The 40678-nt window shown below is 72.0% G+C and carries 29 protein-coding genes and 1 pseudogene; 12 read left to right on the forward strand and 18 right to left on the reverse strand.

The window, feature by feature from the left end:
• Positions 1 to 424: 424 nt before the first annotated feature.
• Together ACIBBB_RS13425 and ptsP are read left to right on the forward strand one after the other, a co-directional pair.
• Positions 425 to 874, forward strand: a complete 450-nt coding sequence (locus ACIBBB_RS13425) for a PTS glucose transporter subunit IIA (protein ID WP_398981334.1) — start codon at positions 425 to 427, stop codon at positions 872 to 874.
• Between the two features lie 101 nt (positions 875 to 975).
• A complete protein-coding gene (gene ptsP / locus ACIBBB_RS13430) occupies positions 976 to 2646 on the forward strand; it encodes a phosphoenolpyruvate--protein phosphotransferase (RefSeq protein ID WP_398981336.1) in 1671 nt (556 codons plus the stop codon).
• Positions 2647 to 2704: 58 nt separating this feature from the next.
• Here the strand turns inward: ptsP and ACIBBB_RS13435 are convergent, their stop codons facing one another.
• Positions 2705 to 3667: a hypothetical protein gene (locus ACIBBB_RS13435; protein ID WP_398981338.1), complete on the reverse strand. Its 963-nt coding sequence runs from the start codon at positions 3665 to 3667 to the stop codon at positions 2705 to 2707.
• A 70-nt stretch (positions 3668 to 3737) separates the two neighbouring features.
• Positions 3738 to 5726, reverse strand: coding sequence for an acetoacetate--CoA ligase (locus ACIBBB_RS13440; RefSeq protein ID WP_398981340.1), 1989 nt, complete (start codon positions 5724 to 5726; stop codon positions 3738 to 3740).
• A 225-nt stretch (positions 5727 to 5951) separates the two neighbouring features.
• Between ACIBBB_RS13440 and ACIBBB_RS13445 the strand changes: the two genes are divergently transcribed.
• Positions 5952 to 8318 (forward strand): glycoside hydrolase family 31 protein, encoded by a 2367-nt coding sequence (locus ACIBBB_RS13445; RefSeq protein WP_398981342.1) that lies wholly within the window; start codon positions 5952 to 5954, stop codon positions 8316 to 8318.
• 203 nt (positions 8319 to 8521) lie between these two features.
• On the opposite strand, the gene ACIBBB_RS13450 is transcribed toward ACIBBB_RS13445, so the two are convergent.
• On the reverse strand, positions 8522 to 9079 hold the full coding sequence (locus ACIBBB_RS13450) for an NUDIX domain-containing protein (RefSeq protein WP_398981344.1): 558 nt from the start codon (positions 9077 to 9079) through the stop codon (positions 8522 to 8524).
• A 60-nt stretch (positions 9080 to 9139) separates the two neighbouring features.
• Between ACIBBB_RS13450 and ACIBBB_RS13455 the strand changes: the two genes are divergently transcribed.
• Entirely contained in the window at positions 9140 to 10000 is an 861-nt protein-coding gene (locus tag ACIBBB_RS13455; RefSeq protein ID WP_398981346.1) for a M15 family metallopeptidase, read from the forward strand.
• 148 nt (positions 10001 to 10148) lie between these two features.
• Positions 10149 to 10505 (forward strand): Mpo1-like protein, encoded by a 357-nt coding sequence (locus ACIBBB_RS13460; RefSeq protein ID WP_398981348.1) that lies wholly within the window; start codon positions 10149 to 10151, stop codon positions 10503 to 10505.
• A gap of 126 nt (positions 10506 to 10631) precedes the next feature.
• On the opposite strand, the gene ACIBBB_RS13465 is transcribed toward ACIBBB_RS13460, so the two are convergent.
• From ACIBBB_RS13465 to ACIBBB_RS13480, 4 genes are read right to left on the reverse strand one after another with little or no spacing between them, the layout of a single operon-like run.
• On the reverse strand, positions 10632 to 11240 hold the full coding sequence (locus ACIBBB_RS13465; protein ID WP_398981350.1) for a GTP-binding protein: 609 nt from the start codon (positions 11238 to 11240) through the stop codon (positions 10632 to 10634).
• Positions 11221 to 11616 (reverse strand): DUF742 domain-containing protein, encoded by a 396-nt coding sequence (locus ACIBBB_RS13470; RefSeq protein WP_398981352.1) that lies wholly within the window; start codon positions 11614 to 11616, stop codon positions 11221 to 11223. Before ACIBBB_RS13470 ends, ACIBBB_RS13465 begins: the two co-directional genes overlap by 20 nt.
• 10 nt (positions 11617 to 11626) lie before the next feature.
• A complete protein-coding gene (locus ACIBBB_RS13475) occupies positions 11627 to 12085 on the reverse strand; it encodes a roadblock/LC7 domain-containing protein (RefSeq protein WP_398981353.1) in 459 nt (152 codons plus the stop codon).
• Complete coding sequence (locus tag ACIBBB_RS13480; RefSeq protein ID WP_398981355.1) at positions 12082 to 15003, reverse strand: nitrate- and nitrite sensing domain-containing protein; 2922 nt, start codon at positions 15001 to 15003, stop codon at positions 12082 to 12084. The genes ACIBBB_RS13475 and ACIBBB_RS13480 overlap by 4 nt, the downstream gene beginning before the upstream one ends.
• 468 nt (positions 15004 to 15471) lie before the next feature.
• Between ACIBBB_RS13480 and ACIBBB_RS13485 the strand changes: the two genes are divergently transcribed.
• Positions 15472 to 15963, forward strand: coding sequence for a hypothetical protein (locus tag ACIBBB_RS13485; protein WP_398981357.1), 492 nt, complete (start codon positions 15472 to 15474; stop codon positions 15961 to 15963).
• A 33-nt stretch (positions 15964 to 15996) separates the two neighbouring features.
• Here ACIBBB_RS13485 and ACIBBB_RS13490 read toward each other — a convergent pair whose 3' ends face one another.
• The 10 genes and pseudogenes from ACIBBB_RS13490 to ACIBBB_RS13535 form a co-directional block, all read right to left on the reverse strand.
• A complete protein-coding gene (locus ACIBBB_RS13490; RefSeq protein WP_398981359.1) occupies positions 15997 to 20868 on the reverse strand; it encodes a hypothetical protein in 4872 nt (1623 codons plus the stop codon).
• An 84-nt stretch (positions 20869 to 20952) separates the two neighbouring features.
• Positions 20953 to 21867, reverse strand: coding sequence for a hypothetical protein (locus ACIBBB_RS13495; RefSeq protein ID WP_398981361.1), 915 nt, complete (start codon positions 21865 to 21867; stop codon positions 20953 to 20955).
• Positions 21864 to 22028 (reverse strand): hypothetical protein, encoded by a 165-nt coding sequence (locus ACIBBB_RS13500; protein ID WP_398981363.1) that lies wholly within the window; start codon positions 22026 to 22028, stop codon positions 21864 to 21866. The genes ACIBBB_RS13495 and ACIBBB_RS13500 overlap by 4 nt, the downstream gene beginning before the upstream one ends.
• The gene (locus ACIBBB_RS13505) at positions 22025 to 23569 is read right to left on the reverse strand and encodes a hypothetical protein (protein WP_398981365.1); all 1545 of its coding nucleotides are present in this window, start codon (positions 23567 to 23569) and stop codon (positions 22025 to 22027) included. Before ACIBBB_RS13505 ends, ACIBBB_RS13500 begins: the two co-directional genes overlap by 4 nt.
• Before the next feature lie 118 nt (positions 23570 to 23687).
• On the reverse strand, positions 23688 to 27311 hold the full coding sequence (locus ACIBBB_RS13510) for a hydantoinase B/oxoprolinase family protein (protein ID WP_398981367.1): 3624 nt from the start codon (positions 27309 to 27311) through the stop codon (positions 23688 to 23690).
• Positions 27308 to 28318 carry an SGNH/GDSL hydrolase family protein gene (locus tag ACIBBB_RS13515; RefSeq protein WP_398981369.1) on the reverse strand — a complete coding sequence of 337 codons (1011 nt, stop codon included), beginning with the start codon at positions 28316 to 28318 and terminating at the stop codon, positions 27308 to 27310. Before ACIBBB_RS13515 ends, ACIBBB_RS13510 begins: the two co-directional genes overlap by 4 nt.
• 248 nt (positions 28319 to 28566) lie before the next feature.
• A pseudogene (locus tag ACIBBB_RS13520) lies at positions 28567 to 29727 on the reverse strand (glycosyltransferase); the annotation flags it as partial.
• Positions 29724 to 30920: a glycosyltransferase family 4 protein gene (locus tag ACIBBB_RS13525; protein WP_398981371.1), complete on the reverse strand. Its 1197-nt coding sequence runs from the start codon at positions 30918 to 30920 to the stop codon at positions 29724 to 29726. The pseudogene ACIBBB_RS13520 and the gene ACIBBB_RS13525, both read right to left, overlap by 4 nt.
• Before the next feature lie 270 nt (positions 30921 to 31190).
• The gene (locus ACIBBB_RS13530) at positions 31191 to 32609 is read right to left on the reverse strand and encodes a HEAT repeat domain-containing protein (protein ID WP_398981373.1); all 1419 of its coding nucleotides are present in this window, start codon (positions 32607 to 32609) and stop codon (positions 31191 to 31193) included.
• A 205-nt stretch (positions 32610 to 32814) separates the two neighbouring features.
• Positions 32815 to 33231 (reverse strand): ankyrin repeat domain-containing protein, encoded by a 417-nt coding sequence (locus tag ACIBBB_RS13535; protein WP_398981375.1) that lies wholly within the window; start codon positions 33229 to 33231, stop codon positions 32815 to 32817.
• 253 nt (positions 33232 to 33484) lie between these two features.
• Here ACIBBB_RS13535 and ACIBBB_RS13540 point away from each other — a divergent pair, with 253 nt between their 5' ends.
• Both ACIBBB_RS13540 and ACIBBB_RS13545 read left to right on the forward strand, forming a co-directional pair.
• Positions 33485 to 33679 carry a hypothetical protein gene (locus tag ACIBBB_RS13540; protein WP_055611072.1) on the forward strand — a complete coding sequence of 65 codons (195 nt, stop codon included), beginning with the start codon at positions 33485 to 33487 and terminating at the stop codon, positions 33677 to 33679.
• A gap of 46 nt (positions 33680 to 33725) precedes the next feature.
• The gene (locus tag ACIBBB_RS13545) at positions 33726 to 35408 is read left to right on the forward strand and encodes a hypothetical protein (protein WP_398981377.1); all 1683 of its coding nucleotides are present in this window, start codon (positions 33726 to 33728) and stop codon (positions 35406 to 35408) included.
• A 25-nt stretch (positions 35409 to 35433) separates the two neighbouring features.
• Here ACIBBB_RS13545 and ACIBBB_RS13550 read toward each other — a convergent pair whose 3' ends face one another.
• Positions 35434 to 36942 (reverse strand): PLP-dependent aminotransferase family protein, encoded by a 1509-nt coding sequence (locus ACIBBB_RS13550; RefSeq protein WP_398981379.1) that lies wholly within the window; start codon positions 36940 to 36942, stop codon positions 35434 to 35436.
• A 104-nt stretch (positions 36943 to 37046) separates the two neighbouring features.
• On the opposite strand from ACIBBB_RS13550, the gene ACIBBB_RS13555 reads away from it, so the two are divergent.
• The 4 genes from ACIBBB_RS13555 to ACIBBB_RS13570 all read left to right on the forward strand — a co-directional run bounded on the left by ACIBBB_RS13555 (position 37047) and on the right by ACIBBB_RS13570 (position 40519).
• Positions 37047 to 37715, forward strand: coding sequence for a YitT family protein (locus ACIBBB_RS13555; RefSeq protein ID WP_398981381.1), 669 nt, complete (start codon positions 37047 to 37049; stop codon positions 37713 to 37715).
• Entirely contained in the window at positions 37712 to 38476 is a 765-nt protein-coding gene (locus ACIBBB_RS13560) for a glycerophosphodiester phosphodiesterase (RefSeq protein ID WP_398981383.1), read from the forward strand. Before ACIBBB_RS13555 ends, ACIBBB_RS13560 begins: the two co-directional genes overlap by 4 nt.
• 44 nt (positions 38477 to 38520) lie before the next feature.
• Positions 38521 to 39879, forward strand: a complete 1359-nt coding sequence (locus ACIBBB_RS13565; protein ID WP_398981385.1) for an MFS transporter — start codon at positions 38521 to 38523, stop codon at positions 39877 to 39879.
• 265 nt (positions 39880 to 40144) lie between these two features.
• On the forward strand, positions 40145 to 40519 hold the full coding sequence (locus ACIBBB_RS13570) for an RNA polymerase-binding protein RbpA (RefSeq protein ID WP_003959706.1): 375 nt from the start codon (positions 40145 to 40147) through the stop codon (positions 40517 to 40519).
• The last annotated feature ends 159 nt before the right edge of the window (positions 40520 to 40678 follow it).

Genomic DNA, 40678 nt, shown 5'->3' on the forward strand with positions numbered 1-40678 from the left:
TTGACTTTTGGCACGCTGTTGAGTTCTCAAGGAACGGACGCTTCCTTTGTACTCACCCTCTCGGGCTTTCCTCCGGGCTTCCCTTCGGTCTTGCTCTCTTACGTCTCAAACACTAGCAGGCCTTTTCGCTTTCCCTGACCACTACCTTCCGCGGGCATGCGAAAGCTGTAAATCCGAGAGAGTTTCTGACTTGATAGGTGCTGCCGACCGCCGACTCGAAGTCGCGTTAGCGTCAGGCAGGGGTTCGACAGTACATGCCGTCCCTGTTGGCAGGCAAATCGTTTTCCGTCCGTCGTGGGACCCGCCAACTGGCAGCTCTCGGGCGGAACCGGCACTTCATATGACTTACGCTTCTGAACGGTACGTCGTTCCATGGCAGGCAGTGACGACGGCAGACGAATCTCCGCCCCCTGGGAGGCCCCCCATGACCAGCGTGACGTCCCCACTTGCCGGACGCGCCATCGGACTCAAGGCTGTGCCGGACCCGGTGTTCTCCGACGCCATGGTGGGCCCGGGTACCGCGATCGACCCCGTGCGGGAGCCGTCCGAGGCCGTCGCGCCGATCGACGGGGTCGTCGTCTCCCTTCATCCCCACGCCTTCGTCGTTCTCGACTCCGAGGGGCACGGCGTGCTCACGCACCTCGGTATCGATACGGTCCAGCTCAACGGGGCGGGATTCGAACTCCTCGTCGCCAAGGGCGACACCGTCAAGCGCGGGCAGGGCATCGTGCGGTGGAATCCCGTCGATGTCGAGGCCGCCGGCAAGTCCCCGGTCTGTCCGGTGGTGGCGCTGGACGCGAGCGTCGAGGCGCTGACGGACATCGTCCAGGACGGCGAAGTGAAGTCCGGCGACGTGCTCTTCGGCTGGCAGTGACCCCGCCGGACAGCCGTCACGGCCGTCGGCTGGCTTGACCGGCGGTCAGTTCATCAACCGCGGCGATCCGGTCGGTCGTCGCACAACCGGAGACGGGTGCAATGCAGACAACGCTGCGAGGCGTCGGCGTCAGCCACGGGGTGGCCATCGGCGAGGTTCGGCACATGGGTACGGCGGTTCTCGAACCGCCGGCCAAGCAGATCCCGACCGAGGAGGCCGGGCGCGAACAGGGGCGTGCGCGGCAGGCCGTCGAGGCTGTGGCCGCCGACCTGATCGCTCGGGGCAATCTGGCCGGTGGTGAGGCGCAGGGGGTTCTTGAGGCGCAGGCCATGATGGCCCAGGACCCGGAGCTCATCTCCGACGTGGAGCGGCGGATCGCCGTCGGGAGTACGGCGGAGCGTGCCGTCTACGACGCGTTCGCCTCCTACCGGGCTCTGCTCGCGGGCGCCGGTGAGTATCTGGCCGGGCGGGTCGCCGACCTGGACGACGTACGGAACCGGATCGTGGCGCGGCTGCTCGGGGTGCCGATGCCCGGGGTGCCGGACAGCGACGAGCCGTACGTACTGATCGCGCGTGACCTGGCTCCCGCCGATACGGCGCTGCTGGATCCGACGCTCGTGCTCGGATTCGTGACCGAGGAGGGCGGGCCGACCAGTCACAGTGCGATCCTCGCGCGCCAGCTCGGCGTGCCCGCCGTGGTGGCGCTGCCCGGTGCCGGTGATCTGGCCGAGGGCACGATGGTCGCTGTCGACGGCAGCACGGGTGAGGTCTTCATCGAGCCGAGCGCGGAGAAGCGGGCCGAGCTGGCCAAGTCCGCCGAGGCGCGGCGGGCCGCGCTGGCCGCCTCCTCCGGGCCTGGCGCGACGTCCGACGGGCACAAGGTGCCGCTGCTCGCGAACGTCGGTGGTCCCGCCGACGTGCCGGCGGCCCTGGAGGCGGGCGCCGAGGGCGTGGGGCTGTTCCGTACCGAGTTCCTGTTCCTCGACGACAGCAAGCAGGCGCCGTCGGAGGAGAAGCAGATCGCGGTGTACCGGCAGGTGCTGGAGGCGTTTCCCGAAGGCCGGGTGGTCGTACGGGTGCTGGACGCGGGCGCCGACAAGCCGCTGGACTTCCTGACCCCGGCCGACGAGCCGAATCCGGCGCTCGGTGTGCGGGGGCTGCGGAGCCTGCTCGACCACCCGGATGTGCTGCGGACCCAGCTCACCGCGCTGTCGAAGGCCGCCGAGGGGCTTCCGGTGTATCTGGAGGTCATGGCGCCGATGGTGGCCGACCGCACCGACGCCAAGGCGTTCGCCGACGCGTGCCGGGAGGCGGGGCTGAACGCCAAGTTCGGGGCCATGGTGGAGATTCCCTCCGCCGCTCTGCGGGCGCGCTCGGTTCTTCAGGAGGTCGAGTTCCTTTCGCTGGGGACCAATGATCTCGCCCAGTACACCTTCGCAGCCGACCGTCAGGTGGGCGCCGTATCGCGGTGGCAGGACCCGTGGCAGCCCGCGCTGCTCGATCTGGTGGCGATGGCTGCGGAGTCTGCCGGTGCCGAGGGCAAGAGCTGTGGTGTGTGTGGTGAAGCGGCTGCCGATCCGTTGCTGGCGTGTGTGCTCACCGGGCTCGGTGTGACGTCGCTGTCGATGGGCGCCGCCTCGATCCCGTACGTACGCGCGACGTTGGCGAAGTACTCCCTCGCGCAGTGCGAGCGTGCCGCTGCCGCCGCGCGCGCGGCCGACACCGCCGAGCAGGCGCGGGCGGCCGCGCAGGGTGTGCTGTCCGGCGAGTGACCCGTCGATTCACCTCCTGGGAGCTTCCCGCCGCGTCGCGGCGGGAAGCTCCTCGCGTTCAGCGGTGGATGTCCGCGTCCTCGATGCCGAGGTCGAAGCCCGCGTGGTACTCCACCCCCGGCTCCGGGGAGAGCGGCTCGCCCGTGTCGGCGTCGGTGCAGTAGGCGCTGAAGACCTGGCCTTCGCTGAGCGGGGTGAGGCCGCTGCCCCTGAGCCGCCAGCCGCGGAGCCGGTCCGGGGCGCCCGGCCCCGTCGTACGGAGTACGACTCCGCCGGGGCTGTCGAGTGCGATGCCCGCCGCGAGGACGGTCACGAACTCCGCGCTCTCGGAGGCGTCGAGCCGCGCGGGCCCGGTGTCGGGCCTCACCACCTGGAGAGCGGCGAGGAGTTGTTCGTCCGGTGCCGGGATGCTGCACACGAGATGGTGTGTGCCCGGTCCGGCGCGCTCGATCAGATGGGTCAGGAGCCGTGAGGCGCGGTCGAACGAGGCGCGTCCGATGTCCACGCCGCAGTCGGCGCACTCCCCGAGGTCGGCGAGGACCATCGTGGCATACTCCCAGGTGGCCCTGCGGACGGCGGTGTTGACGAGCTGTGGGACGAGTTGCCCGACGGGCTGTCCGGTGTAGGGCACGACGGCGCCGCCGCTCGCCGCGACGCGTGCGGTGAAACGGCCCCGGGCGATCGTGGTGTCCGGGTCGTGTCCGGTCTCCGCGCAGTACTCCGCGAATTCCTCCGGGTCGAAGAGCGCGACCGCGGTGTGCTCTCCCTCGGTGGCGAGGGAGCGGAGCAGTCCGTCGATCCGACGGAGATATTTCCGGTGGTCGTCGAAGGTGAAGGTGCGGTAGCGCCGCATGGCGGTGAAGTCCCGCTCGTCGGCGAGCAGCCCGACGACGCACGGCACTTCACGGCGCAGTGCGCGCAGCTCGCTCCGTGCGCGCCGCGAAGTGCCCGTCGGGCCTGTCCGTCCGGCGGTGTTCCCGTGGCGTTTGCGGTTGGTGTTCGTGCGGTTGGTGTGCGCCATGACTCCCCCTGAGCGCTGTCGATCAATGCTCACTCAGAGTAGTCGGGGGGTCTGACAACGGCGACAGGTCCTAGGCGCGGTTGGCGCGACGCTCGTGGGCCAGGGTCTCGTAGAAGTGGAGGAGTTCGAGGTTGTCGACCGATCCGGGGTTGACCGCCTTGGCCAGCTCCGTGCCCTGGAGCAGGCGTTTCACCGGGACCTCGATCCGCTTGCCGGTGAGTGTGTGGGGGACGGCCGGGACCTCGATGACCGTGTCCGGGACATGGCGCGGCGAGAGTTCCTGGCGGATGGTCGCCTTGATCCGGGCACGCAAGGTGTCGTCCAGTACGGCGCCTTCGGCGAGGTGGACGAAGAGCGGCATCCAGTAGCCGCCGTCCGGCTCTTCCAGGCCGATGACGAGGGACTCGCGGATCTCGGGGAGGCGTTCCACGGCTTCGTAGATGTCGGCCGAACCCATGCGTACGCCTTGGCGGTTGAGGGTCGAGTCGGACCGGCCGTGGATGACGACCGAGCCGCGGTCGGTGAGGGTGATCCAGTCTCCGTGGCGCCAGACGCCGGGGTACATGTCGAAGTAACTGTCGTGGTAGCGGCTGCCGTCCGGGTCGTTCCAGAACCGGACGGGCATCGACGGCATGGGGTTGATGATCACGAGTTCACCGACCTCGCCGATCACGGGCCGGCCCCGCGGGTCCCAGGCCTGGAGGTCGGTGCCGAGGCAGGCGGCCTGGAGTTCGCCGATGTGGACGGGGAGCGTGGGGACGGCTCCGGCGAAGCAGGTGCACACGTCGGTGCCGCCACTGACGGAGGCGATCCACAGGTCGTCGGCGACCTCGTCGTGGAGCCAGCGGAATCCGTCGGGAGGCAGGGGAGATCCGGTGGTGGCGACGCAGGCGATCTTGGACAGGTCGTAGTCGCGTGCGGGGTGCACGTCCGCCTTGCCGCAGGCCATCACGTACGCGGCCGAGGTGCCGAAGAGCTTCGCCCCGGTCCGTTCGGCGATGCCCCACTGGGCTCCGGTGTCGGGGTAGCCGGGGCTGCCGTCGTACAGGACGATCGTCGTTCCCGTGAGCAGGCCGGAGACGAGGAAGTTCCACATCATCCAGCCGGTGGAGGTGTACCAGAAGAAGCGGTCACCGGGGCCGAGGTCGCAGTGGAGGCCGATCTGCTTGAAGTGTTCGAGGAGGATGCCGCCCTGGGACTGGACGATGGCCTTGGGGAGGCCGGTGGTGCCGGAGGAGTACAGGACCCAGAGGGGGTGGGCGAACGGGACCTGTTCGAAGACCGGTTCGGTGTCCGCGGAGGTGAGGGCGGCCCAGTCGAGGGCGCCCTCGGGGGCCGGCGTGCCGAGAAGCGGAATGTGCACCACGGCGCGCAGGGTGGGCAGTTCGGCGCGGAGTTCGGCAACGGTCTCCGTGCGGTCGTGTTCTTTGCCTCCGTAGCGGTAGCCGTCGACGGCGAACAGGACGACCGGCTCGATCTGCTGGAAGCGGTCGAGGACGCCGCGGGCGCCGAAGTCCGGTGCGCAGGACGTCCAGACGGCTCCGACGGCGGCGGCGGCGAGGAAGGCGACGACGGCCTGGGGGATGTTGGGGAGGTAGCCGCTGACCCGGTCTCCGGGGCGTACGCCGACGGCGCGCAGCTCGGCGGCGAGTGAGCCGACCTGGCGGCGCAGTTCCGCCCAGCTGACGGGCGTGGGTCCCTGGGTCTCGTCGACGTGCAGGAGCGCGGGTTCATCGGCGCGTGCCGGGTCGTCGGCGGTGCGCAGGGCGTGCTCGGCGTAGTTGAGGGTCGCGCCGGGGAACCACTCGGCACCGGGCATGGCGCGTTCGCCGAGGACGCGTTCGTACGGGGTGGAGAACCGTACGTCGAACCAGTCGGCGACGGCCTTCCAGAACGTTTCGAGCTCCGTGACCGACCAGTGGTGCAGCGCCGCGTAGCCGCCTTCTGCGGGGGCCCCGTACCGTTCGGCCGCCCATGCCTGGAACCTGGTCACGTGCGCCGCCGCGATCCGGTCGGCGTCCGGCTGCCACAGTGGCGCTGGGCTGGCTGCTGAGGTCATGCGGTTGCTCCCCGGGCTGGCTCGACGCGTGGTGTGCGTGGGGCGCGCGCACTCGTGCGGAGGTGCGCCCCGGCTTCCACTGGACGATGCCATGTGATCGTCTTTCGCACCAGACGGGCCCCGGTGTGTACCTGGGTGGGGCGTGGGAGACATATGGCCGGACCATGGGTGAACGGGAGTTGAACGCGGTCTGTTCGGTCTCGGCCGGATGGCAGGCTGAGCAGCATGGACGGTCGTGAACTGCTGCGTTCGATGAAAGATGTCGGTTCGGTACGGGGGATGCGGACAGTTCGGTCGGCATGGCGGCACCGGCGTACGGACGAGCGGGATCTGCCGGCGCGTGGCGCGGAGCGGGCGAGGGTGCCCGGACCGATGAGTGGTGCGGAGCCGTTGGCGGGCGGTGGGATCGTCCGGTTCGCCCGCGCCGAGCTGCGCGTGTGGGTGGCCGTCGGCGGTGGGGTCTTCTGGGGCTGGGACGGGGCCGAGCCGCTGCCGTCGTACGCGCTGGCGTGCGATCCGCCCGAGCCGGATCCGCGGGCCGTGCTGGAGCCGGACAAGGACGGCGGTTGGCGGGTGATCTCGGAGCGCGTGACGGTGACGGTCTCCCGGCACGGCGGCGTGGAGGTGGCGACCCCGGGGGGTGTCGTGGTGCGCCGTGAGCTGCCGCCGCGCTGGTGGGAGCCGGTGGACGGTGAAGGGCCCGCGCGCTGGGCGCAGCGGGCCGAGGTGGCCGCCGACGCGCGCTTCTTCGGGCTCGGCGGGCGGGCTTCGGGGCCGCGGCTGCGGGACGGCGTGTACCGCCTCTGGAACACCGATCCGCGCGGTGGCTTCGGGTTTGGCGACGATCCGCTGTACATCACCATGCCGGTGCAGCTGGTGGTGGCGGACGTCGGCACGCACCTCGCCTTCTACGACAACTCGTGGGACGGGCGCGTCACTCTTAAGGAGGGCGAGGAGGGCGCGGGCTCCGGTCATGACCGGCCGGGCACTTCCGAGCTGCGGATGGAGGGCGGTCCGCTGCGCTGCTGGGTGCTGCTGGGCACGCCCGCGCGGGTGCTGCACGGCTGGACGGCCTTGACGGGGGTGCCCGCGCTGCCTCCCGCGTGGGCGCTGGGGCCGCAGCACGCGCGGTGGGGTTTCGGCGGCGCCGAGGAGGTCCGCCGGATCGTGGCGGGCTACCGGGAGCGCGGGCTGCCGCTGTCCGCGCTCCATCTGGACATCGATCACTACGACAGCCATCAGGTGTTCACGGTCGACCGGGGGAGCTACCCGGATCTGCCCGCTCTCGCAAAGGAGTTGCGGGCCGAGGGGGTACGGCTGGTATCGATCGTCGATCCGGCGGTGAAGGCGAAACCGGGGAACGAGACGTACGACAGCGGCTCGGCGGCCAAGGCGTTCGTGCGGGACGCGCGCGGCGACGACGTACGGGGCGAGGTCTGGCCGGGCGAGTGCGTCTATCCGGACTTCACCGATCCGGCGGTGCGCGAGTGGTGGGGCGGTCTGTACGAGGAGAGGCTGGCGCAGGGCTTCTCGGGGGTCTGGCACGACATGAACGAGCCGGTGTCGTTCGCGCCGTTCGGCGACATGACGCTGCCCCGGTCGTCCAGACACGCGCTCGACGGGCGCGGGGGCGATCACCGGGAGGCCCACAACGTGTACGGGCTGACGATGGCGATGGCCGGGTACGAGGGGCTGCGGCGGCTGCGGCCCGACAAGCGGCCCTTCCTCTTCTCCCGTTCGGGCTGGGCGGGCATGCAGCGGTACGGCGGCACCTGGTCGGGCGACGTGGAGACCGGCTGGCCGGGGCTGCGCGCCTCGCTCTCCCTGGTGCTGGGGCTGGGGCTGTGCGGCGTGCCGTACTCGGGGCCGGACGTGGGTGGCTTCACCGGGAGCCCGTCGCCGGAGCTGTTTCTGCGCTGGTACCAACTGGGCGCGTATCTCCCGCTGTTCCGTACGCACGCGTCGATCGACGCGGGCCGCAGGGAGCCGTGGGAGTTCGGCGACGAGGTGCTCGGGCACGCGCGCGCGGCGCTGCTGGAGCGGGAGCGGCTGGGGCCGTACTTCATGACGCTGGCCCAGCTGGCGCGGATGACGGGCGCGCCGTACGCCCGTCCGGTGTGGTGGGGCTCGCCGGAGGACCGGGCGCTGCGGGACTGCGAGGACGCGTTTCTGCTCGGGGACTCGCTGCTGGTGGCGCCCGTGCTGGAGGCTGGTGGGGACCGGCGCGCGGTGCGGCTGCCGCGTGGGCGCTGGTACGACACGGCGACCGGGACCGCGTACGAGGGGCCCGGTCAGGTCCTGCTGGACACCCCGCCGTCCCGGATTCCGGTGCTGGCGCGGGCGGGCGCGGTGATCCCGGTCCGGGGCCCGGCCGACGCCGACGGGACGCCCGGGGGCATCGAACTGGAGGTGTGGCCTCCGGCACCGCGGCGTACGGGTGGCGGACTGGTGGTGCGGGACGCCGGGGACGGGTGGGCGCATCCGGAGGTGGAGCGGTACACGTCGCGGCTGGTGGGAGGCGGGGTCGTGGTCGAGCGTGTGACGGACGAGGGCGTGGTGCCGCCGGAACTCCCCGTCCGGGTGCGGGGGTAGGGCCTGTCCGGCGGATCTTCGTGGATCAGCCCGGGGCGGCTGGTGCGGTGCGTCGCAAGGCGGAGGACCGTCGTTGTGGATGGACCGGGACGTACTTGGACGAGTCCGACAACGAAGCGAGGTGCCGTGCCAGGCGTCTCGGGCCCAACCTCACAGGGCAATACACCTAGCGCGCCCGGCCGGGGTTACGAGGACGGACAGGGTCAGGCCGGGCGGACCGGAGGTTCCGGGGCCGTGTCGCCGTACCGGCCGGCGAACCAGGACCGTACAGCCCGCGTGTGCAGCGGGAACGCCAGCTCGGCCGGGGCTCGCAGTAGGTGCCATCCCTCCGTCTCGTCGGTGGCGACGGACTCGGGCAGGTCGGCGAGGGGGCGTTCCGGCAGGAGAGCGAAGAGAAGCAGATGGCCGCCCGGCGAACTCATCGCGTCCGCCAGCCGCACGTCCGCCTCGGTGGCCGCGATGCCGGTCTCCTCGCGCAACTCGCGTACGGCGGCGTGCTGCCAGTCCTCGTCGTGGTCGATGAAGCCGCCGGGGAGGGCGGCGTGTCCGCGCCGGGGCTCGATGGTGCGGGTGATGACGACGAGGGAGGTGCCCCGGTCGTCGGTGACGGGCAGCAGGGTGACCGCGACCGGCAGGGGGTTGCGGTAGGCGGTGTCGCCGCAGACGCGGCAGGTGCGGGGCCAGCCGACGTCGGCCGGGTAGGGCGAGCCGCAGGTGCCGCAGTGGGAGTTCTTCACGAAGTCGTTTCTGAGGTCGGGCACGCGCGGACTGTAGCCGATGAGTCTTTCCCCCGCGCCGTGGAACTGATAGACGGTGTGCCCATGACACGACTCGCTTCCACACTCCGCGCGTTGGCCGCCGCCGCGGCCGCCCTGATCGCCGTGACCGCCGGGGCTCCGGGGGCGTCCGGGGCAACCGGGACGTCCGAAGCCTCCGGGACCTCTGGGACCTCTGGGCCCACCAGGCCGTTCTCGCCCACGGCGCCCGAGGAGTTCGTGGCGCTGCCGACCGTGGCACCGACGATCCTCCAGGACATCCGCTACATCACGCCGCACAACTTCGTGGGCGAGCCGGTCGACGGTTACGAGCAGCCGCTCTGCATCCTCACGCGCCCGGCCGCGCAGGCGCTTCAGCGGGCGCAGTGGACACTGCTGCGCCAGGGCTACTCCCTCAAGGTCTACGACTGCTACCGCCCGCAGCGCGCGGTCGACCACTTCGTCCGATGGGCGAAGGACCTGGCGGACGAGAGGACGAAGCCGGAGTTCTATCCACGAGTCGACAAGTCGAGGTTGTTCACCGACGGCTACATCGCCGAGAAGTCCGGGCACAGCCGCGGCAGTACGGTCGACCTGACGATCGTAGAACTGCCTGCGAAGCCGACCCTGCCGTATGTGCCGGGCGAGAAGCTGGTCCCCTGCTACGCGCCGCAAGGTGAGCGTTTCCGAGACAACTCCGTCGACATGGGCACCGGTTACGACTGCTTCGACACGCTGTCGCACACCGACGACCCCCGCATCCAGGGTGAGCAGCGCGCCAACCGGCAGCTGCTGAAGACCACACTGGCCGATGTCGGATTCACCAACCTCCCCGAGGAGTGGTGGCACTTCACCCACAAGCCGGAGCTCTTCCCGGACACCTACTTCGACTTCCCGGTGTCCTGGCCGTCGGTCATGGGTCACTGAGAGCGGGAGACGATCAGCGGATGAACGGTCGGCCGGGACCACCCCCGTGGGCTCCGGCCGACCCTTCACCCCTATCGGACGCGGCACGCCCGTTTTCGGTTCTCCTCTGCCCGTTTCCCCTTCCCGGCGGACCCGTTACGGTGCCCGTATGGCAACGGAGACAACGGCGACATACGAGTCGTACGAGGAATTCTGGCCCTACTACGTGGCGATGCACTCCCGTGCGGCCACCCGCTGGATCCATCTCACGGGCACGCTCACCGGCCTCGCCGTCAGCGTCTACGGCCTGGCCCGCGGCCGGAAGCGGTACGCGGCGGCGCTGCCGTTGATCGGCTACGGGACGGCCTGGCCCGCCCATTTCTTCATCGAGAAGAACAATCCCGCGAGCTTCGGGCACCCCGCGTGGTCGCTGCGCGGCGACGTGCAGATGATCCGCATGATGCTGGCGGGGCGGGACGCGGAGCTGGCCGAGATCGCCGCGAAGTGGCTCGCCGAGAACCGCTGAGCCGCTGAGCCGCTGGGCCGCCGGCCGCACGAGACTCACGGCCCGTACCCCTGTCGGTGGGGGTACGGGCCGTGTTCCGTCGGCGTCGCCGCAGCGACGGCGGTCGTCGGTCGTCGCGGTGCCGGGTCAGGTGGTGACCGCGGGCTCGCGCTGCTGCCGGGCGCGGATCATCGCGTGCTCCACGACCGCCACCAGGACGTCCTTGACGGACTCGCGGGTGCGCGCGTCGCACATCAGCAGCGGAACCTCCGAGTCGAGATCGAGTGCCGTCCGGACCGTCTCGGCGGGGAAACGGACCGCGTCCTCGAAGCAGTTGACGGCGACGGCGAACGGGATGTCCCGCCGCTCGAAGTAGTCGACCGCCGCGAAGGAGTCCTCCAGCCGCCGGGTGTCGGCCAGGACGACCGCGCCGAGCGCGCCCTGGGCCAACTCGTCCCAGAGGAACCAGAAGCGGTCCTGGCCCGGCGTACCGAACAGATAGAGCACCAGGTCGTCGCGGAGCGTGATGCGCCCGAAGTCCATGGCGACCGTGGTGGTGGTCTTGCCCTCGACGCCCGCGACGTCGTCGACGGGCCGCCCCGCCTCCGTCAGTACTTCCTCGGTACGCAGCGGTTTGATCTCACTCACCGCGCCCACGAGGGTCGTCTTGCCCACCCCGAAGCCGCCTGCCACCAGGATCTTCAGAGTCACCGGCTCGATCGGCCGCTGTCCACGGCTAGAGCGCCCGAAGACCATTGATCACCTCGCGGAGAATGTTCACGTCCGGCAGCTCGGCCGGCGGAACGGGACGGGTTACGTGCACCAGTTCGCTCTCGACCAGGTCTCCTACGAAGACCCGCACCACCCCGACGGGGAGGTCGAGGCCCGCGGCGAGTTCCGCGATCGACTGAGGACTGGCTCTGCAGAGTTCGACTATCTCCACATGCTCCGGAGACAGGGTCCGGTCGCCGGCGGGATCGCCGGCGGCGGACGCCGGGATGACGATGGCGATCAGATCGAGCCGGTGCCGGGTCGCGCTGCTGGTCCGGCCGCGCGTCATGGCGTACGGGCGCACCACTGGTCCGGCGTCGCCGTCGAACCAGTGCTTCGGATCCTCGCCTGCTTGGCTCATGACATCCAACTCACCCTGTGGCGGGCTGTCCGGCGACCTGTCCGGCGCGGGGCGCTGCACCGAGGTGAACGCCGACGCGCTTGACCATGAGCGTCATCTCGTACGCCACCTGGCCGACGTCGGAGTCGGAGTCGGAGAGCACGGCCAGGCAACTGCCGTCGCCCGCCGCCGTGACGAAGAGGAAGGCGTCGTCGAGTTCGACGACGGTCTGGCGCACCTTGCCCGCCTCGAAGTGCCGGCCGACGCCCTTGGCGAGGCTGTGGAAGCCGGAGGCGACGGCGGCGAGATGCTCGCCGTCCTCGCGGGTGAGTTCCTTGGACGTTCCCGTGGCGAGGCCGTCCCCGGAGAGGACGATCGCCTTACGTATGCTGCCAACCCGTTCCACCAGCTCGTCCAGGAGCCAGTTGAGGTCGCCCGGAACGGATCCGCGGCGGGTGGTATCAGATGCTGCGGTTTTCGGTGCGGTCATCGACCGTCCCCTTCCGGTGTCGTTCCTGCTGTGTCGCCGGGGCCGTTGATGCCTTCGGTGGTGTCTTCGGTGTCTTCGGCGCTGTTCTGCTGACGGCCACGCTGCCAGCCCCGTTGAAGGGAAGCCATACGGTTGCGTACTTCTGCCGCGTCCCGCTCGTAGTCCCGTTCCGGGGCGTCGGCGGGCGGCGCCTCGGCGTCCTCCCGTACGGCGTCCCTGAGCTGGGGCGCGAGGCTGGCCTGCCGGACACGCCGGGGGAGGCCGCCGAGCGGGGCGGGAGACCCGTTCTCGTCGGGCGTCACGGCGGCTCCGTCGGGTGTGGGCGTCACGAGGCGCGAGGCGGGAGCGGGCGCGCGGACGGGCGACGGTGACGTGCCCGAGGGCTCGCTCGGCGAGGGCTCGGCGGACGACGACGGGGCCGCGTTCGTAGAAGGCGCCTCGGCGGACGACCCGTTCGGTGTGGGGTCGGACGTGGGTTCGGACGCCGGGTGGGCGCCGCCGCGCTCGTCCAGCCGCCTGCCGTGGTCGGCCACCAGCTTCGGGGTCTTGCGGCTGCGGCGGGGCAGCTGCGCCGGGAAGTCGCGCGGGACGGCGTCCTCGCGGCCGTCACGGCCGGTGGGTCCGTTCTGGTCGGCGGCCTGGCGGTGCTGCTCGTGGAGCTCACCGGCGCCGGCTGCGGCTCCGCGCGGTGGGCGCGGCCGGCCCGCCTCGCGGCCACGGGCGTCCCGCAGGTGTTCACGGGCACGGAAGATGCCGCCGCGTTCGCTCTCGGTGTCGTCCAGGTCACCGAGATCACCGAGGCCGGTGGGGGCGTCGACGGCATCGACGCGAGTGGCCTGCTCGTCGAACTCACGCCCGGTGAGCGGCGGTTCGAGTTCGATGGGCCCGTCGAGCACGGAGCGGGTTCCGCTGAGTCCGGTGGGGACCTGCGACAGCGAGGCGAGCCTGCCGTCGGAGCGCCCGCGGCCCTTGTCCGGTCCGAGGTTCTGCCGGTCGAGCCGGAATCCGGTGCCCTGCGTCTCGGGCGCCTCGGTGAGCAGGGCGGCCGGCAGGAACACGATCGCGGTGGTGCCTCCGTACGGAGACGGCTGGAGCGAGACCCGTACGTTCTGCCGCTGGGCGAGCCGGCTGACGACGAAGAGACCGAGGCGGTCGGTGTCGGAGAGCTCGAACTCGGGCGTCTCCGCGAGCCGCAGATTCGCGTCGAGGAGCGCGTCGGAGCTCATGCCGAGGCCCCGGTCGTGGATCTCCAGGGTGAAGCCGTTGGCGACGCGTTCGCCGTGCACCTGCACCGCCGTGTGCGGGGGCGAGAACACCGTCGCGTTCTCCAGGAGTTCGGCGACGAGGTGGGTGAGGTCCGCGACCGCGGGGCCGCCGACACCGATCCTCGGCAGCCGCCGGACCTCGACGCGCTCGTAGTCCTCGACCTCGGCGACCGCGGCCCGTACGACGTCCATGAGCTGGACCGGCTTGCGCCACTGGCGGGACGGCGCGGCTCCGGAGAGGATCACCAAGCCCTCGGCGTGGCGCCGCATACGGGTGGTGAGGTGGTCGAGGCGGAACAGGTCGGCGAGCTCGTCGGTGTCCTCGGTGCGGCGCTCCATGGCGTCGAGGAGGGTGAGCTGGCGGTGGAGCAGGACCTGGTTGCGGCGGGCGAGGTTGACGAACACCTCGGAGACGCCGTGCCTCAGCTCCGCCTGCTTCACCGCCGCTTCCACGGCCGCGCGCTGGAGGGTGTTGAGCGCCTGGCCGACCTGGCCAAGCTCGTCGCGCTCGTACTCCAGTCGTGGCGCTTCCGTCTCGACGTCGACCTGCTCGCCCGCCGCGAGGCGACGCATGACGCTCGGCAGGCGGACGCCGGACACCTCGTGAGCCTCCTTACGGAGGCCCGAGAGGTCGCGGATGAGGCTGCGGCCGACGCGTATGGAGACGATCAGGGAGACCAGCAGCGCGAGGAAGCCGAGGACACCGGCGATCCCGGCCAGGATCAGGACGTTGAACCCGGCGGGCTCGACCCGGTCCTGGTAGCGGTCGTCGGCCGCCTCGCTCTCACGCTCAAGGTTCTGGAGAACGGGGTTGGACATCTCCTGCCACCGTGCGGCGTCCACCGAGGCGGGGTTCTCGCCCGCGCCCGCGGCGATGATCTCCTCCTCCGCCTCACGGAGCGGCTGGGTGCCGGGGCCGCCCCAGTACTGCTCGAAGATCTCGCGCTCGGAGGCGGGCAGGACGTCGAGGTTGGTCTCGTAGAGCAGGGTGCGGTTGGCGACCAGGTCGGATATCAACCTGACCTCTTCCGACGAGACACGACGGCTGATCAGCGCGGAGACGACCAGCGCGTCCTCACGGGAGAGCATCTCCTGGGCCCGGTCGACACCGACCAGGGCACGGGCCTGCTTGTCGAGCTCCACGTCCTGCAGGGCGTGGAGCGTCGACAGGAAGCTGTGGCAGGGGTCGACGAGTCTGTTGTAGAAGTCGAGCGCCTGGCCGCGGGTGACGGTGCTCTTCTCGACGGAGCGGCGCAGCGCGCCGAGGCCGTCGAGCGCGTCGGTGAGCGAGGTCAGCCGCGCGGAGGTGGTGCCGCTCATCTGGTCGCGTACCGAGGGGTTCTCGGCGTTCGCCTTGATCTTCGTGACGGCCCTGTCGGTGGCCGCGCGCTGTCGGCGCAGCTCGGCGAGGGAGTCGGAGTTACGGGGGTCGGCGAGGTAGATGAGGGTCTGGCGGCGTTCCCTTTGGACCACTCGGACCGTGTTCTCCACGGGGTCGCCGACCTTGTCGATGATGTAGGCGACGTCGAGGAGTTGGTTGGCCTCGCGGCCGGTGAGTGTGGTGGCGAATGCCCACAGGGCCGTGAGGGAGACGAGCGGCACAAGGAGCAACGCCACGATCTTCCGGCGGATGGACTTCCCGCGAAAGCGCATGGCCTCCCCCAGCTCGACCTTCCACCCGATGTGGAAGGCGTCTTCATCAGAACCGACAAACCTCGTCAACAAACGGCGTGAGCCTACTACTGCCACACCGACAACTCGAAGCCATGTCCGGGCGTTTTTCGGCCGCAGCCAGGCGAGTTGAGTACGAGTTGTCCTGGTATTAACGGAGATGACTTTCACCGCTGTGGCGCACAGTACCTGGCGGGACGTCAGTTTTCGCAATCGATCAGATGGCCTGAACCACAAGGGTGCGGGAATCTTCCGGATCTGTCGCTCGTCTATGTGTTTGGGTACTGACGTACGGAAGTACCGGCTCAGGGTAGGGAATTCGGGGCGAGGGACGGGGCGGGCGGAGGGCGCTTCAGCGCTGTCCGCGCACATTCGGTGCCATGGTTCGCGTGAAGCGGCCGGGGCCGGGCAGTCACCCTGATGTCGGACAGCGGTGGGGAGTTACGGTCCATGAATACGAAGTCGGACACGCGAACGGTTACGAAGGCGGCCAAGAAGGCGCCCGCGGAGGCAGAGGTCGAGGTCGAGCTGCCGGCTCCGCGCGGCACGGGTCTCTCGGGGCGGCTCTGGGTGGAGGAGCCCGCGATACGGCGCCGGATGCCGGACCCGGTGCGCACGGCGGCGGTGCGGGCCGTGATCATCACGTCGGTGACGCTGATCCAGGCGATGATGGCGTTCTTCTGTACGCTCGCGGGCTCGTGGCTGGCCTTCCCCATGGTGCTGAGCAGTGTGGGCAGCACGGTGGTGGCGACATGGGGTGTGCTGGACGTATGGGTCACGCGCCAGGTGTGGAACCAGCGCAATGGTGTGGTGTCGGTGCCGAGCAGCACGGCGCGGCAGCTGCGCAGAGAGCGCCGCAGGGCCAGGCGTACGGCGCGGGCGGCGGAGCGTGACGGCGCCCGGATACGACGCCGGGGCGCCGGCAGGCTCTCCGAAGCCTGAACGCCCGCGCCCCGGCGGCTGTCGGGTGACTCCCTAGATCGTGTCTCGCGGTGACGGGGCAGTCGGCTCCTCGGGTGTTCCGTCGGCCGCCGTCGTCGCGGCGGTGGTGCCGACGCCGGTCTGGGAGCGTTTGAACATGCGCGTGGCCGTGATCTCGCCGTGCACGCTCTCGCCGTCCGGGTCCTGTTGGGGAAGCCCCGGCCGCAGATGCTCCTCGACACTGATGTATTTGAGACCCGCCCTCAGGTCCGCGTCATTGCGCAGCCGGATCACCAGGGGGAATTCGGCCAGTGCTGTCGTGTCGAAGAGGCCCGTCGTGTAGAGGAGTTGGACACCGAGCGCGTCGGAGACGGCGCGCTGGAGCTCCAGCAGGTACGTGGCGTTGGCACGGCCGATCGGGTTGTCGAGGAAGAGCGTGCCGGCGTGCCGGTGCTTGTCGCGTCCCCGGTCGTTGCTCCGCAGCGCGGCCATCGTGCAGTAGAGGGCGATCGCGGCGGTGAGCAGTTGGCCGCCGGAGAAGACGTCGCCCATCTGGCCGACCGGGACCCGCTCGGCGCGCAGCACGGCGTCCGGCTTGAGGATCTCGACGGCGATGCCCTTGGGCTGGAGGGCCGCCTGGACGCCGCGCAGCAGCAGGGACATGCCGTCCCTGCGGAGGTCGGAGTTCTTCTTGAGGGCGGCGCGGGTCGCCTCGTCGATGACTTCGCCGAGCCGTTCGGTGAGGGTCGCCTGGTCGGGCTCCTCGAAGCGGATCCGGAGGAACTCCTGGCCGGACCACTCCCCCAGCCCTTCGGGCAGCCGGGACAGCCGCTGCGCCGAGCGCAGCGTCGTGAGTGCGGAGTCCACCAGTCCGCGCAGCCGGTCGACGATGGAGTCGCGGTTGCGTTCCAGCTGCTCCAGCTCGTCGGTGAGCACGCGCAGCCGGGGTGCGAAGGCGTTCGCCCACTTCGCCGCGTGGTCGGGCAGCGCGGCCGCCGGCAGTTCGCGGATCTGCTGCCGGGCGGGCGTCCGTACCTGCTCGTAGCGGGTGGAGTTGGCGTGCCGTACGAGAACGTCGCTCGCTTCCCGGACGGCGGCCTCCGCCGCTGACAGGTCCGTGGCGCAGCCGCGCAGCGAACGGCGGGTCTCGGCGGCGGCGGTCCGGGCCTCCTCGATGCTTCCGGGATAGGGCTCAGGCGCTTCGGGGGCCTCGTCGGTGTCCTCGTGGGCAGAGCCCCGGAGGAGGTCGCCGAGGAGGGCCGCCGTCTCCTCGAAGCCGCCCGTGGCGTCCTCCGCTGTGCGGTGGGCGTGCAGCAGTTCGCCGTGCGCGGAGCGGGCGGTGTCCAACGCGTCGGTGCGCGTGGCGAGTTCGTTGGTGGCGGTCCGGAGCAGGGCCTGGGCCTGCTCCACGTCGGTGGGGACCTGGCTCTCCGGCAGGTCTGTGTGCGACTCGCCCTCGGCGGGTGCGAGCCGCTCGGCCTCGCCGCGAAGGCGCCCCAACTGCTCGCTGGCCGCGGACGCGCGTGACTCCAGCATCTGCACGAGCGATTCGGCGCGGGCGGCCGCGGCCTGGCGGGATGGCCCGTCGGCGCCGTCCGTGCTCTCCAGGAGCTGGGCCGCGCGGGTGCGGACCTTGTTGCTGAGCCGGTCCAGTTCGGCCAGGGCCGCGCCTTCGTCGCTCTCCGCGTGGGCCTGTTCGGCGCGGAGGTCGGCGCCGACGCCGACCTTCTCGTAGAGCTGTGAGGCGGCGCGGTAGGCCTCACGCAGCGCGGGCAGGGCGGTGCGCGGCGCGTCCGCGTCGGGCTCGGGCAGATTGTCGGGTGCGCCGGCGATCTCGGCGCGTTCGGCCCGGAGCGCCCGGGCGGTGCGGCGGGCGTCGTCGGCGGCGCGCTGGGCGGCACGGCGGTCCTCGTCGGCCGCGCGGGCCCGTTCCAGGCAGGCGGTGGCACGGGCTTCGGACTCCGCGGCGTCGTCGGCCAGCGCGCGGAGCTTGACCTGCCAGCCGGCCCGTTCCCGGAGGCGGAAGGCGAGGCCCGCGAGGGCGTCGGCGACCCGGCGGGCGCGCTGGGCGGCCTCCTGCCGTTCGTCTCGTACGCGGGCGGTGTCGGCGGCGGCCTCGTCAGCCTCTGTCCGGACGGTGCGGGCCTCGGCGAGTTCGCCGCCGGCCGACCGTGCCAGTTCGCCGGCGGCCCGCGCGGTCTCCGCGAGTTCGGTGAGCCTGCCGGGCGCGCAGGTGGCCCGCCAGGAGCCGAGGCGCGCGGCGATGGCGCGGTCGGCGGAGAGCCGGGCCGACAGGGTGCGGATCTCCTCGTCGCGGGCGGTCGACTTGGCGCGCAGGGACTGCCGTTCGGCGTCGGCGGCGTGCTCGTCGTGCATGGCCGGGTTGGGCGGGACGAGGAACACGCCGCTGTCCTCGCCGCCGGCCGGGTCGCCGTACGGCCCGGGGCCCGGGACCGGCGCGAGCAGCGCCGCCGCCGTACCGACGGCGACGGCCGAACGCGGCAACAGGGCCGCGCCGGAGAGGACTTCCCGTGCCCGGGTGTGCGAGGCGGGTTCGGTGATGACGACGCCGTCGACCAGTTCGGGCCGGGCGGCGAGGACGGCGGCGTGGTCGGCGGGATCGACGGTCTGGGCGAGATACCGCCAGCCGGGGAGGGCCGGGATGCCGTGCTCGCCCAGGTATTCGACGGTGGCCAGCACGTCGGGGCCGGGTGGCAGCAGTCCGCCGTCGCCGAGTGCGCCGAGGGTGCGGGAGTCGGCGGCGGCGGCCGTACGGAGGTCGAACAGCTGGCGCTCGGCGGCGGTGACGCCCTGGTCGAGGAGTTCGCGCAGTTCGTCCGCGTACCGGTCCAACTCCTCGGGGGTGAGGGGGTCTTGGTGCTGGTGGGTGGCGGCGGAGTCCGCGCGGGACTGTTGCCCGGTGGCGGTGCCGGTCCCGTCCCGGCGCTTCGTGCCTCCGGTGCCGCTGGTGCCCTGCTCGGTGGATGCGGGCGTTTCACCGCCCGCCGCCGGGCCGGTCGTACCGTCCCCGGGGCCCTGCGCGGCGCTACGAGGTCCGGGGACGCCCGCGCGTGGGGATCCGCCGGGCAGGCCGAGCAGTTCGGTGAGGCGTTCCTCCCCGGCGATCGACTCGGCTGTACGGCGCTCCGCCTCGTACTCGTGCTCGGCGGCGCGGGCGGCGTCGACGGCGCGGGCCTCGGAGAGTTCGGCGCGGGATTCCGCCGACGCGGCTTCCCTGGCCCGGTCCGCCGCCGCGCGTGCCGCCTCCCTGGCCGTGTCCCAGGCCGCGACCGCGGACTTCTCCGCGTCGCTCGCGGCGAGCGCGGCCCGTGCGGGGTCGGCGTCCGGTGCCGTGTCGTCGAGCCAGCCGGCCCGTACCGCCTCGGCGGTCTCCTGTTCGACCTCGGACAGACGCTGGCGCAGATGACCGCTCTCGCTGCGGGCGCGCTGCGCCTCGGTGGCCGCCGCTGTCGCGTCGCGGTGCGCGGCCTCGCCGGCCTCCTGGAGCGCGGCGGAGCGCTCCTCCTCCTCGTTGGCCAGGCTCTCGCCGTCGGCGGCGGCGGCGTGCAGCGCGCGGACGAGGTCGGCGGCCGCGGTGGCGCGGGCGGCCAGGGCGGGCGCGGCGTCGCGCTCGGCCTCGCGGATCGCGACGGCGACGCGCGCCGAACGGTCGGCGGCGGCACGGTGCCGCAGGACGTTCTCCGCGGCCTGCCAGGCGGAGTGGAGCGTGCGGGCGTCGCTCAGCTCCCGCCGTTGCGCGGTCGCGGCCTTCTCGGCGACGGTGAGGGCCAGGGAGGCGTGCCGGTAGGCCAGTTCGGCGGCGATGAGCGCGCTGTGGCCGCGGGCCCGGTCGGCCTCGGTGACGGTGTGGGCCGCCGCCGTGACCCGCTGGGCGAGGTCGCCCACGCGGTCTCTTTCCACGGCGGCGCGGGCGGTGAGCCTGCGCGCGAGGGTGCGGGTGCGGCGCTCGGCGGCGGCGTGGATGTCCCGGGCCCGGGACCGGGAGTCGGCGGCGTCGACGATCCGGCCGAGGAGATCGACGGAGCCCGCCGTGAAGTCCCGCTCGGCGGTCAACTCGGCGCGGCGGCCGAGTTTGTTGCCGAAGCCGCCGACGAGGTCGGCGAGCCCGTCCGTGTCGCGGGTGTCGGTGACGGCGCGCAGCAGGAGGTCGGTGAAGTCGGAGTCCTTCTTCACCGCGAAGAGCCCGGCGGCCTCGCCCTCGTCCGCGTTCATCTCCCGCTGGTAGCGGAAGAGTTCGGGGTCGAGGCCGAGATCTCCGAGGTGCTCGATCCAGCGGTCGTGGATCTCTTCCCAGTACACGTCGAGATGCGGATACGCCTTGCCCGCCTCGGTGATGGCGTCCCGGAACCCCTTCATGGTGCGGCGCCGGCCCTTCGCGCCGGACGCGCCTTCCACGGGCCGCCGGACGGCGGTCGACTCGGCGACCGGCAGCGAGTCGAGACTCAGACCGGGCCCCGGCCGGAAGGAGTACCACGCCTCGGCGAACTTGCGCGGGTCGTTGGACACCTGACGGCCGCGCCACTCGCTGGCCTTGCCGACCACGACCAGCTCGCCGGTGAGGGTGTGCTGCCATTCGAGGGCGACATGCCCGCAGTCGTCGGCGAGCAGGAATTTGCGCAGCACGCCGGAGCTGGCCCCGCCGAGGGTGTTGCGGTGGCCGGGCAGCATCACCGAGAAGATCAGCTTGAGCAGGACTGACTTGCCGCCGCCGTTCTCCAGGAAGAGCACTCCGGCCGGGGCCGGGCGGCGCGGCGGGCCCACCGGCTCGTCCTCGAAGAACTCCGCCTGGGTGGGGGCGGGGTGGGGCACCGGTTCGCCGACTCCGCGCAGGTCGAGCACGGTGTCGGCGTAGCGCGCACCGGCAGGCCCGATGGAGTAGAGGCGGACCCGGGACAGCTCGTACATGGCGGCGGACTCTCGTCGTGGTCAGGACCGGATGGAAACCGGCGTGGTGGGGGCTGCTGGATTCGGGAGGCGGGGCCGCCGGGCTCAGGAGTGGAACGGCAGTCCGGCGTCGGCGACCAGGTCGAGGTCGTCCGGGTCGGGTGGGGGCAGCAGCGTGGCGGATCCGTCGGTGACCGGTACGACGCCGAGGGCGATGAGCTCGGCCATGGCGGCGCCGCCGGCCATGTCACGGACCTGGAGCTGGTAGCGGGCCGTGGTGCGGTACGCGCCTCCGGCGTCGTCACCGGTGCGGTGCAGGAAGCCGGAGTCGGTGAGGAAGGCCATGGCCTTGCCGATGATGCCGGTGGTGGAGCCCGCGAGGCGGCGCGCGTCCTTGGTGGCGCCGGTCGCGCTGCGGCGGGCGTAGATGCGCCAGGCGGATTCGAGGCCGGGGGCGTCGGTCGCCGGGTCGGTGTTATCGCCCTGTTCCTCGGCCTTCTCCTCCAGCCTGCGGCAGGCCTGCCGGACGAAGGCGTCGACACCGTTGACGGTGATCCGGCCGATGTACCCGTCGTCGGCGAGGTCCTCGGGGCGGGGGAAGGCCATGGCGGCGACGGCGAGATGGGCCAGGCCGTGCAGGAAGCGGTCGGCGGAGTCGGTCGACGCGCGGCGGGCGTAGTCGCCCATACGGACGGCGAACACGGAGTCCTCGGCCGCCGTCACGGCCATCCCGGCGCGGGTGGAGACTTCGAGGACGACGAGCCCGAGGCCGGTGGCCACCGCGTCGGCGATCCGCGCGAAGGACGATTCCTCGCGGTAGCGGCGGAGCAGGTCGGCGTATTCGGCGTCCCGCGCGGGCAGCAGTTTGGGCTGGAGTCCGAAGGAGACGAGGCGGGCGGCGTCGGCCGCGTCGGCGGGGGTGAGCGCGCCGCCCGGCGGCCCGGGGACGGACGCGCGGGGTGTCTCGGTGCCGCCCGGCTCGCCCCACGCGGCGCCGTGCTCTGCCTGGTGGTCGCTCACGGGCGCTGCTCCTTGCTGAGAACGGTCCTGCCGAGGGTGGTCCTGTCGCGGGTGATCGAGTAACGGGCGGTCGAGTCGTGGGCGATACGTGTGCCGCGCGTGATGCGGGGAGCGCCGGTCGTGCGGCGGGCGGCGCGGGCCGCCGGGCCGGTGGGCGTCATGCCGCCTCCGTACGGTCGGCGGTCATGCCGGCGGCGTCCAGCAGAGCCGTGCCCAGTATGAGATCGGCGCCGCCGAACTCCGGGTCGTCGAGGGGAGTCCCGTCGTCCACGGCGAACAACAGGCGCTCCTCGCCCTGCCGGTAGGCCGTACCGACCGGCGGACTGGCCGCGTGAATGGCGAGCAGCGCGACCAGATAGGGCAGGTCCGGATCGCGGCGGCGGGCCTCGGCGAGGAGCCCCGAGAGCCTGCGCGGCGCGTCGTGCTCCAGGTCGAGCAGTTCCATCGCGCTCGCCAACTGCTCCTCGCTGAAGCGGCTGTCGTCGGGGGTGGCGATCAGATCGGGCTCGGGCATCTCCGCGCCGAGGTGCTCCCGCTCCGCGGGAGGGGTGAGCAGCAGGTCCACGAGGTCGCCGACCCGCACGGACGCGGGCGTACGCAGCCCGGTGCCCCGGGCGAAGAACGCGTCGGTGACCCGGCTCGCCCGGTCGACGGACAGCGGCAGGAGCGGGGCGACGAGCTGGCCGTACAGGTCGAGCCCCGTCCGTGTCGTGGGCTCGGCGAAGGCCTGGCGGTCCTGCTCGGCGCGGAACAGCGGGCCGGCCTCCAGGAGCCGGGACTGGAGCTGGGTGTGGCGGCGGATGCAGTCCTTGACGATGTCGACCAGCTCGGCGGCGCGCCGCTTGTGCTCGGCGGTCTTCGGGTCGGCGCCGGTCTCCGCCTCGTCGCGCGACTTGCGGATGTTGTTGAGGATCGCGTTCTCGTGGCGGTAGCGGTCGGCCACGTGGTCGAGGGCTTCGGCGATCATGTCGGGCACGGCGTTGAGCCAGTCGACCGCGCGGACGTTGCGCCGGGTCGCCTCCAGGGTCCTGCGCAGCGTCTCCGCGTACTGCACGGTGCGGTACCGGGCCTGTTCGGCGGCGAGTTGGGCGTCGGCGAGCCGCCCTCTGTTGATCAGCACCTCCAGCTTGACCTCGGCGGCGATCTGCGCGCTGGTGACGTCCGTGTCCAACGCGCCCACCAGCACGTTGACCGCCTCGTCGGTGGTGCGCAGATAGACGCTGCCGCCGTGGCCGGGGACTTCCTCGATCAGTTTGAAGTCGTAGTCCCGCCGGGTGTAGACGCCGTCGGCGCCGAATGTGCCGTACACGGCGCGGAAACCGCGGTCGACGCTGCCGACGTTGATCAGATTCTCCAGCACCCAGCGGGCCACCCGCTCGTGCTCGGTGGCCGGGCGGTGCGGCGCCTGGGCCGCCACGCGCGGCAGGAGTCTGGCCACTATCTGCTCGTGGTCCGCGCCGGTGTCGAAGTCCATGTTCAGCGTCACGAGGTCGATCGCCGCGAGCGCGACCTCCGCCATCGCGTAGACGGAGTACTCCCCGGCGAGATTGGCCTTGCGGGTGTCGAGGTCGTGCAGCGGGGCGGTACACGCGAGCGCGCGCAGCCGTCGCGCCAGCCCTTCGTCGGCGGCCGGGCCCTGGGCGAGCCGCGGCCCCGCGCTGAGCTGGGGCGGAACGGAGTCCGTCGAGGCAGGCGAAGTCACGCTGAACAGATTAGGTCCTCCGACTGACAACGGTCGAAACGACGCAGAAGCCCCAGCGGCCCCGCGAGCCGGTGCCTGGCGCGGCGAACCGGTCACCGGCCCGCCGCGCCGGGCGAGTTCACTCCGGCGTGCCGTATCCCCCGCCGCCCGGCGTGCGCAGGACCAGTACGTCGTCCACGGCCACGTCCGCGGAGTCGACCCCCTTCAGCGGGGTTCGGGTCCCGTCCGCGCGCTCCACCTCGTTGGCGCCGAGTTCGCCCGGCTCACCGCCCGCCATGCCGTACGGACGCACCGTGCGGTGCCCGGTCAGCAGCGTCACCGTCATGGGCTCCAGGAAGCGGATGCGCCGGACGACTCCGTTCCCGCCGTCCCAACGGCCCGCCCCGCCGCTGCCGTTGCGGACGGCGAATCCGTCGACGCGCACCGGGTAGCGCCATTCGAGCACTTCGGGGTCGGTGAGGCGGGAGTTGGTCATATGGGTCTGGACGGCGTCGGCTCCGTCGAAGCCGTCCCCCGCACCCGATCCGCTCGCCACCGTCTCGTAGTACTGGACCCGTTCGTTGCCGAACGTGAGGTTGTTCATCGTGCCCGAGCCCTCGGCCTGGACGCCGAGCGCCGCGTACAGCGCTCCCGTCACGGCCTGCGAGGTCTCCACATTGCCCGCCACCGTCGCCGCCGGGTAGGTCGGCGACAGCATCGAGCCGTCGGGCACCCGTACGTCCAGCGGCGCCAGACAGCCGCTGTTGAGCGGGATGTCGTCGGCGATCAGCGTCCTGAAGACGTACAGGACGGCGGCCATCACCACGGACCGGGGCGCGTTGAAGTTGCCTTCCTGCTGCGGTGAGGTCCCGGTGAAGTCGACGACGGCGCTGCGGGCCTCGCGGTCGACGCGCACGGCGACCTGGATGACGGCGCCGTTGTCGGTCTCGTAGCGGTAGGAGCCGTCGCTGAGCCCGGCGACGATGCGGCGTACGGACTCCTCCGCGTTGCGCCGTACGTGGCCCATGTAGGCGTCGACGACGTCGTAGCCGAACTGCTCGGTCATACGCCGCAGTTCGGCGATGCCCTTCTCGTTGGCGGCGATCTGGGCGCGCAGGTCGGCCAGGTTGGTGTCCGGGTCGCGGGAGGGGTGCTGCGCGCCGGCGAGCAGTTCGCGGGTCTCGGTCTCGCGGAGCCTGCCGTCGCGTACGAGCAGCCAGTTGTCGAAGAGCACGCCCTCCTCGTGGATGGTCCGGCTGAAGGCGGGCATGGAGCCGGGCGTGATGCCGCCGATCTCGGCGTGGTGGCCGCGTGAGGCGACCAGGAAGCGCAGGTGTTCGCCCTGTTCGTCGAAGACGGGCGTCACCACCGTCACGTCCGGCAGATGGGTGCCTCCGTGGTAGGGGTCGTTGACGGCGTACACGTCGCCGGGGCGGAGCGAGTCCTTGTCGCGCTTGAGCACCTCCTTGATGGATTCGCCCATGGAACCCAGGTGGACGGGGATGTGCGGCGCGTTGGCGATCAGATTGCCCTCGGCGTCGAAGAGCGCGCAGGAGAAGTCGAGCCGTTCCTTGATGTTGACGGAGTGGGCGGTGTTCTCCAGCCGTACGCCCATCTGCTCGGCGATCGCCATGAAGAGGTTGTTGAAGACCTCCAGCAGCACCGGGTCCACGTCCGTGCCCGCCGCGACGCGGGTGGGGCGGGGGCTCACCCGGGTGAGGAGCAGATGCCCGAGGTCGCCCACGGCCGCCTGCCAGCCCGCGTCCACGACTGTCGTCGCGTCGGCCTCGGCGATCATCGCGGGGCCTTCGACGGTGTCGGCAGGCCGCAGGTCGGTGCGCTGATGGAGCGGGCAGTCGCGCTCGATGCCGTCGACGAACATCCGCACCGTCGCAGGCTGTACGGCCCCGTTGTCGCCGCCGCCTTCACTTGAGGTGGCCCGCGCCGCGTACTCGCCGTGCGACGCGGCCTTGCCGACGGCTTCGACCGAGACGGCCTCGACCACCAGGGGTTTGTCCATGGTGAAGGCGTAGCGCGAGCGGTGTTCGTCCTCGAAGGCCACCGCCATCTCGGCGGCGCCGCCGAGGGGGACCGCCAGGCTCGCGTCCGTTCCGGCGTACCGGAGCAGCACGCGCGCGTGGGTGGTGATCGCGTCGTCCGGGACGGAGTCGGCGCGCAGTTCGGCGCGGGTGCGCTCCGCGAGGGCCTCGCAGAGTTCCCGTACCCGGCCGAGCGTGTCACCGTCGCTCTCGTCGCCGAGCTGGGCTTCCACCGACTGTTCGCGCATGGCGGTGGCGTCGGCGAGCCCGATGCCGTACGCGGAGAGGACCCCGGCGAGCGGTGGCACGATCACCGTGTCGACGCCGAGCGCGTCCGCGACGGCGCACGCGTGCTGGCCGCCCGCGCCACCGAAACTGGTGAGGGCGTAACGCGTGATGTCGTGTCCGCGCTGCACGGAGATCTTCTTGACGGCGTTCGCCATGTTCAGCACGGCGATCTCCAGGAAACCGGCGGCGACTTCGGCCGGCTCGCGCCGTACGCCGGTGGCCTGCTCGACCTCCGCGGCGAGCGCGGCGAAGCGCTCGCGCACGGTGTCCGCGTCCAGCGGCTGGTCGCCGTCCGGGCCGAACACCGAGGGGAAGTGCGCCGGTTGCACCCGGCCCAGCATCACGTTGGCGTCGGTGACGGTGAGCGGGCCGCCCCGGCGGTAGCAGGCGGGGCCCGGCACGGCGCCCGCCGAGTCGGGTCCGACGCGGTAGCGCTGGCCGTCGAAGTGCAGCACGGAGCCGCCGCCGGCCGCGACGGTATGGATGTTCATCATGGGCGCGCGCATCCGCACCCCGGCGACCTGGGTGCCCAGCTCGCGCTCGAACTCCCCCGCGTAGTGGGAGACATCGGTAGACGTGCCGCCCATGTCGAAGCCGACGACGCGGTCGAAACCGGCCTGTCCGGACGTACGGGCCATGCCGACGACGCCGCCCGCCGGTCCGGACAGCACGGCGTCCTTCCCACGGAAGTGGGCGGCCTCGCGCAGCCCTCCGTTGGACTGCATGAACATCAGCCGGATGTCGCGCAGCTGGGAGGCGATCTCGTCGACGTAGCGCCGCAGGATCGGGGAGAGGTAGGCGTCCACCACGGTGGTGTCGCCGCGCGGCACCAGTTTGATCAGCGGGCTGACCTCGTGGGAGCAGCTGACCTGGGTGAAGCCGGCGGCGCGGGCCGCTTCGGCGACGGTGCTCTCGTGGGCGGGGTGGCGGTAGCCGTGCATGAGGACGACCGCGGCGCTGCGGAACCCGTCGTCGTACGCCTCCCGCAGCCGTGCGGCGACGGCCTCCATGTCCAGCGGCCGCACGGTGGCGCCGTGGGCGTCGACGCGTTCGGGGACCTCGATGACGCGTTCGTGTACGGCCTCCGGCAGCACGATGTGACGGTCGAAGAGGCGGGGGCGGTTCTGGTAGGCGATCCGCAGCGCGTCGCCGAAGCCCGCGGTGATGAGGAGGACGGTCGGCTCGCCACGGCGCTCCAGAAGCGCGTTGGTCGCGACGGTGGTGCCCATCTTCACGTGGGCGATCCTGTCGGCGGGGACCGGATCGTCCGGTGCTACACCGAGCAGCAGCCGGATCCCGGCCACCGCCGCGTCGTCGTACTGCTCCGGGTTGTGCGAGAGCAGCTTCCTTGTGACGAGGCGTCCGTCGGGCCCCCGCCCCACCACGTCGGTGAAGGTGCCGCCACGGTCGATCCAGAATTCCCAGGGCCCATTCATTCCCCCATTCTGGCAAGGGGAGTGACCGGCGGCAGTGCTGTCAGGGCACGAGAAAGCGCGTGTTCGGCGCGCGCGTCGAGACGGGTGGCGGTGCCGCGCGCCAAGTGGCGCATCTCGGCGCCCGCCAGCCACAGCAGTTCGGGCAGCAGGTCGGTGCTTCTTCGCACCATCCAGCCGGCGCCCGCCGTCGCCATCCACAGCAGCGCCTCGGTCCGGGTGGGCTGCGGCCGCTCGGGCTCCTGGGGCGGCGGCGGGCCCAGTGTCAGGCCGCGCGCGATGAGCATCGCGTGGAACTGGGCGGCGATCATCCGGTGGCCGCGTTCGCCGGGATGCAGCCGGTCGGCGCTCCACAGGGAGCGGTCGGCGACCCACTCCGGGTCGGCGGCGTGCAGATGGACCGCGCCGTACCGCGCCGAGAGTTCGTGCGAGAGGGCGTTGACCGCGCGCTGTCTGCGCGCGAGCGGTCTCGCGAGCGGCGCGGGCAGGCCGAGCATGATGCCGGGGTCGGGGAGGCAGGCGGTGAGCAGGACGGTGCCGCGCGCCGTGAGGGCCGCGCAGACCTCGTCGAGGGCGCGGGCGATGGCGACGATGTCGAAGGCGCGGCGGAGGGTGTCGTTGACGCCTACGACGACGGAGGCGATGTCGGGCGCGAAGGCGAGCGCGGCGGGGGCCTGCTGCTCGCGTACGTGGCGGGTCAGGGCGCCACTCGTGGCGAAGTTACGGAAGGTGGGGGCCGGTTCGGCCCCGGCCGCGCCCCGCGCCTCGCGGCCCGGACGGCCGCCGGGGCGGCTGCCCTGTCGGTCGGCCGGCCGGCCGACGTCTCCGTCGGCCGGCACGAGCGCCTCCGCGAGCAGGACGGCCCAGCCGCGCCAGCCGCCGTCCACGCGGTCCCCCACGCCCGCGGTGAGCGAGTCACCGAGGGCGGCGAAGCGCAGCGGCCTCGGTACGGAGGGCTTCGCGGAGACGGCGGCCTCGGGCGGCGCCCCGGGGTTCGCGTACACGGTCATGACACACCCCCGTTCGGGGGCCGCACCGGCGCCGCCGAAAGGGAGGTGACCGACCTGACGGCCGGGAGGCGCGGGACGAACGGCACGAACGGCACGGACGGCGCAGAGGGCACGAACGACGCGGCGACGGGCGCTTCCGATGTCGCGGGCCTGACGTCAGGCATCACACCGGGCACGAACGGCACGGTCGTGCCGACGACGGATGCTCCCGTCGCCGGGGGCGGCCCAACGGCGGACTTCTCCGCCTCAGGCACGTCCTGTCCCGTGAGCACCGGCGCTTCGTGCGCCGCCAGGAAGGCCGCCACCGCGCGGTCCCATCCGAAGAGTTCGGCGCGTGCCCGCGCCGCCGCGCGACGCGCGCCCTCCGGACGGGCGAGGAGTTCCTGTACGGCGTCGGCGAACGCCCTCGGCGTGTCCGCCGCCGTACAGCCCGCCGCGCCCAGGATCTCCGGGAGTGCCGACGTCGCGCTGGAGACCACGGGCGTGCCACTGGCGAGTGCTTCGAGCGCGGACAGGCCGAACGTCTCGGCCGGTCCGGGCGCCACGCAGATGTCCGCGGACGCCTGGAGGTCCGCCAGCTCCTCCCGGTCGCTCACGTGCCCGAGGAACTCCACGGGCAGCCGTCGCTCGCGCGCCCGGCGCGCCAGGCCGCCCGCCAGCGGGCCGTCACCGGCGACCACCAGCGACGCCCGCACACCCCGGCCGATGAGCACCGCGAGGGCGTCGATGGCGGCGGCCGGTCGCTTCTCCACGGAGAGCCGCGAGCAGAGCAGCAGCAGGACGTCCGCCCCGCGCGCGTACTTGGCGCGCAGGGTCTCGCGGCGCCGGTCCGGCCGGCACCGCACCAGGTCGACACCGAGCGGCGCGCGCACCACGTTGCGCGCGCCGATCCGGACGAACTCGCGCTCGGCCCACTCGGTGGTGCACACGATCCGTGAATACGCCCAGGCGCTGCGTTTGTTGAGCCGGTCCGCGGCCCGTTCGGCCGCCGAGTCCGGTACGCCCCAGGTGCGCAGCACCCCGTCGGCCGTCTCGTGGGACACCATGACCGAGGGGATCCGCCGGCGGCGCGCCCACTCCCCCGTCCACCGCAGGGTGGTGCGGTCGGAGACCTCCAGGCGGTCCGGGGCGAGGGATTCGAGCAAGGCGCTCAGCCGCCGGCGGCTGGTCAGCACGCGGTAGCCGCCGGTGCCGGGCAGCACCGCTCCGGCCAGGGTGATCACGCGTCCCTGTGCCGTCTCCACGTCGCTCGCGCGCTCGCCGGGGACGATCAGGACGGGTTCGTGCCCGGCGGCCCGGTAGCCCGTGCCGAGCTCCTGGAGGGCGGTCCTGAGGCCGCCGGAGGCCGGGGTGACGAAGTTGGCCAGCCGTACGATCCGTACGCCGCCGGGGCCGGCTGTGCCGCTCATGCGACCACCGCCGTGCGCTCGCCGAGCACCTCTGCGTAGTGGTCGAGCAGTTGGTCGCCCACCGCTGCCCACGTACGGCCCTCGACCGTGGCGCGCGCCGTGCGTCCGTAGGAGGCGCGCAGTTCCGGGGCGGCCTGGAGGTCCCTGATGGCACCGGTGACGGCTCGCGCGTCGTGAGGCGGCACCAGCAGCCCCGTGCGGCCGTGGTCGACCAGGTCGAGCGGTCCGCCCGCCGCGGGCGCGACCACCGGTATGCCACTGGCCATGGCCTCCTGGACGGTCTGGCAGAACGTCTCGTAGGGCCCGGTGTGCGCGAAGACGTCGAACGAGGCGAAGATCCGCGCCAGTTCGTCGCCGGTCCGGCGGCCGAGGAACACGGCGCCGGGGAGTGTCGCGCGCAGGGACGGCTCGCTCGGCCCGTCCCCGACGACCACGACACGGACGCCGGGCAGCCCGCAGGCACCGGACAGGAGTTCGACATGCTTCTCGGGCGCGAGCCTGCCGACGTAACCGACGATCGTCTCGCCGTTGGGCGCGAGACGGCGACGCAGTTCGTCGTCGCGCAGCTCTGGCCGGAACCTGACGGTGTCCACGCCGCGCGGCCAGAGCCGGACGCGCGGTACGCGGTGCTCCGCGAGGTCCTTCATGGCGGCGCTGGACGGGGCGAGGGTGCGGTCGGCCGCACTGTGCACGGCGCGCAGCCGCCGCCAGGCCGCCGCCTCGCCCGCGCCCATGTAGGTACGCGCGTAGCCGGCGAGGTCGGTCTGGTAGACGGCGACGGCGGGGATGCCCAGCCGTGCGGCGGCAGCCATGCCGCGTACGCCGAGGACGAACGGCCCGGCGAGGTGCACGACGTCAGCCCGGTGCGCCGCGAGGGTCGCGGCGACCCGACGGCTGGGGAGGGCGACGCGTACCTGGGGATAGCCGGGCAGGGGCAGGGACGGGATGCGCACCACGGGGCACGGTGCGTCGGAGTCGATCGTGCGGGGAGAGGTGGTGCGCGGGGACGGGGAGAAGGAGGCGGGGGACGGGGAGGTGGCCCCGGCGGCCGCTGACGCGGCTGCCGATGAGGCCGGTGCGATGACGAGCGGGTCATGGCCGCGTGCGACGAGGTGCCGGGCGGTCTGGAGGGCGCAGTGCGCCACGCCGTTCACATCGGGCGGGAAGGATTCTGTGACGATGACGACACGCATACCCGTGTTCTCGCCGTACCGAGGGTGGTCCCGCCAACGTGGATCTTTCCGCGTGGAAAACGTCCCGTGAGCATTGGTGTTTCGAGGGCCTGAGCGGAACTTCGGCGGCCTCGCGGCCGTTCGCGCCCCTGATCGCAACCGGCGTGCGCCGGGCGATTCACCTGCTGGAATCCGTACGGCCATGCCTGTCCGGTAGAACCCCCCGGCCGCCCGGGAAACCCGCGTGGGAACGTCTCGCCCCGCCCGGCGCGCCCCCGGGCGGGGCACTGTTCAGACGGCGGGCGCGTCGGGCCCGATCCGGCTCCGTACGGCGGTCTGCACCTCGGCCTCCTCGGCCGGATCCGCCGCGAGCCGGCGCAGTCTGTCGGCCACCCGTACGTCGCCGGTCTCGGCGTGCCGCGCGGCGACCTCTCTGGTGGTCTCCTCGCAGTCCCAGAGGCATTCGACGGCGAATCCCGTGGGGAACGAGGGATCGGTGGCCGCCAGCGCCCTGGCCGTACGGCCGCGCAGCTGTGAGGAGGCGGTCTCGCGGTACACGTGGCGCAGGACGGGCGCCGCGCAGCCGATGCCGAGCCGTCCGGCGCCGTCCACGAGGGTCCACAGACGGGGCGTGTCGGGTCCGTCGGACCGTACGGCCTCCCGGAGTGCGCCGAGCACCAGTTGGGTGTCCTGCGGGCCGCCACGGGCGGCGAGGACGCCCGCCGCGGAGGCGCCGAGGGCGTCGGGCCGGTGCACCCAGCCGCGCGCCCGGTCGACGGCGGCCTCGCCGCACATCCGCTCGAAGGCGGCGACGGCGGCTCCTGACAGGCTCTCGGACGGGTCGGCCGCCGCGGTCTCGATCAGGTCGAGCACGGCGGGGTCGCGGGCCTCGGCGAGATAGTGCAGCGCGGCGGAGCGCGCGCCGTCGGGGCCGCTGCGGCCGGCTTCGACGATCTCGGCGCGGTCGTCGGGTCCGGCGACGGCGGTCAGACATCGGGCGGCGGGTACGTGCAGGGTCGTACCTCGTTCGAGGCCGTCCTGCGCCCACTCGAAGACCGCCTGGACGCTCCAGCCGGGGCGCGGTCCGCTCGGCCGCAGCTGCTGCTGCCATCGGTCGAAGGAGCCCTGCTCCTGTGCGGACCTGACGCGGGCGGCGACCGCCTCGCGCGGGTCGTCGGCCCAGAGCCGCCAGGGCCGGGGCTCGAAGGCGCCCTGGAGGGCGGTGGCCAGCTCCGCGTCGCCCTCGGGTGTGGTGGGGAATCTGGCGAGGATCCGCGGGGCGAGCGAGCGCAGACCCGCGTCGTCGTCGCGCAGGGCCAGCTCGTCGAGCGCCCAGGTCCAGTTGGATCCCGACGCGGCGTACCGGCGCAGGAGCGCCAGGGCGTCGTCCCTTCCGTAGGAGGCGAGGTGGCCCAGTACGGCGAGGGAGAGCCCGGTACGCGACTCCTCGGTGTCGAAGTGGTCCTCGGCACGGAAGAGGTGGTGTTCGAGCGGTTCGAGATCTCCGTGGAGGTCCAGATAGAGACGTGCGTAGTACAGGGAGCGGTTCTCGACCTGCCAGTCGTGGCGCGGGTCGTTCATGACGCAGTGGTTGAGGGCGTTGAGCGCCTCGGCACGGGGTGCGGCCAGCGCGTGCAGAGTGCCGTCGCCGCGCCCCCTTTGCAGCAGGCCGAGCAGTGTGCCGCTCGGCGCTATGACTGGATCGAACATGGGGAGAGCCTCACATCAAGCTGTCGACGCAACCGGAGGGTGGGGATGCCTAGGCTGCCTAGGCCGCGCGACAACATCGCTCGACCGTCGTCTCCTGCTTGGTGTAGACCATCTTCCTCTGCCTCTCGTCGGTGGCCCCTTCCGGGCCCGACGTCATGATGACCCACCCATTTCGCCACCGCGACCACATTTACGACGCCTCCGTTCACCGCGCTCCGAACAGCTCCAGCAGGTCCGTCTTCCCGAACATCCGCGCCGTATCCACGGCGGAGGGTGTTCCGGCGGTCGGATCGGCCCCGCCGTCGAGCAGCTCGCGGATCACGGCGTCCTCTCCTTTGAAGACGGCGCCTGCCAGCGGCGTCTGCCCGCGGTCGTTGGCCCGGTCGGCCTCGGCGCCGCGCGAGAGCAGGGCCGCGACGGCGGGCGCGTGGCCGTGGTAGGCGGCGAGCATGACCAGGGAGTCGCCCCGGTCGTTGGTGAGGTTCGCGGGGACACCGGCGTCGACATAGGCGGCGAGCGTCTCGGTCTCACCGCGGCGCGCCAGGTCGAAGACCTTGGTCGCCAGTTCGACGACGTCGCTGTCGGGAGCGGCGCCGTGGGAAGGATCCGGGGCCTCGCTCATCGGTGAACCGCCTCTCATAGCGCTGACCTGGGACGCACGACTGCGGCGCCGTACGAGTGAATCGACAGATTACTGCCCCGTAGACCACTCCGGGGCGACTGAGGCCGTAGCAAGCGGCGCGCGGGACTCCACTGTCCGCCGGTCAAGTGAAATTCCTGGAATTTCACCCACTTGCACCTTTTATCACATAGATACTTACTGTGAGCATGGAACAACTCATGGTGACTGTCCCCCTCAACCAGGAGAACCCCTCATGATCCTGTCCATCTCAGGCGTCGTGCTGCTCGGAATCATCGTCTTCCTCTTCTTCAGGAAGGACGGACTCAAGGCATCCCACGCGCTCGTCTGCGCGCTCTTCGGCTTCTATCTCGCGGGCACGGCCATCGCCCCGAGCATCACGGCCGGGGGCGCCAGCCTCGCGGGCCTACTGGGCGGGATCAAGTTCTGACCGCCTTCCATCCCTCCAGCACCTTCCGCACCCTCAGGAGACCGACGTGGCCCGGCGACCACTCCCCCGCATTCTGAGCAGCGGCAGCGCTCACATCGCTCGCAGCCGAGAGATGGCCCGCTCGGCCGCCGACAGTGCCACCGACGTCCTCCATCCGCTGATCACGATCACACGTGGTCTGCGCCTGCTGGCCGGCGCGGGACGGCGGAAATGGGCCGCCACCCCCAAGGACCGGCGTGGTCCCGCGCTGTTCCTGGTGGCGGCCTTCGTCCTGGTGGTCGCGCTCGTCCCGTACGGACCGCTGCTCGCCCTCATCTCGGTGATGGCGGTGGCCGGCTGGCAGGGCCGCGACCGTACACCGGCTCGGACCGGGCCCGACGAGGCGGAGCTTCAGCGCCTGCGTTCTCTTTACGAGGCGCTGGTGCCGTACTTCTCCCTCCCCGAGGACCCGAATCCGCTCTTCGCCCACGGCGGGGAGTGGGAGAAGGCCTTCGACGAGTACGAGTTCGACGCCGACGGGCGTCTCACCCGGCTGCGGGTGTCGTACCCGCCGTACTTCATGGACGGTGAGTACTCCTCCCGCGTACGGATCGAGCATCTGATGTACGCGAAGTCCGGGCGCGGCAGGGAGTACCTCTTCGACTGGGACGAGGAGGGCAACGAGCTCGTCATGAGCGTGCTGCCCCCGCTTCCCACCGGCATCGCCGCCCAGCGCTTCGTCACCGCCCCCGGCGAGACCGTGCTCGGCTTCACCGACGCCGACGCGGTCCGGCGCACCGTCCCGGTCATGGAGGGCGACGAGACCCGTGACGCCCCTCCGGTGGTCTGGCGTACGGGCGCCCGGTCGTCCGAGCCTCATCTGCTCGCCGTCGGGCGCCCCGGGAGCGGCACCACCAGTCTGCTCCGCTCGATCGCTCTCCAGGCGCTCGCGCACGGCGACGTCGTGATCGTGGAGGGCAACGGGACCGGTGAGTACGCCAGCCTCGACGGGCGTACGGGCGTTCTCGCCGTGGAGCGCGGGCTCTCGGGCGCGCTGGCCGGCCTCGAATGGGCCGCCAACGAGACGGAACGGCGGCTGATCGCCGCCAACCGTGCCCGGCAGTCCGGTCACGCCGTGCCCGAGGACACCAAGCGCCCCCTGTGGCTCCTGCTGGACCGGCCGAGCGCCCTCGCCCATGTGGCGGCCGCCGGCGGGCGGCCCGATCCGCAGGAGCTGCTCCAAGTGCCGTTGCGGCACGGCAGGGCCGCGAATGTGACCGTGGTCGTGGCGGAACAGTTCGAGACCCTGGACGCGCTCAGCGAGACCGTACGGACGCACACCCGCGCCCGGGTCGTGCTGGGCGCCGCCACGCGCGAGGAGTTGGAGTCGGTCCTCGGCGCGCCGCCGCACACCATCCCCACGCCGGACACCCCCACCGGCCGGGGTTACGCGCGGCTCGGCACCGGACCGGTGCTCAGGCTCCAGGTCCCGGCCACGCCCGATCCGTACGACGACGCCACGAGCGACGCGCACCGAAGGGCGGTCCTGGAGCTGCTGCCGGACCGGCACACACCGCTCGACGGATCGACAGCCGTCACGCAGGCGCCCGAACCGGGTCCCGAACCGGCGGCGTCCGCGTCGCCCGCACCGGACCCGGAGCCCGGTCCCCCGGCCCAGGCCCAGCCGCAACCGAGACAGCAGCGGGGGAGCCCGGCGCCGATGCCCACCGCGGTACCGGCCGAGGGCTGACCGCCCCCGGACCTCGGGGTGCCCCTCAGGCGACGAACGTGCGCGGCGCGTCCGTGCCGGCGCGCGCGCCGCTCTCCACGAGACGGGCGGCCGCCGCCAGCCGTACGGCCGCCTCGTCGGCGACGGGGCCGCCGACGGTGAACGGCAGTCGTACGTAGCCCTCGAAGGCCCCGTCGACGCCGAAGCGCGGTCCGCCCGGCACCCGCACGCCGACCCGCTCGCCCAGCTCGGCGATGCGCGAGCCCGACAGTCCGCCGGTGCGCACCCAGAGCGTCAGTCCGCCGCGTGGCACGTCGAACTCCCAGCTCGGCAGCTCCCTGCGGACGGCGGTCACCAGCGCGTCGCGGTTCTCCCGGGCCTGAGCACGCCGGATGTCGACCGCCCGCTCCCAGCCGCCGGTGCCCATCAGCCAGTTGATCGCGAGCTGTTCCAGCACGGGGGTGCCGAGGTCGGCGTAGGCACGGGCGGAGACCAGTGAGCGGATGACCTCGGGCGCGGCCCGTACCCAGCCGATACGCATGCCCGCCCAGAAGGCCTTGCTGGCGGAGCCGACGGTGAGGACGGTGCTGCCTGCGGGGTCGAAGGCACAGACGGGCGGCGGCAGTTCCTCTCCCGGCCGGTCCCCGTCCAGACACAGCTCGGACATCGTCTCGTCGACGACCAGCACGGTTCCCGCCGAGCGCGCCGCCTCGACGAGCGCCCGGCGTTGGTCCTCGGTGGCGAGGGCGCCCGTCGGGTTGTGGAAGTCGGCGACGACATAGGCGAGCCTGGGCGCGGCCTCCCTCAGCACCTGGCGCCAGCGCGGCAGGTCCCAGCCCGCCAGCCCCTCGGCCATGGCGACGGGGACGAGCCGGGCGCCCGCCTCGCGCATCAGCTGGAGGATGTTCGCGTAGCTGGGCGACTCGACGGCGACACGCTCGCCGCGCCCGGCGAAGAGATGACAGATCGCGTCGATGGCGCCCATGGCGCCGGTGGTGACCATGATCTGCTCGGGCATGGTCGGGATCCCGCGCGCGGTGTACCGGTCGGCGAGCGTCTGACGCAGCGCGGGCAGCCCCGCCGGGTAGTCGCCGTGGGTGTGGGCGTACGGCGGCAGCTCCTCCAGCGCGCCCTGTACGGCGCGGGTGAGCCAGGGCTCGGGCGCGGTCAGGGCGGCGCAGCCGAGGTCGATCATGGAGCCGAGGGAGTCCGGCGGCAGCGGTTCGAGGCCGCGGGCGGGCAGCGGGTTCCCGGCCGGTACTGCGGTCCAGCTCCCGGCGCCTCTGCGTGATTCCAGGAATCCCTCGGCGCGCAGGGCCTCGTACGCGGCGGCGACCGTCGTACGGCTGACGGAGAGCGCGAGTGCCAGCTCGCGTTCGGCGGGGAGCCGGGCGGCGACCGGCACGCGGCCTTCGAGGACGAGCAGCCGCACGCCGTCGGCGAGGGCGCGATAGGCGGGCGGTCTACGGGTGCTGGGCCCCGCGGGCCGCGACTGCTGGGCGTTGAGCTGTCGCGCGAGCTGAGCCGCTCCGACCGCTGAAGTCCACTGCGTCATTGAAACCAGTCCACCTTCCCCAAATTGGCCATGGTTGGCCCTCCCCACCCAGCCACAGAGTGACACAGACCAGTCCACTCGTTCCACCTCCGGAGGACAGCACCTTGCCCACCACACCCGCTCTCCAAGGAAAGCGGCTCCCGCGCCGGCTCCTCCAGCTCTACGCGGGGCTGGCCCTGTACGGCGTGAGCTCGGCCCTGCTGGTCAGGGGCGGTCTCGGGCTGGAGCCGTGGGGTGTGCTCCACCAGGGTCTGTCCGAACGCACCGGGCTGACCATGGGCGTGGTCTCGATCCTCGTCGGCGCGGTCGTACTGCTCCTGTGGATCCCGATCCGGCAGCGTCCCGGGCTCGGCACGGTCTCCAACGTCTTCGTGGTCGGCATCGCGATGGACTGCACCCTGGCCCTCGTCCCGGACGGCCGCGGTCTCGCCGCGCAGATCCCACTGCTGATCGCCGGCATCGTCCTCAACGGCGTGGCCACGGGCCTCTACATCGCGGCCCGTTTCGGCCCCGGCCCCCGCGACGGCCTGATGACGGGTCTGCACCGGCTCACCGGCCGTTCGGTGCGGCTGGTGCGTACGGGGATCGAGGTGGCCGTCGTCGCCACGGGCTTCGTTCTCGGCGGTTCCGTCGGGATCGGCACGATCGCCTACGCGCTGGCGATCGGGCCGCTCGCGCAGTTCTTCCTGCGCGTCTTCGTCGTCCCGCCGACGGCGGACGGCGGCACGGCCGTCGCCGGGGGTTCCCCCGAGCAGGCCATACTTCGGCCGTGACTCCCGTACGCCATCCCTATCTGGACCATCCGTCGCCGATCCCGTTCGCCCACCGAGGCGGCGCGGCCGACGGAATCGAGAACACGGCGGCCGCGTTCCGACGCGCCGCCGCACTCGGTTACCGCTACTTCGAGACCGACGTGCACACCACGTCCGACGGCCGGCTCGTCGCTTTCCACGACTCGACCCTCGACCGGGTCACCGACCTGAGCGGCCGGATCTCCGAGCTGCCGTGGAGCGAGGTGAGCCGGGCCAGGGTCGGCGGCGGAGAACCGCTCCCGCTCTTCGAGGATCTTCTGGAGGAGTTCCCCGACGCCCGCTGGAATGTCGACATGAAGGCGGAGCCCGCGCTCCACCCGCTGATCAATCTGATCGGGCGGACGGACAGCTGGGACCGGGTGTGCGTGGGCTCCTTCTCAGAAGAACGAGTCGCGCGGGCGCACCGGCTGGCGGGTCCCCGGCTGGCCACGTCGTACGGCGTGCGCGGGGTGCTCGGCCTGCGGCTGCGCTCGTACGGGGTGCCCGCGCCGGTCCGCGAGGGCGCCGTCTGCGCGCAGGTCCCGCGGCGCCAGAGCGGCCTGCCGGTGGTCGACAGACGCTTCGTACGGATGGCGCACTCCCGGGGTCTCCAGGTGCATGTCTGGACGGTCAACGAGGCGGATCGGATGCACGCGCTCCTGGACCTCGGCGTGGATGGCATCATGACCGATCAACTGGAGACGCTGCGCACTGTGTTCATCGGGCGCGGGGTCTGGCACTGACGGTTTCGGATGTTCCCCACGGGGACGAATGAGGGGGCGCGCGGGTGACCGCCGACACCGCGGACCTGACCGACGACGAGACGGGCCGAATACGCGAACAGCGCGGCTGGTACTTCTACGACTTCGCGTGCTCCGTCTACTCGACAAGCGTCGTCACCGTCTTCCTCGGGCCGTATCTGACGTCCGTGGCGAAGGCCGCCGCCGACGCCGACGGTTTCGTCCATCCGCTGGGCATCCCGGTACGGGCCGGTTCGGTCTTCGCGTACTCGGTGTCCGTCTCGATCGTGCTGGCCGTGCTGCTGATGCCGCTGGCCGGCGCGGCGGCGGACCGGACGGGGCGGAAGAAGCCCCTTCTCGCCGTCGCCGCTTATGTGGGGGCCGGGGCGACCGCCGGCATGTTCTTCCTGGACGGCGACCGCTATCTGCTGGGTGTCGCCCTGCTGATCGTGGCGAACGCCTCGCTGTCGGTCTCCATGGCGCTCTACAACGCCTATCTGCCGCAGATAGCCACGCCCGAGGAGCGCGACGCCGTGTCCTCACGCGGCTGGGCGTTCGGCTACACCTCGGGCGCCTTCGTCCTCGTACTGAACCTGATCCTCTACACCGGCCACGAGTCCTTCGGCGTCTCGGAGTCGACGGCCGTACGGATCTGTCTGGCCTCCGCCGGTGTCTGGTGGGGCGCCTTCACGCTCGTACCGCTGAGCCGGCTGCGCGACCGGCGGGTGGAGAAGGCCGGCGGCAGCGCGGGCGAAGAGGCGCTCGGCACCGGCTGGCGCCAGCTGATGGCCACCTTGCGCGACATGCGCCGCCACCCCCTCACGCTCTCCTTCCTGCTCGCCTATCTGATCTACAACGACGGCGTGCAGACGGTGATCTCCCAGGCGTCCATCTACGGCTCCGAGGAGCTGGGGCTCGACCAGACGACGCTGATCACCGCGGTGCTGCTGGTGCAGGTCCTGGCGGTCGTGGGCGCCCTCGGCATGGGCCGGCTGGCGCGGATCCACGGGGCCAAACGGACGATTCTCGCGTCGCTCGCCGTCTGGACGGTGATTCTTGCGGCCGGGTACTTCTTGCCTGCGGGGGCTCCGGTCTGGTTCTTCGGGCTCGCCGCCGCGATCGGCATGGTGCTCGGCGGGAGCCAGGCGCTGTCGCGGTCGCTCTTCTCGCATCTGGTGCCGCGCGGCAAGGAGGCCGAGTACTTCGCCGCGTACGAGATGAGCGACCGCGGGCTGAGCTGGCTGGGGCCCCTGGTGTTCGGCCTCGCCTACCAGGTCACCGGCAGCTACCGGGACGCGATTCTCTCCCTGGTGGTCTTCTTCGTGATCGGCTTCGCGCTGCTCGCGAGGGTGCCGGTGCGCAGGGCCGTGGCCGAGGCCGGAAACCCCGTGCCGGAGCGGATTTAGACGTTGAAGTGAAAGCGCGGTAGTGTACGCCGTTGGCCTGCCAGCCGGACCATCACCGCGTGTCACAGAAGCGAAAACGTGGGATGACATCCAGCACCAGATGTGACAAACCGGGCACTGGTGGGTACGGAATCCTTGGCAAAAGCAGCGGCACGACGGCGACGCATGACCCGACACGGGAATCTTTACCGCCGACCGGACGTTGACCGGAAGACGACGACAGCGACACCTGTCCTGTGGGCGACAAGCCCGGGAGGCACGATTCATGAGTGAGCGAGCTCTCCGCGGCACGCGACTTGTGGTTACCAGCTACGAGACGGACCGCGGTATCGATCTGGCCCCGCGCCAGGCGGTGGAGTACGCATGCCAGAACGGCCATCGATTTGAGATGCCGTTCTCGGTAGAGGCGGAAATTCCGCCGGAGTGGGAGTGCAAGGCGTGTGGCGCCCAGGCACTCCTGGTTGACGGGGATGGTCCCGAGGAGAAGAAGGGCAAGCCTGCGCGTACGCACTGGGACATGCTCATGGAGCGGCGCACACGCGAGGAGTTGGAGGAGGTGCTGGCCGAACGGCTGGCCGTCCTGCGCTCCGGCGCCATGAACATCGCGGTGCATCCGAGGGACAGTCGAAAGTCGGCCTGACCCTGTCGGGACCGCCACAACAGCACAGACAGAGAGCCGTGGGGGGGGGGCGCCCCCCCGGGGGGGGGCGCCCCCCCCCGGGGGGGGGCGGCCCCCCCCCCGCCCCCCCCCCGGGGGGGGGGGGCGGGGGGGGGGGGGGGGGGGGGGGGGGGGGGCTAC

It is taken from the genome of Streptomyces sp. NPDC051217, from assembly GCF_044455465.1.
In the GTDB taxonomy this organism is placed as follows: Bacteria; Actinomycetota; Actinomycetes; order Streptomycetales; family Streptomycetaceae; genus Streptomyces.

Coding starts and splice junctions, on each gene's coding strand:
- ACIBBB_RS13525 (WP_398981371.1), bottom strand. CDS start 30,920: ATGCGTGTCGTCATCGTCACAGAATCCTTCCCGCCCGATGTGAACGGC.
- ACIBBB_RS13515 (WP_398981369.1), bottom strand. CDS start 28,318: ATGACCGTGTACGCGAACCCCGGGGCGCCGCCCGAGGCCGCCGTCTCC.
- ACIBBB_RS13455 (WP_398981346.1), top strand. CDS start 9,140: ATGACACGACTCGCTTCCACACTCCGCGCGTTGGCCGCCGCCGCGGCC.
- ptsP (WP_398981336.1), top strand. CDS start 976: ATGCAGACAACGCTGCGAGGCGTCGGCGTCAGCCACGGGGTGGCCATC.
- ACIBBB_RS13435 (WP_398981338.1), bottom strand. CDS start 3,667: ATGGCGCACACCAACCGCACGAACACCAACCGCAAACGCCACGGGAAC.
- ACIBBB_RS13445 (WP_398981342.1), top strand. CDS start 5,952: ATGGACGGTCGTGAACTGCTGCGTTCGATGAAAGATGTCGGTTCGGTA.
- ACIBBB_RS13550 (WP_398981379.1), bottom strand. CDS start 36,942: ATGACGCAGTGGACTTCAGCGGTCGGAGCGGCTCAGCTCGCGCGACAG.
- ACIBBB_RS13510 (WP_398981367.1), bottom strand. CDS start 27,311: ATGAATGGGCCCTGGGAATTCTGGATCGACCGTGGCGGCACCTTCACC.
- ACIBBB_RS13535 (WP_398981375.1), bottom strand. CDS start 33,231: ATGAGCGAGGCCCCGGATCCTTCCCACGGCGCCGCTCCCGACAGCGAC.
- ACIBBB_RS13530 (WP_398981373.1), bottom strand. CDS start 32,609: ATGTTCGATCCAGTCATAGCGCCGAGCGGCACACTGCTCGGCCTGCTG.
- ACIBBB_RS13475 (WP_398981353.1), bottom strand. CDS start 12,085: ATGACCGCACCGAAAACCGCAGCATCTGATACCACCCGCCGCGGATCC.
- ACIBBB_RS13470 (WP_398981352.1), bottom strand. CDS start 11,616: ATGAGCCAAGCAGGCGAGGATCCGAAGCACTGGTTCGACGGCGACGCC.
- ACIBBB_RS13490 (WP_398981359.1), bottom strand. CDS start 20,868: ATGTACGAGCTGTCCCGGGTCCGCCTCTACTCCATCGGGCCTGCCGGT.
- ACIBBB_RS13465 (WP_398981350.1), bottom strand. CDS start 11,240: ATGGTCTTCGGGCGCTCTAGCCGTGGACAGCGGCCGATCGAGCCGGTG.
- ACIBBB_RS13540 (WP_055611072.1), top strand. CDS start 33,485: ATGATCCTGTCCATCTCAGGCGTCGTGCTGCTCGGAATCATCGTCTTC.
- ACIBBB_RS13570 (WP_003959706.1), top strand. CDS start 40,145: ATGAGTGAGCGAGCTCTCCGCGGCACGCGACTTGTGGTTACCAGCTAC.
- ACIBBB_RS13485 (WP_398981357.1), top strand. CDS start 15,472: ATGAATACGAAGTCGGACACGCGAACGGTTACGAAGGCGGCCAAGAAG.
- ACIBBB_RS13440 (WP_398981340.1), bottom strand. CDS start 5,726: ATGACCTCAGCAGCCAGCCCAGCGCCACTGTGGCAGCCGGACGCCGAC.
- ACIBBB_RS13480 (WP_398981355.1), bottom strand. CDS start 15,003: ATGCGCTTTCGCGGGAAGTCCATCCGCCGGAAGATCGTGGCGTTGCTC.
- ACIBBB_RS13500 (WP_398981363.1), bottom strand. CDS start 22,028: ATGACGCCCACCGGCCCGGCGGCCCGCGCCGCCCGCCGCACGACCGGC.
- ACIBBB_RS13460 (WP_398981348.1), top strand. CDS start 10,149: ATGGCAACGGAGACAACGGCGACATACGAGTCGTACGAGGAATTCTGG.
- ACIBBB_RS13425 (WP_398981334.1), top strand. CDS start 425: ATGACCAGCGTGACGTCCCCACTTGCCGGACGCGCCATCGGACTCAAG.